Origin of the sequence: Klebsiella sp. LTGPAF-6F, assembly GCF_001753185.1 — a bacterium.
Lineage (GTDB): Bacteria > Pseudomonadota > Gammaproteobacteria > Enterobacterales > Enterobacteriaceae > Klebsiella > Klebsiella michiganensis.
In genome coordinates this window covers 4,711,664-4,767,023 of the sequence record NZ_CP017450.1, presented here as the reverse complement: position 1 = coordinate 4,767,023, position 55,360 = coordinate 4,711,664, and the positions used below count along the sequence as shown (strand labels likewise).

Here is a 55,360-nt window from a genome sequence, read left to right as displayed (position 1 = left end):
AACTGGATTTAGTCAGCAACCCTGAGTTGTTGGAGAAAGATATTAATGCGGCCCGCAGCGCAGCCTGGTTTTACACCTCAAACGGATGTTTGAAATACCACGGAGATTTAGTGCGCGTGACCCAGATTATCAACGGAGGGCAGAACGGCATTGATGACCGACGCGCCCGCTTCCTGAAAGCTAAATCTGTTCTGGTATGAGGTCCTCATGGGCATTGAAATGATTATTGGTCTGGCAACTGCGTTGCTGGCCATTGTCGCTGGCGCATTTGGGTTAGGCCATGCGCGTGGGACCAACAAGGCAGAAGCCAAAGCCGATCAGCAGCGAGCCGAAGAGAACGCCGCTGCTACCGTCGCCGCGGTAGAACGGCGGGCTGATGCAACGAAAGGGGCCAGCGATGTTGAAGAGAGCGTTAAGCGTATGCCTGATGACGATGTTGATCGCGAGCTGCGCGAAAACTTTACCCGCCCCGGTGGTGGTTGATACCGCCTGCAACTGGGTGCGGATCATCTACCTGACTGACCACGACATAGACGTGATGGATAAACAGACGAAGCGCGACATTCTGGCGCACAACAAATCCGTGCAGGCCAACTGCCCGCAATCAACAGACAGGGTTACACGATGACCAAGACAAAGAATATTGAATTTCGGCTGAGCAAACTTGAGAAAGGGCCAGACAAGAAGGTTCTGGCCATCATGGAGATAAGGTCGAGAACTATTGCAGGTAGCGTGCTGAAGCAGATTCCCTGCCAGGAGTTGAAAGATCGATAATGTCATTGAAGATAGCCTTGTAGGCTTTATTTAACTTCTCAACTGTTTTCGGGGTGATATCACTCGTAGGCGGCGCGTCGATACCATCCATTAATTCTATTTCAGCAAATTTTCTCAAAACCTGAAGGACATTTTCTTTTTGTTCTTCGGGCATCGTTTGCACGATAAAAGCAACAACGTTTCTCAGCGCCAGGATTTGAGCGTGAGTTACGTAGTAATGATCGATCATATTTTCTCCCTGTTCTGTTGAGTTAGGCGATTTAACAGTATAGAGGAGAAATGTTGTCCGCCACCCTGTAGCAGACTTTAATCGTGATGCCTCGCAATAGCGGGTAAATTTCCATATCCAACCAAAGAGAAAAACCAATGAGTGAAGCAAAACCGCAGGACGGCAGCACTGTAAAAGGCTACCGCACATTAACCGCTGGCGACATTGAGCGAATGAACCGCCTTAAAGGCGTCAGCCGCCACTTCTGTAGTTTGCTTGATACCGATCGAGGTGAATTGTTGGCTGTCCGTAATGGCCCGGCAATGTTAAGCGCTGAGCAGGCTCGGGAGATTGATGAAGCTTTGCGCTGTCTGGCAATCGCTCGCACCAAAATGCAGGAAGCCTGTATGTGGGCATGCCGCGCGGTGGCTCGCCCTGACGCTGATTGCTAACACAACTTGCGAAAAGAAATCCACCGAAAATAAGTCAGTCGATGCTTGATGATTAGCAGATAGTCTGCTAACGCTATCGTGATAGTATTTCAGCGGAGTTTATCTATTAAAAGGAATGCGCGATGTGGACGTACTGATTGACAGTGCTTTCGAGGGATATCTCTTCCTCTTACTGGATATGTGGACAGTTTTAATTGTTGCTTTCGTCGGGTTGGCTCTGTCATTTTATGGCGTGCAAATGCGTAGAACTGCCGTCACCTTCTTTCTGCTTGCTGCGATAATCGGGACTGCTGGTTCGATCTATACTTAAATGTAGGTTGCAGAGAATATGCAGAAAGTCAACCCGCAATCCAACGGTGGCTATTACTGCGGTTACTCGTGTCATATGCCCTGAAACACATAATTTGAACCCAGGTCGCCAATGGCGGCCTTTTTTATTGCCAGAAGTAGGAGAAGAAGCATGTTAACAGTAAAAGTGATGTCGCCTAGTGGCGGCGAAGAAATTCATTGTGGACTGAGCGTTGGTTTCAACCCCAACCAGCAGAGTATTGCCGTATCGGGAATGGACCAGAACGTATTCCTGAAGCAGGGAGAAGTGGCCTACGTGATGAACGCAAACGGCAAGACCATTTCACGTTACGAACACCTGGAACGACAGTAGGCATTACGGAAGCTCTTCAGCGAAGGGCTTCGATAATGCTCCCCACATCGCTTAGAGGTAAGACATGGTCGAAATCACCGACGCCCAGCAGATTCGCCTGAACCTGCTATCCACCCTGAACTATGACACTGCCGCCGCAAAAGTCGCTGTAGAGTTTGTTCAGGATAGTCCGCTTAAGTACCAGTTATTCATCCAGCAATACAGCCGCGTCACGACAGAAACCGAAGTGGTAGCAAAGACGATGAAAGCAGTACAGGAAGCAACTGAAGCGCTGCCGCTCTTCGATACGAGCGCTGAGCAGTCCAGCTAGGCATTACAGCAGGCATTCACTGAGTGCCTGTGATAATGCTCTAGGAACGAAAACATGAATAAAGAACCGCGCATATATGGCAGCAAATGGGACCGTGAGCGTCTTCTATTCCTTCGTGCGCACCCCTTATGCGTCATGTGCCACGAGCAAGGCAGGGTGACAGCGGCCACGGTGGTTGACCACATCATCCCGCACAAACTGAAAGAGGCTCTGCGTTCTGGTGACAGCCAGGCAATAGCGAAAGCGCAAAAGCTTTTCTGGAGCCGGAAGAACTGGCAAGGGCTGTGTAAGCAGCACCATGACTCAACGAAGCAGCGAATGGAGAAGCGCGGCACCGTTATCGGCTGCGATGAAAACGGTATTCCGCTTGATCCAAATTCTCACTGGTTCAGATGACGTCAATTCCATAGGGGAGGGGCGGGTCAAAAGTTCAGAAGTCTGACCCGAAATGACCGCCGCCCATCCTTTTTGTGCACAACCGCGAAATGAAAAGTTTTTTTCCGGGAGGTTCCGATGGCAGGACGACGCCCGAAACCGACCCACCTCAAAGTGGTCTCAGGCAACCCGGGCAAACGTAAACTCAACGATAAAGAACCGACTCCGGCGCGAGAAATTCCAAGCCCGCCGGCGCACCTGACCGACTGGGGAAAGGTTGCCTGGGGAAGGTTGACTGTTCTCCTTGACGGGATGGGGGTTTTAACGGTTGCCGACACCTTAGCCCTTGAACGGCTATGCGATATTTACGCTGATATTCTTCAGTTGCGCGACACCATCGCAGTAGAGGGAAGAACCTATACCGTCCAGACCGAGGGTGGTTTTCTTATCAAAGCTAACCCGGCCGTTTCGATGTTGGCCGATGCCGACCGCCGTTTTAAAAGTTACCTGGTTGAATTCGGTCTGACGCCAGCGGCAAGGACGAAGGTGAAAGTGAATGGCGAAGACCCCGAAGAGGACACGCTCGACAAGTTCTTCGGTTGATCCTGCAACCCAATATGCGATGGATGTAACCTCGGGCAAAGAACTGGCTGGTCCTGACATACGTAACTCATGCCAGCGCCACCTTAACGATCTGCAGTCATGTCATGCCCGTGGTCTGCACTGGGATGTTGAGGCGGCGCAACGCTCGATTGACTATTTTGCGAAAGTTCTGAAGCTCAATGGTGGTGATTTCGAAGGCGAGCCTTTCGTGTTGCTGCCATGGCAGTGCTTCATCGTCGGTTCGATTTTTGGCTGGAAAAACGCCAGAGGTTTTCGCCGGTTCCGAATGGTCTATGTGGAGTCCGGGAAGGGATCCGGTAAATCCCCTCTGTCTGCGGGTATAGGGCTTTACTGTCTCACTGCGGATAAAGAAGCACGCGCTGAAGTTTATGCCGCTGCCACGAAGAAAGACCAGGCAATGGTCCTTTTCCGTGATGCGGTGGCGATGGTCGATCAGTCTCCAGCTCTTTCCGCACGTATTCAGAAATCAGGTGGTGCCGGGAAGGAATGGAACCTGGCTTTTCTTCAGTCTGGTTCCTTCTTTCGTCCAATCAGTTCAGATGACGGACAGTCCGGCCCGCGACCGCATTGTGCTCTTATTGATGAAGTTCACGAGCATAAAAGCAATCAGGTTGTTGAAATGATGCGTGCCGGTACCAAAGGTCGTCGGCAGGCGCTGATTTTCATGATCACCAACAGTGGGCACGATAAAACGAGCGTCTGCTATGACTATCACGAATACGGCCGAAAGGTTTCTGCCGGTTCGATAGAAGATGACAGCTTTTTTGCCTTCATTTGTTCTCTGGATGAAGGAGACGATCCTTTCAAGGATGAGTCCTGCTGGAAAAAAGCTAACCCTTCGCTGGGTCACACCTTTGAAGAAAGCTATCTTCGTGAGCAGGTGACTCAGGCCCGCGGGATGCCTTCGAAAGAGAGCATCGTCAGACGTCTTAACTTCTGTCAGTGGGTTGACGCGGCTAATCCGTGGATGAGCAGTGATGTCTGGATGGGTTGTGAGGAGAGCTTTGATCCAGATGAACTGGAAGGTGAGGAATGCTATGGCGGTTTAGACCTGTCCGGATCGCGTGATTTGACGGCACTGGCGTTGTTTTTTCCAAAACAACGTAAGTTGCTGGTGGAGTTCTGGACCCCGAAAGATACGTTACTGGAACGGGCCAAAACGGACCGGGTACCTTATGACGCCTGGGAGCGAGATGGTCACATCCACACCACACCTGGCAAAGCAGTGAAATACGGCTTTGTTGCCCAGCGCATTGCAGATCTGACTCAGAAGTTTGATATCAAGGCCATCGCCTTCGACCAGTATCGCATTAAATATCTTGAGCCGGAGCTTGAGGAAGCATCTGTTTCTGTTCCCTTAATCCCTCATGGGCAAGGGTATTACAAAGCGAAAGATTCCGGGCTGTGGATGCCTCACTCCATCGAATTGTTTGAAGAGTTGCTTGATGACAGCGTCATTATCATCAGGACGAACCCTTGTCTTCGCTGGAATGCGGCTTCAGCAGTGACGGAGGCTGATCAGAAAGAAAACCGAATTTTTGCCAAGAAAAAAAGTACCGGGCGTATCGACGGCATTGTAGCGGGCGCTATGGCAATCGGTGCCTCCGAAGGCTATGAGGATGATTCTGGCGATATCGACGACTTTTTCAGTAATCCCATCATTGTGTGAGTCACCATGAATAAAGATAAGAAGCCAGGCCGGATAAAAAGCGCCGTTCGCCGGTGGCTCGGCGTACCCATCTCACTTACAGACGGTGAATTCTGGGCTGCTTATGCTGGTGGGCAGTCCGCAGCAGGCAAATCCGTTACGGTTGATAAAGCCCTGCAGTTATCGGCAGTGTGGTCATGCGTAAGGCTGTTATCCGAAACCATCGCGACGTTGCCTGTTGGTTTTTACGAAAAAACAGCTGATGGTCGCCAGAGTGCAAATGATCACCCGCTTTATGAGCTCCTACATAATCAGCCGAATGCTGACATGACCGCTGTGGAGTTCTGGGAAATGATCATGGCCAGCCTTCTTTTATGGGGGAATGCTTACGCGGAAATCGACCGTACCGGGAAGCGTATTACCTCGCTTGTACCGCTCAGGCCAGAAAGGATGAAGGTTGATTTAAGCAAGAGCGGAGATCCAATTTATACCTACCGTGACTGGCCTTCAGGTACATCCCGAAACATTGATGAACGGGACATCATGCACATCCGTGCGTTCAGCACCAATGGTGTCATGGGCCTGTCACCTGTCAGTTATGCCCGACAGACACTTGGTCTGGCAATGGCAACAGATGAAGCCAGCGCCAAAGTTTTTAAAAACGGTATGCGGCCCAGCGGCGTTCTCTCAATGGATCAGATCCTGAAAAAAGAGCAGCGCAATGAAGTACGTGAAAGCATGGTCGAACAATTTTCTGGATCCATGAATACCGGGAAAATGATGGTTCTTGAGGCGGGAATGAAGTTTCATCCTGTTGACCTCAACCCGGAAGACGCCCAGATGCTGCAGTCCAGAGCATTCAATATCGAAGAGATTTGTCGGTGGTTCAGAGTATGGCCGGGATTGATTGGACACAGCGCCCAGGGGCAGACGATGTGGGGAAGTGGCGTCGAACAGATGCTGATTGGCTTTTTAACGTTTTCACTTCGTCCATGGCTGACCCGTATTGAGCAGGCGATTCGTAAAAGTCTCCTGGCTCCGGGAGAAAGAAATAAGTACTTCGCGGAGTTTTCCATCGAAGGTCTCTTACGTGCCGACAGCGCCGCCCGTGCCGCTTTTTACTCAACGATGACCCAGAACGGTCTGATGACCCGCAATGAAGCACGGCAAAAAGAAAACCTTCAGCCAAAACCTGGCGCTGACCAACTAACCGTTCAATCCAACCTGCTGCCGATAGATCAGCTTGGCAAGTCCGGCGACAGTGAATCGGCCAAAAACGCATTGCGGGAATGGCTTGGCATTAAATCAGAGGAGACGCCGGAATGTACCGGAAAAACGCAGCCATGAAAGTAAAGGCATTCGACTTCGACATTAAGGCCGTCAACGATGACGGCCTTTTTTCTGGGTACGGTTCTGTCTTCGATGTGGTGGATAGCTACAACGAAGTCGTGGCGCCGGGTGCGTTCCTCGAAAGCATCGAGGAAACACGGGCGAAGGGGAGAACGTTCCCGGTTCTCTGGCAGCATCGCACCGGCGAACCCATCGGGAACTGGGACATCTCGACCCTGAAAGAAGATAAACATGGGCTTTTTGGTGAAGGGGCCCTGTGGCTTGAAGACGCGGCCTACGCGAAAACCGCCTGGCGGGGCATGAAAACCCGTGCCATTACAGGCCTTTCCATTGGCTATTACGTCCGTGAGTCAAATTACGATGAGAAAACCCGGATCCGCACCTTAACGAAGCTCGACCTGGTTGAAATCTCCATTGTTACCGTGCCGGCCAATGATGATGCGCGTATTGACGTCATTAAGTCGAAGCTGTCACACGGTGATCTTCCTTCCTTACCTGAATTTGAGAAGTTCCTGCGAGAGGCAGGTTTCTCGAAAAGTCAGTCCGCCGCGGTCGCCTCCCGCGGACTGTCCTATCTGCTTGACCGGAGTGAGTCCGGGGGCGAAGACGGCGAAACCAAAGCGGCTATTGCGGCGATGCGCCAGCAACTGAGCCAGTTTTCTCTCCCAAAAATTCTCTAAGGGATTTATATGTACCAGAAAAAATCGGCTGACGATCAGCCACAAAGTATTGGCGAAATCTCCTCCCAGCTCACCATGGTGATTGATCAGGTCAAAAACTTCGGCGAAGACGTGAAGAGAAAAATGGAGGCAGGAGAAACCGTTTCGCTGGAACTGAAACAAAGAACGGACGAAAGCATTAATCAGATGAACGAGCTGAAAGAACGTCTCACTGAGCTGGAGCAAAAAGGTGCACGCCGCCCGAACGATGCACCTGCACAGCGAAAATCGCTCGGTGAGCTGGTGGTCGAAAGTGAAGAGTTCAAAGGCATGGACAGTTCGGCCCGTAAGAGCATCCGCGTCAAGCTGGAACAGAAAGATATTATGAACGTGCCGGCGACTACGGGCACTGGCGTGAGCACAACCAACAGTCTGGTGGTCTCCGATCGTGTTCAGGGCATTATCGCCCCGCCGGAACGCACTCTGACCATCCGTAATCTGCTTATCCCCGGTAATACCGCATCTAACGGTATTGAATTCGTTCAGGAAACGGGGTTTACCAATAATGCTGCAGCTGTGGCGGAAGGTGCTCTGAAGCCAAAATCAGACATTAAGTTTGAGTTGAAAAGTGCGCCGGTTCGTACCATTGCGCATTATTTTAAAGCGTCCCGTCAGATCCTGGACGATGCGCCCGGTCTGGCCAGTTATATCGATGGCCGTGCTCAGTATGGTCTTCGCTTTAAAGAGGAGCAGCAGTTGCTGAGCGGCGATGGCACCGGCGCGAATATCCTCGGTATTCTGCCGCAGGCAACAGAATTTGCTCCAGCGCTTACCCTGTCCAACGCCACGCCGATCGACCGTCTTCGCCTGGCTGTTCTGCAGGCCGTTCTTGCAGAATATCCGGCGTCTGGTTTTGTACTGAACCCTATTGACTGGGCAGGCATCGAGTTAACCAAAGATAACGAAGGCCGCTACATCATTGCGCAGCCGGTCAATGGTGGTGTTCCACGGATCTGGGGTCTTCCTGTTGTGGAAACTCAGGCTATGGCGCAGAACAACTTCCTGACTGGAGCCTTCAACATGGCTGCGCAAATCTTCGATCGCATGGATATCGAAGTGCTGCTCTCCACTGAGAACGAAGATGACTTTATTAAAAACATGGTCACCATTCGTGCGGAAGAGCGTCTGGCGTTAGCAGTTTATCGTCCGGAAGCATTTGTCACCGGTAATGTAACCGCTTCTGGCGGCTGACAATTCAGGGCCGCTTAGCGGCCCTCTCTTTCTGAGGAGATTGTGATGGCCAGAAAAAATGTGGATGAACCGTCTGTATCCGACGGTAAAAATGCGGCGCCAGAACCCACTGATGCCGGGACTATTCAGGTTCAGCCTGTCCGGCGTTTTATGGATGGCGATATTTTCAGGACGCCCGCCGATGATCCTTTTCATGTCTCTCGCTTACGTGCTGCCGAGCTCAAAGGTAACGGGCTGGTGACGATAGTTGGTGAAGTCCCTGATAACAAAATGAACCGCGCCCCCGAAACCAAAGGGTAATGGTTATGACGGTAATCAACACTGAAACAGCCATGGAACATCTCAGGCTGGATGATGAAATCGATAAAACGATGGTGGAGGGGTATCTTGCCGCTGCGGAGGATGCTGCTATGCAGTTTCTTAACCGTCGCTTTTTGCTGACCAGGCTGCTCTGGATAGTGCTGTTGAGAATGAAAGTGCCGGCGATCGTCCGCTTATCATCACGCCCTCCATTCAGAGCGCGGTTCTTCTTATAGTGGGCTGGTTGTATGAAAACCGCGGGGATGATCTGAGTCCTGATATCCCAGGACCCGCACGCTGGTTGCTGAATCCCTGGCGAATTCAAATGGGTGTTTAGCCGGAGGGGATGATGAAAATTGGACCAATGCGGCATCGGATCACCATCCGAAATTTTATTACTACGCGAACACCGAGTGGTCAGCCAACAGAAGAGTGGTCTGACGGCGCCACTATCTGGGCAGAGGTAAAGGGAATCAGTGGACGAGAGAACCTGACAGCAGGAGCAGAAAGGGCAGATGCTACAGTTCGTGTCTGGGTTCGATATCGCAAAGATATTTCGGCATCATCGCGGCTTCTTGTCCTGAACGGCCCCTACAAAGGAGTGACATTGAATGTCACCGGGCCTCCGGTGCCAGATAGCAAAGGTACCCGGCTGGAAATTCTCTGCAAACAGGGGACCGAAAAATGATTGATGTGAATCTGGATTTTTCCGGCTTAGAGGATATCGCCCGAGACCTGCAAATCCTCAGCAAAGCCGAAAACAACAAAGTCCTCCGGGACTCTACTCGGGCCGGGGCTGAAGTCCTCCGGCAGGAAGTGATTGATCGGGCTCCTGAGCAAAGTGGAAAACTGAAGAAAAACGTTGTTGTCGTCACCCAGAAAAGCCGTCGCCGTGGGGAAATCGCGTCGGGGGTGCATATTCGTGGCGTTAATCCGCGAACGGGGAACAGCGACAACACCATGAAGGCCAGCAACAAGCGGAATGCGTTTTACTGGCGCTTTGTGGAGCTGGGAACATCTACGGCTCCAGCACATCCGTTTGTTCGCCCTGCTTTTGATACCCGCATGGAAGAGGCTGCGCAGGTGGCGATGCAGCGTATGAATCAGGCTATTGATGAGGTGCTGGCTAAATGACAGAAGATGATCTCTATGACCTGCTGTCGCCGCTGGCAGACGGGCGGGTTTATCCGTATGTAGTATCGCTGGGCAGCGACGGCCTTCCCGATGTTCCCGCGCCTTACATCATTTTCTCGATACCGACTGATGTTGCCGGGGATGTTTTCTGCGGCCAGGCAGAGTCGACACTGCGCATTCAGGTTGATGTATGGGCTGAAACGAATGACGAAGCCCGGGCGTTACGCCTGGATGCCCTGGCACGCCTGCAGGTGCTTTCACCTGTCGAGGTGACAAAAATTCCTGGCTACGACACGACAACCCATCTTCATCGGGCAACCCTCGAAATAACGGTTATTGCCTGACAAAAACCAATCCAATCCGACCGCCGCTGGCGGTTTTTTCATTTATGGAGGCTGCAATGTCAGCACTATTTGAACGTGCCCAGAAAACGAAAATTATGATTACGTCAGTGCCGGTCACTGCTGATGAAATGGCGTCGGCAACCTGGCTTGAGTTGAGTTGTACTATCAAACAGGCCAGCTTTACCGCCGGTCAGAAAAACGATATTGACGTGACGACGCTATGCTCTGATGAAACAGAAAATATCAACGGGCTTCCGGCACCGTCTGAAATGTCACTTTCCGGTAACTTCTACCGCAACACGGCACAGGATGCCCTGCGCGCGGCTTACGATAACGACGGAATCCATGGGTTTAAGGTTATTTTCCCTTCAGGAAACGGGTCCCAGTTTCGCGCGGAAGTTCGTCAGCATACCTGGGATTCTCAGACCAACGGTGTGGTAGCCGCAACGTTCTCCCTGCGCCTGAAAGGTAAGGCAACCAATATCGACGCTCCGGGCATTCTGTCTTTCGCGACAGACCTTCCTGCATCCCAAACGGTCGCGGCAGGAAGCGCCCTGACAATGGGTGTAGTCGTCCAGGGCGGCACGGCGCCTTATACCTACGTCTGGAAAAAAGGCTCTTCTACAGTCAGCGGGCAGACCAGCGCAACGTTTAATAAGTCCAGCGCAGTATCAGGTGACGCCGGGGTTTATTCCTGCGTGGTTACAGATGCCAATGGCACCGTTATCACCTCTGCTGACTGCACCGTCACCATCAGTTAATGGAGCGCCGGGAAACCGGCGATAAACTTAATGTCAAAACAGAATCTTAAAGCGCTGGCGCTGGCCCCAATGGCGGGTTTTCGTAAAAAAGAAGTCATCGTTCCGGAGTGGGAAAACGCCAAAGTTATCATTCGTGAACCATCGGCTGAAGCCTGGATTCGCTGGCAGGGTATTGCCAGCCCGGAACAACCAAAACTACCGGAAGGGCAGGAAGCGCCAGAAGTGCCAGAACTGACTCCTTCAGAACGCGCGTTCCGCACGATGCGGGCAGATGTCACACTCTTCATTGATATTCTGCTGGATACCGACCTGCAGTACGTTTTCACCGTCGATGATACCGAACAGGTTGAAGCAATTTATGGCCCTGTCCATTCCCGGTTGCTGAAACAGGCGCTTGATCTCATTCGTGATGTGGATGATGCCAAAGCAAAGTAAAAATGCCTGGCATGCAGTTCCTGATGGCGCTGGCGCTCCGGATGGGCCGCACGCTGGGCGAACTGCGACAAACCATGACGGTTGGTGAATTCAGAATGTGGGCTGAATTCGACCGTATCAGCCCGATCGGTGATATCCGTGGCGATATTCTCAATGCTCAGCTGGTTTCAGCGATGTACGGGGCGCAGGGCGGTAAAGTCACCATCGAAGATGCTCAACTCAAGTGGAGCACAGAAGAGGATGAGGTAATCGACAGTGGCGATCCATTTGCCGGATTAGAGGCCGCTTTGCTCGCAGCATCGGAATAAAATTGAATCGTCTCCAGCCTCGCTTCAACGCGGGGCTTTTTTATACCCAAATTTCACCGCGCATCTCACGCGCACGTCACACAGAACCTTTCAGGATGAGCCTTGAGGATACCGGCTGGCTGTCGGTGCCTTTCTGTGGGCCGGATTCCTGTGAGACAAGGTTCATCACTAAAAGGTAATACCGATATGTCTAACATTGTCCCCATGAATTATGATGACCATTCATTCCCTTTTGCTTCTGATTGCTGGTTTAATGCCACAGTTGCTGCAAAGCATCACGGGAAGAGAGTGAAGAACTGGACAATTCTGGAGTCAACAAGGGATTACGTTGTCGAGTTGGCGCAAGAGCTTGATATTGAACCATTCAATTCTAAAGGGCAGATTTCTACCCTTTTAATTAGGATTGAGAAAGGCCGTTATGGCGGCACATGGATGCATCCAGAGTTGGCGGTTGAGTTCGCCCGTTGGTTGTCAGTCAAATTCGCCCGCGCCTGCGACCGCCACATTAAAAATTTGCTGCTGAGTAAAAATTTTCAGCTCACTGAAGATCAGATTGTCGGCCTCATGGTCTGCCAGCAACCCAGTTCCTGGGAAAAAAGGTTTAAAGACCCGTTCTACCAGGCACTGTCGAAAATGTCCTGCATTCCTTATTTTGGTCATGTCGGCGGATGTCCGGCGTTGTTCGGTCAGATCACCGCTCGCTGGGTCTACGGTGTAGCACTTCCTGATTATGTCTATCAGGCAGCTAAACAGGCAGCCGGCAACAGCAAGGAGAAGATTCATCAGCATCTTAAGCCGGATGCGCTGGAGAAGGTCGAGCAGCAACTGATCGCCGTCACAAACATTGCCAGTTGCAGCATTGACCAGAAGGACTTTGAGGCCCGTTGCATGGCTGCCTTTCCTGTCAAAGGGCAGATGAAGCTGCTGTATGCGGCGGCATAACCATGAATAACCGAATCGTTGAGTGCGCCTCCAGAGCGGGGCGCGACTTCTCGGAGTTCATGAAAGGCGAGAAGAATATGATGGAGGCGCTGCGGTCTGCGGAGGAATTCACCGAGCAGTTACGCATTCACGGCTGCGTTAATCACCACTTCGTTAATTTCATGATGATGAATGCGATAATGAAGGTGTTCGACGATATGCAACGCGAGGAGCAGCGTGAAGAGCGCCGAAGAATACGAGCAGAAAGGAAAGGCAAATAGCCCACCCGTGTGGGCTTTCATCTGGAGATGACAATGCTCTTACATATCACCCTGAACTCAGGCAGAACAATGCGCGGTGGTCTTACGCAGTCCATTATTGAAATTTGCTCTGTTTCATTTGGAGCTAAAACGCTATATCAAGAGGGGGAGATCAAAAGCCACCGCGTGGTTTCATGGCGTCCGGTTCATAACAAAGGCACCGAAGGGATCATTTTTCTTCATGAAACAGATATTGCCGTTGTTAAACCTAATGATGGAACGGTGCTTCATGAATGGTGTGGTGCGGAAGGTCAGAAGCAAGAACACAAGGCGGTCAAGAGCGGCGATCCCTTTGCAGGCTTAGAAGCCGCTTTGCTCGCGGCTTCTCAGTGACAATACATACGCGACGGTTTAGGATCCCCTACTGTGAACCACAAAGGGGGGATTATGAAGAAAATACTAATTATGATTGTTTGCATTCCTTTAATTAATGCATGCAAGCCATCTGAAAAAGATTTTATTTCTATTGGGGAAGCCGTTGTTAGAGAATCACTGAAAGATCCTGATAGCGCTAAGTTTGAATCTTTTTATCACAAGGTTGGCGACAATGATGGATACGTATGTGGGAATGTTAATGCAAGAAATTCTTATGGTGGATATACAGGAAGAAAAGAATACTTTGTATTTATAGAAACGGAAAGCGGTAAGCTTAAAAATAACGGGCCAGTAACCATCGTAAGTGATAGCGATAGTAACGCATTAGAAAAATATAAACTTTTCTGTCAATAAGTTAAATCCTCAAAAAGACCTCGCCTTAGCGAGGTCTTTTTATTTCAGGAGAAAAATAAATGGCAACCCTGCGTGAACTTATTATTAAGGTCTCAGCAAACTCTCAGTCATTTCAGACAGAGATCGCCCGCGCTTCACGCATGGGGCAGGATTATTATAAAACCATGCAGAATGGTGGTCGTCAGGCCGCAGTCGCAGCAAAGGAAAGCCAAAAGGCTCTTTCCGAATTAACGGATGGATTTGCTTCTGCTGGTCGGGCCGCCACGGCAGCAGCAGCTGCATTTGCTACTGGTAAATTAGTTCAAATTGCTGACCAGTGGAACTCCGTGAACGCAAGGCTTAAACAGGCCTCAGTTTCCTCAAACGATTTCACTCTATCTCAGACTCGTTTAATGGCGATCAGTCAAAGTACTGGTACGGCTTTTACCGATAACGCCAATCTATTTTCGCGTGCAGCTGCATCCATGCGTGAATTTGGCTACAGCTCAGATGAAGTAATCAAAATCACCGAAGCGGTATCAACAGGACTTAAACTATCCGGTGCTAGTTCTGAAGAGGCCGGCTCTGTTATTACCCAGTTTAGCCAGGCTCTTGCTCAAGGTGTTTTGCGTGGCGAGGAGTTTAATGCAGTTAACGAATCTGGGGATCGTGTTATCCGTGCCTTGGCTGCTGGTATGGGGGTTGCCCGAAAAGACCTTAAAGCAATGGCGGATCAGGGGCAACTCACGATAGATAAAGTCGTACCAGCTTTAATCAGTCAGTTAGGTGTGTTACAGGGGGAGTTTTCCTCGCTACCGCCGACAGTTTCCGGTTCAATGCAAAAAGTCACTAACTCCTTTATGGCATGGGTTGGTGGGGTGAACCAGGCGACTGGCGCGACAGATGCACTTTCTGGTGGCCTTGATGGGTTGGCAAAGACCCTGGATTCTCTTACATCATCCGCTGTCAGCGGGGCCCTCAGTGACGTAGCAGATAATATGTCACTGGTTACCACCGCAGCAGGTGGTCTGGTTGGGATTGGATTAGCACGGTATCTTGGCGGGATTATTACCAGCGCAAGCAGTGCTACTGGCGCACTTATTTCAGCCGCAAAATCTGAGGTAGCTCTTGCAGTAGCCCAGGAAAAAGCCGCGCAATCTTCTGTTGCCGCCTCCCGCGCCGCAGTTTACCGGGCCCAGCAGGCCCTTCAAAGTGCGAAAAGTGCAGATATTCAGGTGGCTCAACAGGAGAGGGTTGCGGCCGCAGAATCAAGGGTTACCGCGGCACATGGGCGATTGACTACAGCACTTGCCACCGGGACAGCTACAGAAAAAGTACGAGCACGAACCGCTCTGGAGCGAGCTCAGGCCGGGCTTGTGGCTGCGAAAAATGCCGATGCACAGGCTGTTGCAGAAAGAAAATTGGCTGCAGCTCAGTCCGCTCTTAGTCGTAATATTGCTGGCCGGGTTTCTGCTCAAAATAACCTTAACAGCGTTACCTCTGTCGGTACCCGCTTAATGAGCGGCGCCCTTGGCCTGATCGGTGGTGTACCTGGGTTAGTTATGCTGGGTGCTGGAGCATGGTATGCAGTTTACCAAAGCCAGGAACAAGCAAGAAGATCAGCGCAGGAATACGCCAAAAACATTCAAGAGGTAAAAAATAATATCACATCAATGAGCTTGCCAGAATCATCTGATAATTTAGATAAAACACGCAAGTCACTTAATGAGCAAAATCGATTAGTATCAGAACAAATTAGTAAAATTAAATCATTAAAAGAAGAAATTTCCGGGTATCAGTATATTCTAGCAAATCCCGGCCCAACAACTAGCGGTGGTTTTATGATAAACCACTTAACTAGTATTGATGATGTAACAAAAGAATTATCTGCTTCAACTACTCAACTTTCTGTAGAGCAAGAAAGATTGAACGAGATGCAAAATCAGTCTAATTCCATACAGGATGTATTGGTTAGCCTAGAAAGGCGGCGAGCAGACCAACTTACAAGAATTTCTACTGCACAAAATCAAACCTATCAATCTCTTTTAATGATGAACGGTGAGCATAGTAGATTTAACCAATTGCTTGGATTAGGAAACCAGCTTTTAATGGAACGGCAGGGCTTAGTTAACGTTCCAATGCGGATGCCTCAGGCTGACTTAACATCACAACAAACGAATGCTCTTGAGAAAAGTCGCCGAGATTTAGCATTATCGAAACTTAAGGGCGAGGCAAAAGAGTTAGCCAGACTTGGTTTTGCCGCCGACGATTTGGGATTGACTAGTGATCCTCAACACCAGACAGGAAGGCAGGAATTAATTAATAATGGAATTGCTGAGTGGAGAAATAATGAATCCAATAAACCCGCCCGGAAAGCGCCTAAAAGCGAAGAATTAAAAGCCGCTGAGAAGACAGAAGATGTTTACAAGCGTCTTATTAAACAGCAGGAAGAACAAATTGCTTTGGGAAGCCAGAATACCGAACTGGCTAAAGTAAAATACCAGGTCACGCAGGGTGAGTTAGCCTCTCTTGAGCAAGCTAAAAAAGAAACCCTTCTGCACAATGCTGCGCTTATCGATCAGAAAAACATTGCTGAACAGCTAAAAACGTTCCGTGAGGGGCTCGCTGACAGCAACGCTGCTGCGCGTGATCGGGGGGATATTGATTTTCTTGGTGCCGGGATGGGGGATAAGGCCCGCAACCGCATGAAGGAAATGGCGGATATTCGTACTGATTTTCTCAAGCAGCAGCGGGACCTGCAGCGGGATTTCAGCAAAGGTCAGATTTCAGAAGACCTGTACAAACAGCAAACGGAAGCGCTACAGGCGGCGCTTACTGAACGGCTCCAGATTCAGGAGGACTACTACAAGAAAACCGATGAACAGCAGTCAGACTGGCGGGCTGGGATCAGCGATTCACTGATGAACTACGCCGATCAGGCTGCTGACCTTAGTTCAATGGCAGCATCAGCGACCAGCGAGATTCTCAATAACACCACGAACTCCATTTCCAACAACCTGACCAGTGTCCTGACTGGTGCGACTTCGTTCAAAGATGGGATGTCGAATATCTTCAGCTCTCTGGGTGAAACGGTGATTAAGACGCTGATCCAGATGGCAACACAGGCGTTAATTACCAAAGCGATTATGGCGTCGTTCGGCGGTGGTGCTGGTGGGATGTTCGGTAGTCTTTTTGGTGGGGAAAGTGGAGCTGCAAGTAGTGGAACTGCATTGCAAAGCTTCGGATCGTCTTTTGCCTTTAATGCCCTCGGTGGTGTCTACGATTCGCCTTCACTTTCCGCATACAGCGGCGGTGTATACAGCACGCCGCAGTATTTTGCCTTTGCGAAAGGTGCGGGCGTGTTTGGTGAAGCTGGTCCGGAAGCAATTATGCCGCTGACCCGTGGCGCTGATGGTTCGCTGGGGGTTAAAGCTGTAGGGCGGGAATCGCCGGCGGTACAGAACGCTGCGAGGCAGCAGCAGGAAAGACAACTTCTTTCAACTGGTGACATCAACGTCAATTACCACCTCACTGGTAAACCGGATGATGTAATGATGCAGACATTGGATGTCCACGGCCGCCGCCTGGCTAAACAGATAAAATCTGAACTGACGAGCGACGTAAACAATCCTCAAAATGCCTTCGGTAGAGCACTTTACTCCAACCTTCAGCCCAAAAAACCACGATAACCTGCCCGGAGGGAATATTCATGGCAGATATTTTCTACCCGGATGAATACCTGCCCATGCCGCTTATGGACGGGTACGGGTTTAAGCCCATATCACCTTTACTGCGAACGGAGATGACGTCCGGTCGCGCTCAACAACGAAGGCGATATACCTCAACACCCACCCAGGCATCGGTTAAATGGATTTTTAAAACTGATGCTCTGGCGCAGGTGTTTGAGGCGTTTTTCAGGGATGCGCTTAAAGATGGCCAGTCCTGGTTCTATCTGAAACTCCAGACTCCAATCGGGGTAAAGCCCTATAAAGCCAGGTTCGTGGATATTTACGAAGGGCCGACGCTGGTCGCGCCAAAATACTGGCAGTACAGCGCAACGCTGGAATTATGGGAGCGCCCGTTACCGCCTTCAGGCTGGGGAAATTACCCGGAATGGCTGGCGGGCCAGTCGTTACTGGATATTGCGCTAAACAGAGAGTGGCCGAAGCATGACAATTCTTGAGCGACTATATGCCAGCAGCGGATCGGAGGTTATTCACGATACGTTGCAGATATCAGCAGGCGATGATAACTACTGGCTAACCAGTGGCTGGGATGACGTCTCAGTGACGCTGGAAAATGGTCAGCCGGCGACGTTTGAAGCCAGCGCGATAGATATCGCATTACCAGCAAGGAACGCCGACGGGACACAGGATTTAAAGTTTGCTATCAGCAATATTGACGGAAGGGTTTCTGAGGCGATCGATAAAATCCTGGATGAAATGAAATCAGCCACGCTGACATTCCGGCGGTACATTTCATCCGATCTGTCTGCTCCGGCATCATCACCGTATACGCTCGATATAAAATCCGGCTCCTGGACCCCGACAGCAGTACAGGTCACGGCAGGCTATATGAATATCCTCAAAACAGCATGGCCCCGTAAACGTTACAACCTCGCCGAGCATCCGGGCTTACGCTACTAACCTGAGGCAAATATGTTTAACCCTGATAAATACCGTTCTGTTAAATGGCAGAAGGGCGGTAGAGCCTACCCGCTACTTGACTGCTTCGGCATTGTGAATGAGATACGTCGAGACCTGGGGCTACCTGATTGGCCCGATTTTGCAGGTGTGACCAAAGACGGCGGGGGCCTCGACCGGGAAGCGAGAAAACTGATGCTTTCGCTGAAGCGTTGTGACCCCTGTGAAGGTGCCGGAGTGGCTTGCTATTCGGGCTCAACAGTTTCCCATGTCGGGATCATTGTGATGCTCGATAACCAGCTGCAGGTCGCGGAATGTAATCCAGGCTCGGGGGTTACGTTTCTGCCACTGGCGCGATTCATACGAAGGTTTAACCGCGTGGAGTTCTGGCAATGACGATAAAGTTTTTTCCGTCCCGGTTGCCGGGTGAACCCCTGGAGACGCACGAACATGGCGCGATGACCCTGCATGAGTGGATGGCCAGGAATGTCCCGAGCTACTCGCAGGACAGAAAGCATCCTGTTGCGGTCGAACTGGACGGCCGGGCTGTTCCACCTGCGGAATGGCCACTATGTTTGCTGCGGCCAGACAGCGATGTGCGGATTTACCCGATCCCGTATGGAACCGGCCTGGAAATCGCCGTGTGGGTATCGGTTGCCGTATCTATTGCCTCTACGGCCTATGCGCTGTTTTTCGCCCCGAAACCAGAGCTGGGCGGGTTTTCGTCAGGCAATTCAGCATCACTGGACCTGAACCCGGCAAAAGCGAATACAGCTAAGCTTGGCGATCCTGTTCGTGAGGTATTCGGAAGAAACAGAATTTATCCGGATTACCTGGTGCAGCCGGTCACTCGCTTTGACCCCAATGATCCCACCCGGATGACGGTCGAAATGTTTGTGTGCCTCGGTTATGGACGTTTCTCTTATACCGGCGGTGATTTTCGGGTGGGTGAAACTCCTGCTCTGCCGTTAGGCGATGGCTTTTCTTATACCAGCTATGGTCCGGGCGATAACGTGGCGGGGGACCGTCGCAGCGAGGTCTGGTTCAACAGTACAGAAGTTGGCGGGACATCAAGCGGGTCAGGTCTGGATATGGCTCAGACTGCCCCTGAAGCCAGTGATATCGTTGCTGATGCCATGACCGTCAGCGGCGCCTCAGTCTCGTTTTCAGGTCTCGATGTCGACGATGACAACGATGATGATGAAGATGAGAACAAGCTGCCTCCTGGCTGGATTGAGGGTGCAATTGTCACTCTGAAAGCGCCGTTGAATTATCAGGTATCGATTGAGGGTGGTTTTAACGTTCTGACAGGTGACGCCGTGGCAGAAGTGGCGCCATATATTGGTATGCCTGTAACGCTGACATTTAGCGGTACCGATTATGATCTCCAGATTGCCACATATACCCCTCACCAGGACGCCGTTCCGGGAACGGGTGGATCGACTGCAACATTGCGCGCCAGTGCATCGCCAGCCACGTATGATTTTACGACAACCAGCCAGACGTTTGCTCTGACCTGGCAGGGTGTCACCTATACCCTGTCCCTGGTTGCTGACTACGGCACAATGTCCGGTTTGCTGGCGGCGATTAACAGCGGGCTGACCGGATCGGGGTTGATTGCTCAGGATGACGGCGGCGTGATTCGTATCGTGGAAATCTCCAGCCCGTGGCGTGGCGGTTCCATTACGTCATCATTCCTGCCCGCGTCAGTTTTTGGCGACAGCCCTGTGTTTACCGCCGGTACAGCATCCAGTGGCGGAAGCCCGGCGGTCACAGCGAGTGTCAGGCTGGCATATGATTCCGGTACCGCATTTTCTGGCCTGCCGGACGGCACGCAGCGGATTTCCCTGGCTCATCGTGGCAACGAATACCAGATAGCATCGACTGACGGAGCGTCTGCGACCGTACAGAGAGTGGTTAACGGTACCGTTGACAACACCTGGTCAGGTTTTCTGACCCGTACCGTCGTGGATTTTGCCGCGTCTGGTATTAACGATAATGAAACCTGGCTCGGCCCCTTTCTGGCCTCCCCGCAAAATGAAGTTGTGGACGCCTTCGAGGTCAACTTTGCTTTCCCAAACGGAATTTGCGGATTCCAGAACAACGGGAATAAGCGGGTTCGCCATGTTGAGTATGAAATTCAGTACCGCGTATATGGTTCCGGATCGGGGTGGACGAGCAAGCAGGGGGTGTACGCGCTTAAAAACGTTAATGGCCTCGGTTTTACAGAGCGTTTTGATCTGTCTTCTCCCGGTCTGGTGGAGGTTAGATGCCGCCGCCGCAACGAGCAGGGGAGCAACAACGCGAGAGACAGCATGTTCTGGCAGGCGCTCAGAGGTCGTTTGCTTTCCCGTCCGACCTCCTACGCAGGGATATCAACAATAGGGATCACGGTTGAAACCGGCGGCCAACTGGCGGCGCAGTCAGACAAGCGTGTGAGTGTTGTCGCCACGCGAAACTATGATGGCGGTGGTGACAGGACAATCAGTGGGGCATTCCTGCATCTGGCCCGCAGTCTGGGTTATCGCGACGACCAGATCGACATTTCCACAATTAACATGCTTGAGGCTAACTACTGGACGCCACGAGGCGAGTATTTTGACCATCAGGCAAGTAGTGATAGCACGTCCGCAAAAGATATTTTCGACAAGATTGCTGAAGCAGGCATGGGGTATTTTCTGCTGTCTGACGGCTTACTTTCCGTCGGGCGTGAAGGGGTTAAAAGCTGGACCGGAATCATCACCCCCCAGGATACTGTCGAGGAAATGCAGACATCATTCAGGGTGCCTTCGGAGGACGATTTTGATGGCGTGGATGTGAAATACATCAATCCCGTTACCTGGGCGGAGGAGACCGTACAGTGCCGGACGCCTGAAAATCCGTTCCCCCGGAAAACGGAGGCTTACACCATCGATGTCGTCATGACAGCGGATCGTGCCTGGCGTATCGGGATGCGCCGGTTAATGAAATATCTTCATCAACGCCGGACGTATACGGCTACAACTGCAATGTTGGGATGGTGCCATGATTTTGGTGACCACATCATTTTGTCAGATGATATTCGAACCGGGAAAACCCAAAGTTGCCTGATTGACGCAATGACATACGACTTTCAGGAAATAACGTTACATGTCACCGAGCCTCTGGACTGGAGCTATACAAATCCCCGGTGCTGGATACAGTTTCAGAACAGTCGTCCATCGTCACGGATGCTGACGCCGCAGCGGATAGATGATTTCACTCTTACCATACCTTACAACGACGATCTGCACCCGGAAGACTGGATTATGGACGACCCTGATATTGATCTACCGCGTTTGCTGTTCTGCGACAGTGAAAAAGGTGCCCGGCATGGGATAGTCCAGGAGGTCGCCCCCTCCGGTGACAGCAACTGTCAGATTACCGCGCCGGAATATAAAGAAATTTTCTACGCCTACGACGACGCTATCTACCCCGGCGACGTTGCGTAATACCCCATAAAAACCCCTTATTAACTCTTTTCGCTCAAACCCTCGTTTGCGCGAACGCCTTTTTGGAGCAAAAACATGGCCTTTAATCCTCCTCTGGGGAGTGCTTCTCCGGCAGTTCTGCTCGATAACGCTGAGCGCCTGGATAACCTAGTGAATTCGGACGCTTTCACCGTGCCTGATCGCGCGGGTGTTGATCTGGATACCTGGCGCGGATTCATGGCGAAAAATGACGAGATTCGTCAGAACCTTGTGCCATTGAGTAAGCAGTACATGACGATTGAAGCGGCTCAGGCTGATATTGCAAACATCCCGGATGGCTCAACAACCTATGTACGCAGCCCTGATGGCGGCACACTGGCGGATGAGTACATTAATAACGGTGGCACACTGGCAGCTACCGGCAGAGCTATGCCGTCGATGAGCGCTCTGAAAACGGGCTACATAACAGGGGATGCTAAAAGCGATGCGGAAATTGTTGCCGGACTGGTGATATATGCTGATGGCTCTACTGCATCGAGTCCTACATGGAATGCCTGGTATCTGAAAGTCAGGGCGGGCGAGAGCGTCACCTATAGCGGAACAGTGGGCTCTAACATTGCCGGCGAACAGATGGCGTATCTTATCCTGCTGGACGCCAACAAAGCATTCGTGGCATCTCTGGCTGAGTGGACATCAACCGGGAACGTAACGGATAAAGCCACGCTGTCAGCAGTTGCGACTCAGGACGGGTATATTTACGTCCGGGTGAGGGATACAGCAGAATTCACTCTGACGCAGCGCAAAAAAACGGTTCTGGTTGAATCCGATATTGACGTCAGTGGTGGTGTGGCGAGCTATGCCAGTTATCAGAACGTGCTGGCGAATAAACCGCTTGTCGATATTACTTCATCTCAAAGTACTGCATGGGTGATCGGGCGGGTGATTTATGCCGATGGTACCCGCACAGATTCCGCCGGGGAGTCATGGCGTGCTGCTTACGTTCCCGTAAAAAAGGGGGATGCTCTCGAATATCACGGTGAGATTGGTAGCGCTATTCCCGGCGAGCTGATGGCGTACATAATTCAGCTCGACGCCAGCCTTAATGTGGTGGGGAATCTGGCGACTTATTCGTCGGAAGGAGTCCAAAAGACAGGTGTTTTATCGGGCGTGGCAACCCAGGACGGTTTCGCTTACTTCCGTGTGCGGGTGACCACGCCGGAAGCGGCGATTTATCAGAGCAGAGAGCGGTTCACACCCGGCGCAGATGTATTCGGCGTCAAAACTGTAACGTCTGTGAATGCGGCCAACCGCGTGACTACGGATGTCACGAATGCTTCAACCACCACATATATTATCGGGCGTGTCATGTCAGCGGATGGCTCAGTCGTGGATAATGCAGGCACATCATGGAAAGCGGCTTATCTTCCTGTGAAGTCCGGAGAGGTTATTCAGTATCACGGCCAAATCGGCTCCGGCACTTCGGGTCAGGTACTGGCATACATCATCCAGCTCGACAGTGAGATGAAATTTGTGGCGCCACTTGCCACCTATACTTCGCCCGGCTTGTCCAGCACCGGCGTCATGACAGGTGTTGCTACACAGGACGGCTTTGTTTACGTTCGGATGCGTGTTACCACTCCGGCAGCAACCATCTCAAAAACCACGCAACTGTTTTCCCTGTCCGGCAACGTGCACGCTTTAAGGGCGCAGACCGATATTGCCGCGGCTAACAGAACGACTCTGGATGTGACCAGTGCACCGGATACATACACTATCACGGGGCGGGTTATATACTCCGGCGGACTGATTTCTGACACCGCAGGTGAGAACTGGAAAGCAGCGTATGTTCCTGTTCGCACGGGGGATATCGTGCGCTACTTCGGGCAAATCGGCTCCGGCACGGCAGGCGAAGTTATTGCTTATATCATTCAGTTGGATGCGGCAATGGCAGTGGTGGCAAATCTTGCGACCTATACGTCACCGGGTGTCACCAGCAATGGCGTAATGGCCGGCGTGGCAACCCAGGATGGTTTCGTTTACGTGCGCGTACGCGTCACCACACCCGCGGCAACCATAACACGGACGTCTCAGGATAAAGCCCTTGCATCAGACCTCAGAGGGCCGTTAAAAACTGTCGACTATACCAGCGTGGCATCAGTCATTGCTGATAACTCAGTTATGTACAGCGGTGGTAATATCGTCTCCGGCTCTGCTTACAGTGCCTGGCGGATGTATTACATCCCGGTGCGAAAAGGCGACTCTGTCGAGATGTACGGGCAGTACGGCTCCGCCACCGTCGGGGAACTTATCGCCTATATCATGCAATGTGACGCGGATAAGGGGTGGCTATCGGACCTCTTCACCTTCAAATCGGGCGGCGGATATGTGACGGCAACGTATCGCGGAGTGGCCACACAGGACGGTTACGTTGCCGTGCGCGTCAGAAAAACAACCGATCCCGTATACGCCGTCAGGAAGATTTATCCCAATCAGGTCGCCAGAGTCAATGACGTATCCGCCATGATTGAGCAGTCCACACGGAGCAGCCAGGCAAAAGCAAAAGTTTTTAACGCGCATTTCCATGTCGATTTATCCGGGCTGCCTGAAAAGACGCCTGACTTCGACAGTTTCAGCAACCCTCTGGAATACACTTTCACTAAGCAGTGGGCGCGTCGCGACTTTTACAATGCCGCAGACTCGTTCATGCTCTCTTTCATGGACCTGGAAAACAATCCCTGGAATCTGCAGAGCAATATTTACGATATCACCGCCGGGAATGTGTTTGCTTATTCCTGGTCAGCAGGAAAGGTCTCTTTCCGGAACCCGACAGCAAATGGCCGGGTGGTGATGTTCGCGGATCGCTATATGCCCTTTGCAACCAGTGAGATTGCGATCGACAGGCTGGCAGGGAATGCCACGATGGGGATTATGTTTGCGGATGTTGACCAGCAGAACAGTGTTTCGGTCCGCGTCTCGAACAGCCAGGTTATCTGTGAAATCTATGCCGCAGGGAGTCTGCTTGATACCACCACGTTCACCGGTTCGGATATGACCGGCGCAGTGCTTCAGGTGCAAAATACCGGGGTGTCACTGCTGCTGAAAAAAGTGAACGCTGACGGGACGTGGAAATGGATTGGCCGCTATGAGCACTATGCCATCTTTGATGCCCGCAGGCTGGAATACCTGGACACGTGGAAGACTTACGTGTTCGCACAAACGGATGCATTTTCAGCCAGTGATGTTGCTGTCTTTAGCGGTTTTTCAAACCGAATTGCCAGCGGGGCGAATTCCGTCTCCATTCGCTTTCTGACCTATGAAGACGGAACGTTTATTCAGCGCGGTAACTGGCTTTATTTTCTCGTTGAGGGAACAGGGACCACTATCTCCGACCTGTACACCCAGATAGTCCGTATCAACTTCAACAGCGGTGAAGTCCAGATGATTGGCGCGATTTTCCAGGTGCGGACTGACGGAACCGATGAGGATGTCGTGCTGGGTGATGACAGTATCAAGGCGGTGTATGACCGGAACAGTCAGAGCTGGAAGGGCATCTCGTGCGGTATGGACTATCAGGGGAAAGGGCTGGCCGATAACAACCGGCCAAAACTCTATTTTGAGACGAAACAGGACCTGCTGCAGGGCGGCGTGATCATCGTCAGAAACTCCGTGCAACTGAAGAACGCCAACGGCAGTTTTTTCGGGATCGGGGCAAGCTACGTAGAGGATATTGATTTCTACTATGAAGCTTCGAGCAGCCAGTGGGTGATGACGGGAAACACCATCTCCAGTGGATGCAAAACCTTCCGGAGCCCGACGCTGTACGACGGTATTGTGCAGGAATATACGACAGCTGAAGTCCCTGCTGGCGTGCGCGATACAGGAAACCAATTCGTGCATTTCGGGAGCACAACGTATCTGACTAGCGGGGGAACGGCCAACCGGATGCATCTGCGCAAGTATGAGGCAGGTCTGACGTTCCTGGGTGAGTTTGTGCAGGATGTGTATCTGGCTCCGAACACAACCGGGCCATGGTGCACGCTGGTCCCGTTTACTAATGGAGATGAAACGGAGCTTTTCATGCTTTCCTTTGACCGTTCCGATTTGTATGAAGGTCTGGGTAACGGCGCATCGACATACGATCACGGCGGTCTGTACTGCTGGAAAGCGAGTCTTTAATCACTTTGCTGCTGGCATAAATTGTATTAGCTCAGACCTGATCTGACAGTTACCGGTTATTTATACAGGTATCTGTCAGGTTACATCTGGCTTAAATTTTTCTCAGCCCAGAACACGAAGCGGCCGGGTTTAAAGAGGGCGTTAAAACGCCTCAAAAAAGGGGATACGCTGGTGGTCTGGAAACTCGACAGACTTGGCCGTCGAATGTGGGACCTGATTAAGCTGGTGGGGGAACTGCAGGAGAAGGGAATTTACTTTCGTAGTCTCACAGACAGTTTTGATACCGGAACGCCAGCTGGCCGGTTTGTCTTCCATGTTATGGGTGCATTAGCTGAAATGGAGAGAGAGCTAAACATCGAACGTACTCGCGCAGGTCTGGCCGCAGCTCGCGAACGTGGCAGGATCGGCGGTCGTCGTAAAATCATGACCCGCGCTATCGTCAACCGGGCGGAAGAATTGTTAATCGCTGGCGCGACCCGGCAGCAGGTGGCCGACGTGATAGGGGTAGGGGTGAAGACGATCTACAAATATTTACCTGCACGGTGAGGATGATCACCTGCGCGCCGTATGCAAGAGCGCGTAGGTGATCAAGGCTGCATAGGCAGTGAACAGCATTTGATATTTTACTCGCGCTTCGTTTACTGACGTAGCCCGGAAAGCTCTTAAATGTGGAAACTACTGCCAAACTTTTTCACCGATTTTCACAGCTGCCATGATGGCCTGTTCGGTCTCCTTGTAAAAATTTGGTGTGGCCAGTTCCCAGCGACCATTCTTATGCACCATCAGAATGTAGTCAGAGATAAGGCCTGGGTCCTTAACGACGGCAAAGGTCAGCATATCAGTTGAAGGCCTGGGTAAAATGTTATCCGGAGGGAGGTAGATGCGCACCCCGGAGACAATCACATTCGCAATTTCCATCACTCCTCCATCATCCACATATCCGCCTCTTCAAACATCTCCTGGACAACCCGGCTGATTTGCTCTTTTTCGTGCTTACTGGCATCGGTATTGATCGCCGGCAAAGTCATCATCGGCTTTACACGGACCTCGGCATCGGGAAAAATCCTGTGGACTCGCTTAGTTAATTCAGCCGTAATTGTCTCCCTTGCACCGGCCATCCCCTCAAAGTTTCTCTTGTCGTAAATCAGTTCCACAAACATTTCGCACTCCTATTTACTGGATATAATTACAGTATATATACTGTATGCATGAACAGTGTCAACATGAGGAAGTGCGTTATGAAGTTTTACACACCAACTGAGCTCCGAGAGGTCCTATTTATACCGCTATTCAGTGACCCGGTGCAGTGCGGATTTCCCAGCCCGGCTCAGGATTATGTTGAAAAGCGAATTGATCTCAACGAGTTGTTGATTAATCACCCCAGCGCTACATATTTCGTTAAGGCCGCCGGAGACAGCATGATCGAGGGCGGTATCAGTGAGGGCGATCTCCTGGTCGTCGATAGCTCGCGTAAGGCTGAGCATGGCGATATCGTGATTGCTTCTGTCGAGGGGGATTTCACCGTTAAAAAATTGCAGCTGCGACCGACAGTTCAGCTTAACCCTATGAACAGCGCTTATTCCCCGATCGTCGTCGGGAGTGAAGACACGCTCGATATTTTTGGCGTCGTTACCTACATAATTAAAGCGGCGGGCTGAGATGTTCGCGCTCTGTGATGTGAACTCATTTTATGCGAGCTGCGAGACCGTGTTTCGGCCCGACTTGAAAGGGCGGCCGGTGGTCGTCCTGTCGAATAACGACGGTTGTGTGATTGCGCGCTCTGCGGAAGCAAAGCCGTTCGTGAAGATGGGAGAGCCGTACTTTAAACAAAAAGATCAGTTCCGCCGGCAGGGCGTGATCTGCTTCAGCAGTAATTACGAGCTTTATGCGGACATGTCGAACCGGGTGATGACAACGTTAGAAGAGCTTTCACCGCGGTGCGAAATTTACAGTATCGATGAAGCCTTTTGTGATCTCACCGGCGTTCGTAACTGCTGGGACCTTACCGATTTTGGCCGGGAGATACGTGAGACAGTGTTACGCAGGACACACCTAACCGTAGGTGTGGGAATCGCCCAAACAAAAACACTCGCGAAGCTGGCTAATCATGCGGCAAAGAGGTGGCAGCGGCAAACCGGCGGGGTGGTTGACCTGTCAAATATCGACAAACAACGTAAGTTGATGGCCGCACTGCCAGTGAATGAGGTTTGGGGCGTCGGGCGCCGCATCAGTAAAAAGCTGGAAGCTATGGGCATCAAAACCGTGCTGCAGCTGGCTGATACTGATACCCGTTTTATCAGGAAGCATTTTAATGTGGTGCTGGAGCGAACCGTGCGGGAGCTACGCGGGGAACCTTGCCTCGGTCTGGAGGAGTTCGCGCCGGTAAAACAGGAAATTGTCTGCAGTCGGTCGTTCGGTGGGCGTATCACGGAATACCATGAGATGAGGCAGGCGATATGCAGTTACGCTTCGCGCGCAGCTGAGAAACTTCGTGGTGAGCACCAGTATTGCCGGTTTATCTCCGCATTTGTCAAACGAGCCCGTTTGCGCTGAACGAGCCGTATTACGGCAACAGCGCATCGGTCAAGCTGCTGACCCCGACCCAGGACAGCCGGGATATAATCGCCGCGGCGACCAGGTGCCTGGATGCTGTCTGGAAAGATGGGCATAGGTATCAGAAAGCCGGCGTGATGCTTGGTGACTTCTACAGCCAGGGCGTCGCCCAATTAAACCTGTTCGATGACAACGCTCCGCGGCAGAACAGCGAAAAGTTAATGGAGGTCCTGGATCATCTCAATGCCAAAAATGGGAGAGGGGCGTTGTACTTTGCAGGGCAGGGCATACAGGCCGGTTGGCAGATGAAACGAGAGATGCTTTCCCCGAGGTATACAACTCGGTTTTCAGATATTATTTCAGTACGGTAAGATGTTACATCAAGAAATTATATATTAATTTGTGAGGAATATATGCAAGAAGAAAAACTAAAAAAAGCCATTGAAGAATGGGATGCAGTAATACATGAGAATTTTCACAAAGGAATGATAAATGGAGCTAGCTTGGCCACAAGTGAGACAACCTCTATCTTAGATAAATTTAGCATGTGGTTATTAGTTGGCGTTGGTGGTACTGCTGCATTAATTATTGCGAATATTGATAAAATAACTCCATATACTGGTATTATAGGATTTAAATGTATTGTTTTGTTTTTGTGTATGTCTGCAGTATTTGGTTTTTTATCTAAATATTTTTCTATAGTAGTGCACTCGTCTGTTGCTGTTAGCATTCGAATGGCTCAGATCTCGATTGAGGAGTTAAAAAAATACGAGGAAAACTGTAAGGCCCGAGATGAGGTAGGGCAGGAAATATCATACGTTAGTAAAAAAAATGTAGATGTGAATGAGTTTATTAACGACTACATCAAATTATACCCAAGTGATTTTTTGAGGAAGAAGATAAAAAAGACATTCGACAAAATGAGTCAGGACAAACTTCATGGCAACAGAAGTGCTGTAAAATGTGTAGTTTATCAAAGTGTATGTTTAGTTTTGCAAGCTCTTTTTTACATATTCTTTCTTATATCTGTAGCCGTATTAATCGGTATCAAATAGTAATGTTTGTATTAGCTCAGACCTGATCTGACAGTTACCGGTTATTTATACAGGTATCTGTCAGATTACATCTGGCTTAAATTTTTCTCGGCCCAGATGCGCTTTCCATCAAGTAATGTTTCCATTGGCGTCCGGCCACAGCACATTTTCCCCTGATGAGTTCGCTCATTATTATAGTGAGCCAGCCATTCATCAAGATCCGATTGTAATGTATCAAGATCGCCATATAACTTTTTGCGGAACGTCACCTGATAAAACTCGTTCAGTATCGTTTTATGGAACCGCTCGCAGATGCCGTTGGTCTGTGGTGACATCGCCTTAGTTTTTGTGTGTCTGATGTCATTTATCGCCAGATAAAGCTGATAATCATGGTGGTCCACTTTGCCGCAATATTCTGTACCTCTGTCTGTCAGTATTCTCAGCATCGGCAGGCCCTGAGACTCATAAAATGGCAGTACACTATCATTCAGCAAATCAGCTGCTGTAATCGGCGCTTTGGTGACGTAAAGCTTGCAGTGAGCCACCTTCGAGTACGTATCAACGAACGTCTGTTGATAGATACGCCCGACGCCTTTCAGGTTGCCCACGTAGAACGTGTCCTGTGAACCCAGATAACCCGGATGAGCGGTTTCAATCTCACCACAGGCTTCATCATCACTGGCTTTACGTTCCAGCGCTGCGATCTGGCTGTCAGTCAGTTCAATGCCGTCACGGGCCACTTTTTCTTCCAGCGCTTTCAGGCGCTTTTTGAAGTTCTCAAGGTTATGACGTAACCAAACGGAACGGACACCGCTACCGGAGATAAAAACGCCCTGTTTGCGCAGCTCGTTACTGGTCCGGTGCTGGCCGTGAGCCGGGAACTCAACGGCATAATCAACAACAGCCCGCTCAGTGGCATCATCAATACGGTTCTTAAGGTTTGGTGCGCGACGACTCCGGTTTATCAGCGCATCCACGCCACCTTCATCGGCCAGTTCGCGGTAACGATAAAATGTATCACGTGAAACGCCCATGATTTTACAGGCTTTCGATACGTTGCTGAGTTCTTCCGCCAGATTGAGCAAACCGGCTTTGTGTTTGATAACGGGATTGGTAGTATGAAGCATGAGAGTTACCTCGTGTTTTGTATAAGGATTCGACACCCATATCAAAACCGGTAACTCTCAACCTTTCAAGGCCATATGTCAGATCAAGTCGCGACTAATACAACTCAATTGATGTGTAATGTTGCCGACTCCTTGGGATGCAGGGTACCAGATGAAATGGTTGACAGACACAGTTCCATTTGCGCCGTTCTCTTCTGCCTCTTTACCCTCGATACTCCGTTACATCCATTCATCTACGGCTAAAGGAACCAGAACGAGCGGCCGGCTGGTCGAGGATGTCGACCAGCCACTGATCCGCAGTCGCGGTCACAATCAAAGATCCCTCGGCTTCATCCCCTCGTTCGAACGGAAAGTTCTCGATCTATTTGGGAGGAAAATAGCCCCGGAAAGGTTGTCATTGACGGGAGTTTCTCCCCCATTTCTCCCCATTAACTCCCCGTACAAAAAACCGACATAAAAAACCAGCCTTAAAAGGCTGGTTTTTCAGGGATTTTTGGTCGGCACGAGAGGATTTGAACCTCCGACCCCAGACACCCCATATCTGCGATAGGTTAGGCCTTCATCAACGCTTCGGATTCTGCGAGTGAGGTCTGATAGCGCTTTACTGCCTCAGCAAAGGCTTGCGCGGCGTCTGCATTTGATACCATATATTCTTCAGTTACCCCAGTTTGAGAATGGAAAGTAATATTTCCATAAATGCAGATAGGGATTTGGTAGTTGTCTTTAAATCGACGGTCTGGTGAGCCATTTTTATTCGTTTTCGCCCATGTATGCCCATCTATGCGTGAGTCACTGGGAACACCTTCTTCCTCATGGAATCTTCGATATTCTGAACTGATTTGTAATTCGCGTAAATCAATCAGAGCGAACGCCCCATCAGCTCGTGGTATGACTGCAACTCCAGGATAAAGCAAAATATCGTCGCCATTCATATTTTCAAATCGCATCGCAAGCCCTGTAAATTGAATGAGATCCGTTGAACTGAAATCAAAGGTAACTGGGTGACGATTAACAGACCTGGTTGCTAATGTTCTTTCGGCAAACTGGTCTGTAGCTTTATCTGCAGTAATATCCCATTTTTTGACACTCGATTTTAACATATCGAATGCACGAACCATTGCTGCATATGCGCGCTGTGAAGCATCACTGCTCTCGAAGGTTATGGCTATTTTTGTGCTGTCTTCCCATGATACTAGGCGAGATATCTCAGCTTGCGTTACGGGAAGTTCTGTCTCAAGTTCTGCGATGCGTCGTCTGTAAAACCAACGGAATAGACTTGATTTGCGTCGAACCAACTCATTCTTTTGTTTTGACTCTTCAGCAAGAGCCTCTTGTAAATCAGATTTTATCTCTGCCCTTTGTTCTCGCGCTTTAGCCATCAAATCCCGTAAAGGTAAAAGGGAGGAGCTTGTCAAGACCTCTACCGAAGCGCTTGAAATTTCATTCATGCCAGCCATGGGCATATATATTTTAGCGTTCGATGGAGTGTTGCTTGGAAATGATTCCGTCGACCCAAAATGAGGTTCTGTCGAGGACGGAATTAATGGATTCGAAACTGAGTGGCAATCATCATAGGGCAGGGTAGGTGTAGTATAAGATAAACCTGTACCCGGGAGTCCCACAGTCGCCCTGAGTCCTTTTTTCCCAACATTGACAGTTGCACCAGGTACTCCGATGCTTGCGCTTATTCCACGCTTTCCAATGTTGAGTCTCACACCAGGAAATAGAGTAAAGGTTTGCCTGAAACGAAGAGACATAAAGTTATCCCTATGTAGTTTTGTGTACCAAAGTTCGAAATGTTTTTATATGAACATTGAGCTGATACAAAAAACTACCCTTAGCTCATCTTCATACCGCCATGATAAAGCGATTAACTTGCTGGTGGAGTAAAACAAAAAAGCCCGCGCAGGCGGGCTTTTTTGTCACTAGGGAGCCGCGGCTCCTTTGCGTATCCTTTTTTGTCCCCTCACCGTCTGGTCGGTGTCCTGCTGAGACTGCTAACTTCCTGTTATTGCTAGTGATGTCCTATCACTGTCCAATCATGATTGGTGGAGCTGGCGGGAGTTGAACCCGCGTCCGAAATTCCTACATCCTCGGTACTACATGCTTAGTCTGTCTTTACATTCGCCTGGCACCTGCGGACGGACACGCCACTACCAGACTAGCCTGATTAGTTTTAACGCTTCAACCCCAGGCAGGGCTTCCACGCGATCTCTTTTGGGTTTGACCTCTCTTTGATCCCCGTCTTAAGAGCGGAAGCTAGGGAGAGAGGGCTCAGAGCAGGTTATTAAGCTGCTAAAGCGTAGTTTTCGTCGTTTGCGACTATTTTTTTGCGGCTTTTTACGAGGCCAACCGCCCCTCGGCATGCACCTTGGGTTTCGCAAATCCCGTCGAATCCAGAATCAGCCCCAATGTGTACGGTGAGTATAACAGATTTATGAATGTGCTTACCAGCCCTCGTTTTGAGGATTATGGCGTCAGGTTGGGTGAAAAATCAGCATCAACAACGATATAGCATCAGGGCCAGCAAAACTGACCCTGACAGGAAGGGGAATTAACGACCGGCGTGTTTCATAATTCGGGCTTTATCTACCGCCCACTCGCGGTCTTTGATATCGGTACGCTTGTCGTGCTGTTTCTTACCTTTCGCTACGCCGATTTTGACTTTGCACCAGGCATTCTTCCAGTACAGAGAAAGAGCAACCACGGTGTAACCTTCGCGGTTGATGCGCCCGTACAGGGTATCCAGTTCGCGCTGGTTGAGCAGAAGCTTACGGGTACGCGTCGGGTCGCAAACGTAATGAGTGGAAGCAACGGCCATTGGCGTAAAGTTGGCGCCAAACAGATAGGCTTCGCCATCTTTTAAAATGACATAGCTATCGCCAATGTTGGCTTTACCTGCGCGGAGAGATTTTACTTCCCAACCCTGCAGGGCAAGACCAGCCTCGTATTCATCTTCGATAAAGTATTCATGACGAGCGCGTTTATTCAGCGCAATGGTGGCTGATCCAGGTTTGTGGGCTTTTTTCTTAGTCATAGTATCCTGAAGTCATCGTCTTAAAACAGTCGTACCTCAATCTTCCCGCGAGGCGTAATGGGCTATCTTAGCACGAGTTGCGGTACAGCGTTTTTTTTAGCAGCAGATAAATGATATTATTTACACCGTGTTTATATGTGGAACCTGCTATGCCTCAGATTAGCCGTACCGCCCTGGTGCCGTTCAGTGCGGAACAGATGTACCAACTGGTAAATGATGTGAAGTCCTACCCTGATTTTCTGCCGGGCTGCACCGGTAGCCGGGTTCTGGAGCTCGGTCCGACGCAAATGACCGCGGCGGTTGACGTCTCCAAAGCGGGTATCAGCAAGACCTTCACAACGCGAAATACGCTGACCAGTAACCAAAGTATTCTGATGAGTCTGGTCGATGGACCGTTCAAAAAGCTGATTGGCGGCTGGAAGTTTATTCCCTTAAGCCCGGAAGCGTGCAAAATTGAGTTCCATCTCGATTTTGAATTCACTAATAAGCTGATTGAAATGGCCTTTGGTCGCATTTTCAAAGAGCTGGCCATGAATATGGTGCAGGCGTTCACGACCCGCGCTAAAGAGGTCTACAGTGTCGGCTAAAATCGTGGTTGAGGTGGCCTACGCATTGCCGGAAAAGCAGTATCTGCAAAGCGTTAAGCTGGAGGAGGGCGCGACGGTCGAGCAGGCGATCGTGGCCAGCGGCCTTCTGGCGCTGCGTGATGATATCGATCTGGCGAAGAACAAAGTGGGGATTTATAGCCGCCCGGCTAAGCTTCACGATCGGGTCCACGATGGCGATCGGGTAGAAATCTATCGGCCGCTGATTGCTGACCCAAAAGAGCTGCGTCGCCAGCGGGCAGAGAAAAGCGCCGGAAAGTAACCGTTTCGCACGAAGATGCAGATATAAAAAAAGCGCTCATTGAGCGCTTTTTGCGTATTGATAGATTTACTCCACCGTCAGGGCAGGTTTGTTATCAATGTTGGTCAGCACACCGCTGCTGTTGAAGGTCAGGGTAAGCGTCTGCTGGGTAACTTTCTCATGCCCAGGCTGCTGACGGAAAACGTAGAACCAGGTATTGGTGCCAAACGGATCCGACATCATCGGGGTACCAAGAGCATAGGCAACCTGTTGTTGCGTCATGCCGACGCGGATTTTTGCTACATCGGTTGGTGCCAGATAGTTACCCTGGTTGATGTCAGGACGGTAAACCACTCGTTCCAGAGTGGAACAGCCTGCGGTCAACATAAGAAGAACCGCTGCGGCAGCAGTCAGCATTTTACAGCGCATAGTGATTTGATTCCTTTTTGGGCCCGAGCAGTACGTGGCTCATCTGTAATATGCCGATGATAATAGACCTTTGCCCGGTTGGGAACCTTCGGCTGCAGGTCTGTCGGCAATTTGCTGTTCACTATGACTCTGTGAAAATCAAAAAGTTTACGCGGCGAGCAACTCTTTCGCGTTTGCCAGGGTGTTACGAGTGACTTCACTACCGCCCAGCAGTCGGGCCAGTTCCTGCAAACGAGCGCGTTTATCAAGAGGGTGCATATGCGTCTCGGTCATTTCACCGTCGGTTTCCTTGCAGACGAAGAAATGGTGATGTCCGCAACCGGCAACCTGCGGTAAATGGGTAACGCACATCACCTGGGTTGATTCACCCAATTGACGCAGCAGCTTACCGACGACCGCCGCCGTAGGGCCGCTGATGCCGACGTCCACTTCATCGAAAATCAGCGCCGGCGTTTCCATTTTCCGCGCGGTGATCACCTGAATCGCCAGCGCAATACGAGACAGCTCGCCGCCGGAGGCAACTTTAGCAATCGGCTGCAGCGGTTGACCCGGGTTAGTGGTGACGCGGAATTCGATATGGTCTGCGCCCTCGGCCGTAAGATGGCGCTCATCAAACGCGACATCAATGGAGAACACCCCATGCGGCATCGAAAGTGAGTGCATACTCTCTGTAATGAGCTGAGTCAGCTCATCGGCGCTATTTTGGCGTAAGGCATGCAGCTGCTTCGCCGTATCCAGCGCCAGCTGATGATGCTCCACAACCCTCTGGCTGAGTGATTCCAGAGAACCCGCGCTATCATCCAGCATACGCTGTTCTTCCAGCAGTGACTGGTAAAGGTCAGGAAGCTCTTCGGGCGTAATTTGATGCTTCCGCGCGAGGGCAATTTGCCGGGAGATACGCTGTTCCAGCTCAAACAGGCGGTTCGGATCGAGATCGAGGCGGTCATGGTAATGGCGCAGTTCGTCCGTGGCTTCGCTAAGCTGAATAGACGCTTCTTCGAGCATATCGAGTACTCCGGAGAGCTTACTGTCCATACCAACCAGCTCGCTGACCAGCTGCTTCGCGGCGTAGAGTTGGCTTTGCAGGTTGGATTCTTCGCCGTCTGCCAGCACCGTCAGCGCATGCTGGCAGGTAGTCAGCAGCTGACCGCTGTTAGCAAGGCGTTTGTACTTTTCATCAATTTGCTCAAATTCGCCCGCCAGCGGGTTGAACTCATTTAGCTCTTTTAATTGATATTGCAGCAGGTCCGCACGCGCTGCGCGCTCCTGGCTTTGCTGCTGATGCTGCGCCAGATCGCGACAGCTTTTATGCCACTGACGATAGCGCTCTGCCATGAGCTGAGTAAGCGCATACTCACCGGTATAGCCATCAAGCAGCGTTTTCTGGTGTTCGGGTTTAGTCAGTAGCTGGTGGGCATGTTGGCCGTGGATCTGGATTAGCAGCTGACCGAGCTCACGAAGCTGGGATAAAGGGACTGCCGTACCGTTAATAAACCCGCGAGAACGGCCGTCTGCGCTGATGACGCGACGAAGTAAACACTCACGCCCGCTTTCAAGCTGGTTCTGTTCCAGCCAGCGCTGCGCGGCAGGCGTGTCCTTCAGGGAGAAACGGGCGCACAAATCAGCCCGGCTGGCGCCTCTGCGCACCATGTCGGCTTCCGCCCGACCACCGAGGCACAGCCCCAGCGCGTCGATAGCGATCGATTTACCGGCGCCGGTCTCGCCGGTAATGGCGGTCATCCCGCTGTGAAAATCGATTTCCAGCTCACGAACGATAGCAAAATGACTGATAGTGAGTTGTGCCAACATAGCTGCCTTCCTGTATGAAAAACCATTACTGTGTTTTCGTACAGTATAATATGGTTTTTTATCCAGTAAAGGGGCTGGCTATAAAATCAGAACAATTTTTTCGACCAGCCAAGCTTGGTGCTTAATGTATTGAAATAGCTGTAATCTTTTGGATGAATGAGATTGAGGTGATAGTCACAGCGGCGGATCAGCACATCTTCACCATCCTGAATCGGCAACGCTATCTGGCTATCGCAGCTAATCTCGAGGTCGCTACAGCGTTGAGAAAAGCGCAGGCGAATCGTGCTGTCACCGTTGATCACCAGCGGGCGTGCCGACAGCGTATGCGGGAACATGGGGACCAGGGTGATCGCATCCAGCGAAGGCGTGAGGATCGGTCCGCCGGCGGAGAGGGAATAAGCCGTGGAGCCGGTTGGCGTGGAGATAATCAGGCCATCGGAGCGCTGAGAGAAAGCAAACACCTCATCAATGTAGACTTCAAACTCGATCATATGCGCCACTTTGCCGGGGTGCAGGACGACTTCGTTAATCGCCGTGCTGATGCGCTTCTGGCAATCCTGCTGACATACCTGCGCTTCCAGCAGGAAGCGTTTTTCGGCGATATAGTGGCCTTCGAGGACATCGGCGAGCTGCTGTAGCGCGTTATCCGGGTCGAGGTCGGTCAGAAAACCGAGGTTACCGCGGTTAATCCCAATAACATTAATGTCGTAGCGGGCCAGCGTCCGCGCTGCGCCGAGCATATTGCCATCGCCGCCCACCACGACGGCCAGGTCTGCCTGCTGGCCGATTTCCGCCAGCGTCCCGGTCTTCACATTGCTGAGCTGCAGTTCATGAGCAATTTGCTGCTCAACCAGCACTTCATAACCTTTGCCAGACAGCCAGCGCCAGAGCATTTCATGTGTGGTCAGTGCGGTTGGGTGACGAGGGTGTCCCACAATGCCTATACACTTGAAGTGGTTCTTCATGATCTGGATGTCCTTGCGTTAAATGAATAGTGACAATCTGGCTGCGTTCCCTTGAAACCAGGAAACTGATCCCCATAATAAGCGAAGTTAGCGAGATGAATGCGAAAAAAAACGCGGAGAAATTCATGAGTAGTAAAGAACAGAAAACGCCTGAGGGGCAAGCCCCGGAAGAAATTATCACGGAGCAGCACGACGACGTTGAGGCGGTAGAGCCTGAGGTTTCGGCTGAGCAGGTGGATCCGCGCGATGAAAAAATTGCGAATCTGGAAGCTCAGCTTGCTGAAGCGCAGAAGCGCGAACGTGAAGTATTGCTGCGTGCGAAAGCCGATGAAGATAACCTGCGCCGCCGCACCGAGCTGGATATCGAAAAAGCGCATAAGTTTGCGCTGGAGAAGTTCGTTAACGAGCTGCTGCCGGTCATCGACAGCCTGGATCGCGCGCTGGAAGTCGCTGATAAAGCTAACCCGGATATGGCGCCGATGGTTGAAGGTATCGAACTGACGCTGAAGTCCATGCTCGACGTGGTGCGCAAGTTCGGCGTGGAAGTGATTGGCGATACTAACGTGCCGCTGGATCCGAACGTACATCAGGCCATTGCGATGGTTGAGTCTGAAGACGTTGCGGCAGGTAACGTTCTGGGCGTCATGCAAAAGGGTTATACCCTGAACGGACGTACTATTCGCGCGGCGATGGTCACCGTGGCGAAAGCGAAGTAAATAAGCGAAACGGCTACCGCGAGGTAGCCGTTTTTCTATTCCCCTCAGCCAGGTCCCAGGGTTGCTATGACTCGGCCACGCTTTCGCGAATGGGTTTTACCGGCATCACTTTCACCCGTTTAATCATATTCTCCTGAACATCAAGAATATCGATATCATACTGTTCGATGCGTACGCGGGTGCCCGGGGCGGGGATCTCTTCAAGTGCTTCCAGGATAATACCGTTAATGGTTCGCGCTTCATCTTCCGGCAGATGCCAGTTAAAAGCCTTGTTGATTTCACGTACGTTGGCGGTACCGTCGATAATCACTGAACCGTCGTTAAGCGGCGTCACCTCTTCAGCAAGCGTAGGCGACATTGAAGTCGTAAAATCGCCAACGATCTCTTCGAGGATATCCTCAACCGTGACCAGACCCTGAATATCTCCATATTCATCAACAACCAGGCCCACTTTCTTCTTATTGCGCTGGAATTTCACCAGTTGCGTACTGAGCGGCGTACCTTCCGGCACGAAGTAAATTTCATCGGCGGCGCGCAGCATGACTTCTTTCGTGAACTCTTTTTTCTCCGTCATCAGGCGATAAGCTTCGCGAACCCGCAGCATGCTGATGGCATCGTCCAGCGTGTCGCGGTACAGCACAATGCGTCCGTGCGGAGAGTGGGTCAGCTGGCGGACAATGGATTTCCAGTCATCGTTAATATTGATACCGACAATATCGTTGCGCGGGACCATGATGTCGTCAACGCTGACTTTCTCGAGGTCCAGAACGGAGAGCAGCATGTCCTGATTGCGGCGGGAGATTTGCGAGCGTGATTCATTAACGATAGTACGCAGTTCATCTTTGCTTAAGGCCCCGCTCACGACGATATCGGTTTTTATACCCATCATGCGCATCAGAATGCGGGTAATGGTGTTGAGCAACCACACCAGCGGCATCATCAGAATTTGCAGCGGCGCGAGCAGGAGGCTGCTGGGATAGGCGACCTTTTCCGGATAGAGCGCGGCAATGGTTTTTGGCAGCACTTCGGCAAACACCAGCACCACAAACGTCAGGACGCCGGTGGCAATGGCGACGCCGGCATCCCCGTACAGGCGCATACCGACAATGGTGCCCAGCGCCGAGGCAAGAATGTTGACGAGGTTATTGCCAATGAGGACCAGACTAATGAGACGGTCAGGTTTGCGCAGCAGCTTTTCGACACGTTTTGCCTGACGATTGCCCTGCTTGGCCATATGACGCAGGCGATAGCGGTTCAGCGTCATCATGCCGGTTTCAGAACCGGAGAAATAGGCGGAGATGACCACCATGACGATCAGCGTCACGATCAGCGTGGTGGTGGAGATATGTTCCACTTGGGATTCCTTAAAGACTTAGCTCATGAACTGTTGCAATACGCGGCTACCAAAGTAGGCCAGCGTCAGCAGCCCCGCGCCAGTCACGTTAAACCAGACGACCCGGCGTCCGCGCCACCCTTCATGATAGTGGCCCCAAAGCAGGACGATATATACGAACCACGCAACGATAGACAGCACTGCTTTATCAATGTTTTCCGCACTAAACAGGTTGTGCATGTAAAACAGCCCGGTACACAGCGTCAGGGTTAACAGAACCACGCCTATCTGTGTGATATGAAACATTTTACGTTCAATGCTCATCAGCGGCGGCATTTCGCTACTGAAGGTCAACTTTTTATTCTTCAGCTGATAGTCAATCCACGCCAGCTGCAGCGCGTAAAGCGCAGCGATAATCAGCGTAGCATAAGAGAAGAGCGACAGGCCGATATGGACCAGCATCCCCGGCGTGGTTTCCAGATGCGTGATGTATTCGTTCGGCATAAAGGTAGCGAACGCGAGGTTGATTAAGGCGAAGGTGTAGACAATGGGTAGCAATAGCCAGCCGCGATTACGCGAGGCGACGATGGTCATCACCGTACAGATCATCAGGCTGACCAGCGATCCCACGTTTAATAGACTGAGATTTTGCCCGCTTTCGCCGCCGGGAAAAATGCGTGACTCCAGCGCGAAGGCGTGACAAATCAACGCAATAGTTGCGGAAAGAATCGCCATCCGCCGCCAGCTGCTGTTTTTTTGCAGCAGGCCAGGGACGATCAGCGCGAGGCTGATGGAGTAGGCGACAAGGGCGAGTAGAGCAAAAACAGGCATAGGGGTGTCGACTGTTGACTAAATAGTAAAGAGAAGCAGTATAGCGTCACGCGACTCTGGCTCCAACCGTTGCAGCACATTCGCGTTTATGTCGTGTTATACTGCGCCCATTCCGTTTTTGTGTCGCTGCGGCGACCGACCGTTTCCACCTCAGGCGAGAGACAATGTTTGATAATTTAACCGATCGTTTGTCGCGTACGCTGCGCAACATTAGCGGCCGCGGACGCCTTACTGAAGACAATATTAAAGATACCCTGCGCGAAGTGCGTATGGCGCTGCTGGAGGCGGACGTTGCTCTGCCTGTGGTACGTGATTTCATCAACCGCGTAAAAGAAAGCGCGGTAGGTCATGAAGTCAACAAAAGCCTGACCCCGGGCCAGGAGTTCGTCAAAATCGTGCGCAACGAACTGGTTGCCGCGATGGGCGAAGAGAACCAGGCGCTGGATTTAGCCGCGCAGCCGCCAGCCGTGGTGCTGATGGCCGGTTTGCAAGGGGCGGGTAAAACCACCAGCGTCGCGAAGCTGGGTAAATTCCTGCGTGAAAAGCACAAGAAGAAAGTCCTTGTCGTTTCCGCTGACGTCTATCGCCCTGCGGCGATCAAACAGCTGGAAACGCTGGCCGAGCAGGTTAGCGTTGATTTCTTCCCGTCTGACGTGGGTCAGAAGCCGGTTGATATCGTTAATGCCGCGCTGAAAGAAGCGAAGCTCAAATTCTACGACGTGCTGCTGGTGGATACCGCCGGTCGTCTGCACGTTGATGAAGCGATGATGGATGAGATTAAGCAGGTCCATGCGTCTCTCAATCCAGTAGAAACCCTGTTTGTTGTCGATGCGATGACCGGCCAGGATGCGGCGAACACGGCGAAAGCCTTTAACGAAGCCCTGCCGCTGACCGGGGTCGTGCTGACCAAAGTGGACGGCGACGCCCGCGGCGGTGCGGCGCTGTCGATTCGTCATATCACCGGCAAGCCGATTAAGTTCCTCGGCGTTGGCGAGAAAACCGAAGCGCTGGAGCCGTTCCATCCGGATCGTATCGCTTCCCGTATTCTCGGCATGGGCGACGTCCTGTCGTTGATCGAAGATATCGAAAGTAAGGTCGACCGCGCGCAGGCTGAAAAGCTGGCCTCTAAGCTGAAAAAAGGCGACGGTTTTGACCTGACCGATTTCCTTGAACAGCTGCGGCAGATGAAAAACATGGGCGGTATGGCCAGCCTGATGGGCAAGCTGCCGGGCATGGGGCAGATACCGGACAACGTTAAATCGCAGATGGATGATAAAGTTCTGGTGCGTATGGAAGCCATCATCAACTCGATGACGCTGAAAGAGCGCGCTAAACCGGAAATTATTAAAGGTTCGCGTAAGCGCCGCATCGCCGCAGGCTGCGGAATGCAGGTGCAGGATGTGAACCGTCTGCTCAAGCAGTTTGACGATATGCAGCGCATGATGAAGAAGATGAAGTCGAAAGGCGGCATGATGAAGATGATGCGCGGAATGAAAGGAATGATGCCGCCAGGGTTCCCCGGAGGCCGATAGGCTGGTCGCCATTTCTGCCGGGGCGCGCTTCTTTTCTGACACATGGTTGGCGCATTCTGGCTATGACTTATACTCCGGTACCCAATTTAAGGGTACCGGAGTCGCCCTTCCACAGCAGAGTTTATAACTGCTGATTGCAATTTCCCCAGAAATCAGTAAAATTTTCGGGCTTTTAATATGACACCGGGCTCCGTTCCTCGATGGGGCCCGGTGTTTTATTCACACAAGAGGATGTTATGGTTACTATTCGTTTAGCACGTCACGGCGCGAAAAAGCGTCCGTTCTACCAGGTTGTTGTTACCGACAGCCGTAATGCACGCAACGGTCGCTTCATCGAGCGCGTTGGTTTCTTCAACCCGATCGCTTCTGCGACCGAAGAAGGAACTCGTCTGGATCTGGATCGTATCGCTCACTGGGTTGGCCTGGGCGCTACTGTTTCCGATCGCGTAGCTGCGCTGATCAAAGCCGCTAACAAAGCAGCTTAATCTGTCACGGTGGTCATGATGAGCAAGCAACACACCGCACAAGCACCTGTTGAACCGATTGTATTGGGCAAGATGGGTTCTTCCTACGGTATCCGTGGTTGGCTCAGAGTGTTTTCCTCCACCGAAGACGCCGAAAGCATTTTTGACTATCAGCCCTGGTTTATCCAGAAGGCGGGTCAGTGGCAGGTTGTTGAGCTGGAAAGCTGGCGCCACCACAATCAGGATATCGTCATTAAGCTGAAAGGCATTGACGATCGCGATGCAGCGAATCTGTTGACTAATTGCGAAATTGTCGTGGATTCATCGCAGCTGCCTGCGCTTGAAGAGGGTGACTACTACTGGAAAGACCTGATGGGCTGCCAGGTAGTGACTACGGAAGGCTATAGCCTCGGCAAAGTCATCGACATGATGGAAACCGGGTCTAATGACGTTCTCGTCATCAAGGCAAACCTGAAAGATGCATTTGGTATCAAGGAGCGGCTGGTTCCGTTCCTCGATGGGCAGGTTATCAAGAAAGTCGATCTCGCTACTCGTACCATCGAAGTAGACTGGGATCCTGGTTTTTAAATTCTCCGAATAAACGGTAAAAAACGGCACTATGGGGATTGGCTTGTGTTTATAGGTATCGTTAGCCTGTTTCCTGAAATGTTCCGCGCAATTACCGATTACGGGGTAACTGGCCGGGCAGTAAAAAATGGCCTGCTGAGCATCCAGAGCTGGAGTCCTCGCGATTTCGCTCATGACCGGCACCGTACCGTGGACGATCGTCCTTACGGCGGCGGACCGGGGATGTTAATGATGGTGCAACCTTTACGGGATGCCATTCATGCAGCAAAAGCCGCGGCAGGTGAAGGCGCAAAGGTGATTTATCTTTCACCTCAGGGACGCAAGCTTGATCAAGCGGGCGTCAGCGAACTGGCAACAAATCAGAAGCTGATTTTGGTGTGCGGTCGCTATGAAGGCGTAGATGAGCGCGTAATTCAGACCGAGATTGATGAAGAATGGTCAATTGGCGATTACGTTCTCAGCGGTGGTGAGCTACCGGCAATGACGCTGATTGACTCCGTTTCCCGGTTTATTCCGGGGGTGCTGGGTCATGAAGCTTCAGCAATCGAAGATTCGTTTGCTGAAGGATTGCTGGATTGCCCGCACTATACGCGTCCTGAAGTGTTAGAAGGTATGGAAGTACCGCCGGTATTGCTGTCGGGAAACCATGCTGAGATACGTCGCTGGCGTCTGAAGCAGTCGCTGGGCCGTACCTGGCTTAGAAGACCTGAACTTTTGGAAAACCTGGCTCTGACTGAAGAGCAAGCAAGGTTGCTGGCAGAGTTCAAAAAGGAACTCGCGCAACAGCAACATAAACATGATGGGATGGCGTAAGCCCCCAATATCAGTTTACCCAGGATAAGAGATTAAATTATGAGCAACATTATTAAGCAACTTGAACAAGAACAGATGAAGCAGGACGTACCTTCCTTCCGTCCGGGTGATACCGTGGAAGTGAAAGTATGGGTTGTTGAAGGTTCCAAAAAACGTCTGCAGGCATTCGAGGGCGTGGTTATCGCTATTCGTAACCGCGGTCTGCACTCTGCATTCACTGTTCGCAAAATTTCCAACGGCGAAGGCGTTGAGCGTGTCTTCCAGACTCACTCTCCGGTAGTTGACAGCATTTCTGTCAAACGTCGTGGTGCTGTGCGTAAAGCTAAACTGTACTACCTGCGTGAGCGTACCGGTAAGTCTGCTCGTATCAAAGAGCGTCTTAACTAAGATTCGCTTTCGCGACATCCTGAATGAGAGGGCTGGCCTGATGGGCCGGCCCTTTTTTTATCTTTATTTTAACCATTCCATTGAGAATCATTTACAATACGCCCCTCATGGGGAGGGACGGTGGTCAGCAATATTTTTCATCATTCAGCATTACAACGGCGGGCCGTATGGCTGGCGCTGTTTGCGATCCTGCTGATCGTGGTGGCGCCGTTGATCTCCATCGCCCTGCAAAAAGATCCGATGAATGGCATGCACCACGCAATGATGGGGATGCCGGAAGGTATGCCATCACATCAGATGTCCGTGACGCATACCGATGCCTCGATGCCGGAACACGCGCACAGCGTGCCGCTCGATCATGCTGAAGCCTGTGGCTACTGCGTACTGTTAGCTCATGTTCCGGGCCTGATTTTCGCGCTGGTGCTGCTGCTCAGCCTGATGCTTCGACGCCAGCGAGCCCCGGTTTCCCGCCCGGAGAGGAAACGCTGGCATGACTTTACCTGGCTTTATCCCCACACCCGCGCGCCACCGCGTCCGTCTGCTTTCTCCCTTACATAAAAAATAATGTGCGCACTGCGCAACGTTCTCTTTTGCTTTAAAAAAGGAAAAGTATGACTACCTGCACCTCGCGCGCGGCATGGCTGAACCTACTGCGTCGTCTTCATTTCTATATCGGATTGTTTATCGGGCCGTTTATTTTTGTGGCGGCCCTGACCGGTACGCTATATGTCGCCACCCCTCAGCTGGAAAACTGGCTCTATCGTGATGCTCTGTACGGTACGTTGACTGGGGAAAAACAGCCGCTAAGCGCGCAAATTACCGTAGCGACGGAGGCCATTCAGGGAAACCTCCGCCTGCATGCGGTTCGGCCGGGGATAATGGCTGGCGATACGACCCGAGTGATGTTTATTGACCCGAACCTTGGCGAATCGGAAACGCGGGCAATTTTTGTCGATCCGGTGACGCTACGGGTGACAGGCGATATGCCGGTTTACGGCACCAGCGGTATTTTGCCGCTGCGTCAGTGGATTGATTATGCCCATCGCTCTTTGCTGCTGGGTAACTTCGGCCGACTGTACAGCGAGCTGGCAGCCTCCTGGATGTGGGTTGCCGCTCTGGGTGGGATTGCGCTGTGGTCGATGACCCGGCCGCGTCGTCGCATAAATAACAGCGTGCAGAATAACCGCCGCCTGCACGTTTCTCTCGGCTGGGTGCTGCTGGTCGGTATGTTGTTATTCTCGGCGACCGGTTTAACCTGGTCGCAATGGGCCGGTAGTCACGTCGATAGGATGCGTGCCGCCTTTGGCTGGCTGACGCCGCAGGTGAATACCCAGCTGGAAAGCGCCGCTCCGGCCGCTCACGATCCGCATGCCGAACATCATGTGGGACATGGAGCAATGGGGGAGATAACGGCGCAGTTGCGCGTAGAGGATTTTGACCCGGTTCTGCTGGCTGCCCGCGCGGCGGGGCTGGATGCCGGCAAGCTGGAGATTCGACCGCCGTCGGGTGCCGGGCGCGCGTGGACGGTAAATGAAATCGACAGAAGCTGGCCAACCCGGGTTGATGCTGTCGCGATAGATGGTGCAACGATGCAAATCGTGGACCGCACTCATTTTTCCGACTTTCCGCTCATGGCTAAGCTGACCCGCTGGGGCGTTGATTTCCATATGGGAATTTTGTTCGGTCTTGCTAACCAGCTACTGCTTATCGCGTTCGGAACCGCACTCTGCGTGATGATAGCGGTGGGGTACCGGCTGTGGTGGATCCGTCGCCCGGCGCGCGCGGCGTTTAACCCGGCCAATACGTTGATACAGGCGTGGTTTGGCTTAGCGTGGCCCGCTCGTTTGCTGACTACCGTTATTGCGGTGTTGTTGGGCCTGGCGCTGCCGCTCATGGGGAGCAGTCTCGCGCTATGTCTCGCCGTTGATTATCTGCGCTGGCGCTCAGCAACGGCGGTGATAGCGGCTAAATCAGTCGAATAGGTGTTTAAGGCGTGCTGATAACCACCGTGACGCGGCGGTTTTCAGCGCGCCCTTTCGCGGTATCGTTGCTGGCTATAGGATACTTTTTCCCGAGTCCGCGAGTGGTCAAGTTTGCGCGCGGAATATTCGCCCCTTCGGCCCAGGCATCTGCCACGCTGTTAGCTCGCTTAAGCGATAGCATTTCGTTGTAGCTGTCTTCGCCGTAATTATCAGTATGACCTTCAAGGCGACTATGGGTAATTCCGGTGCTCGCCAGACGTGAAGCCATTGTGCGAATTTGCTGTTTGCTTTCGGCACGCAGATGATAGTCGTTTTTATCAAACAGGATGGTATCAGATATTCCTAATAACCAGTCGCCGTTGGTTTCAGTAAAGCCATATGACTTCATTGCTGCAATTTGTTCTGCCGAGAATTTTCCTTGCGGAGTCTGGCAACCGCTAAGAAAAAGTGCGGCCAGTAAAGCAGGAGCAAAATATTTTCCGATCATGGTGATTCCTTTTATTTTTGCGTTTGCTGTAAGCGCTGGTGTTTCATCCGATACATATTTTGATCGGCAAGCTCTTGCAGATTTTCCGCTGAGGTATGTTCCCAGGTTAAAGCGTAACCAATGCTCAGTGACAGGCTGGCGGTGTGGCCATTGTGTAGATTAAACGGCGGGATAAACTGTTCGGACAACGCGCTGCACAGTGCCCGAACTTCGGTTTCTGAATGAACATCCCGTAACAGAACGGCAAATTCATCGCCGCCGAGACGCCATGCCTGATGCTGTTTACCGACAAAGGCCATCAGGCGGCTCGCGACCTCAATTAACACTTTATCGCCGGCTGCGTGGCCCCAGTTGTCGTTAATAAGCTTGAAGTTATCGCCATCAAGAAATAACAGCGCAGAATGACTTTGGGCGGTTTCATCCTTCATCAGATCATTAATGACATTCCGGAAAGCCGCTCTGTTAGCCAGCCCGGTTAGCGGGTCGTGTAATGAACTGCGCAGGAGCTGGGCGTTTTTAGCCTGAAGCTGCCGCTGCCAGTCCTCCATTTCACCCAGCAGGCTATTGAAGTCCTGGGCGAACAGGTGGAATTCTTCAATGCGCTCTTCGGGCACCCGGCGGGAGAAATGGCGATTTTCGCGGATGTCATGTACCACCTCGGTAATGCTCTGTAACGCAGCCACAATGCCGCGATGCAGCGAGTGGGTAAGGAGCAAGGCGATGCAGGAAGCCAGAAAAATGCTGCCGGTGAGCACAATAATAGAGATACCAAGAAAATAGCTTATCAATCTGTCCAGCGCGGTCAGACGGAGTTCACCGATAATTTTTCCCTGGTGCAGGATAGTTTGCACCGTGGGTTTCGGGAAGAGCCATTTGCTGATGACGTCGCTGATTTTATCCTGACTGACCAGACCATCGTTATGCCATGAGGCAAAGGGTCTTTGCCGGCCATCGACCAGAATTGCTTGAGAAAATTGCCCCTGTCTGCCCAGCGTGGCCAGCGTGTCTTCAGCCGCTGCGCTATCGCCAAAAACGAGCGCTGCTTCCAGGCTACGGCCCATGGTGGCGGCGGTAAGTTCCAGGTTTTTTTGGGCGTATTGCTTGAGTGTAAATATGGAAGCGGTGCAGAGTAACAGCCAGACCAGTGTCATAGAGATCACCACGCTTATCATGCTGATACGGCGCAGCGCTCTTTTAAATGTGGGGCGCGGGGCCTGAGAAAAATCCTTATTCATGTGATGTTTTCCGGGCAAGCATCAGCACCTCGGGATTAACCCGAACGCCGCTGTGCGTCAGTACATCCAGATTTACGGAAAATCTGACTCTCTCATTGTTGATGAGCAGGCAAAAAGCGCTGCCAATAGAGCAATCGGTGTTTTGTTCCGCAATAAGTAATAGGGGCCGGTTTCCATATTTGGCCGTAAATTCAGACTGTTGGGTCGGCGATTCACTGCCAAAATAAAAACCATCGCAGGTCGTCTGTAAGGCTTCTTGTGTATTACGAACGATCACGGGTTTATAAGGCAATATTTCCGGAGCGTCTTCGGCCAGGCTATGGATATATCGTGATGTTGAAAAAATACAGAGCCTTGGAGGACCGGATAATTGCGGCCAGCGAGTATAAGTCACGATCCCCGAAACGATTGTCCGAACATTTTCAGACGGTCCGGAAGCAACAGCAGAGATACCCACGAGTGATAGTACTAAAGTCAAAAAGAGACGGTGAAGAACAGTCATTACGGTTCCGTCAGATTGTCATAGCGTGGGGGATGCAGATTGCTGAAACCCGGGCGAAGAATAGCATTGTTGAGGAAAATCGTCATTAGCCAGCCTCGCTGCTTTGAGATAATTCTTACCAGGATTTTTCGTAAAAGAAATTCGAGGAAGCAGGGAAAAACTGGCGTTTAATGATGGGATGTAAATAATTTTATACACATTGAATGAAATACAGCGCGATTTAATTTCTATGTGTAAATTAAAATTTACGGAATATGGATTGAAATCTTTACTTTGTGTGGTATCGTTACGTCATCCTCGCTGAGGCAATAACTATCGCAAACGAGCTATACAGGATCGCAATCATGCAAAAAGACGCGCTGAACAACGTACACATTACCGACGAACAGGTTTTGATCACTCCGGATCAGTTGAAGGCTGAATTCCCTCTGAGCGTTGAGCAGGAGGCGCAGATCGCGCAGTCTCGCCAGACTATCTCCAACATCATCGCTGGCCGCGATCCGCGTCTGCTGGTGGTATGTGGCCCTTGTTCGATCCACGATCCTGAAACCGCCATTGAGTACGCTCGTCGTTTTAAAGCACTTGCCGAAGAGGTCAGCGATAGCCTCTATCTGGTCATGCGCGTCTATTTTGAAAAACCCCGCACCACCGTTGGCTGGAAAGGGCTGATTAACGATCCGCATATGGATGGTTCGTTTGATGTGGAAGGCGGCCTGAAGATTGCGCGCCGTCTGCTGGTTGAACTGGTAAATATGGGGCTACCGTTGGCGACGGAAGCGTTGGATCCAAACAGTCCTCAGTATCTCGGCGATCTGTTTAGCTGGTCTGCTATCGGCGCGCGTACGACCGAATCCCAGACTCACCGTGAGATGGCTTCTGGCCTGTCGATGCCGGTAGGGTTTAAAAACGGCACCGATGGCAGCCTTGCCACGGCAATTAACGCAATGCGCGCTGCCGCGATGCCGCACCGTTTCGTCGGCATCAACCAGGCCGGACAGGTGTGCCTGCTGCAAACGCAGGGCAACCCGAACGGTCACGTCATTCTGCGCGGCGGGAAAGCGCCAAACTACGGCCCGGAAGATGTTGCGAAGTGTGAAAAAGAGATGACTCAGGCGGGACTGAAGCCCTCTCTGATGGTAGATTGCAGCCATGGGAATTCTAATAAAGATTACCGCCGTCAGCCTGCGGTTGCGGAATCCGTGGTCGCGCAGATTAAAGATGGTAACCGTTCCATTATTGGTCTGATGATTGAGAGCAATATCCACGAAGGTAACCAGTCCTCTGAGCAGCCGCGTTGCGATATGAAATACGGCGTCTCAGTGACCGATGCCTGCATTAGTTGGGAAACCACCGATGCGCTGCTCCGCGAACTTGATAAGGATCTGCGAGGCCATCTGGCGGCTCGTCTGGCGTAAGAGGATGATATGGTTGCTGAACTGACCGCATTGCGCGATCAAATTGATGAAGTCGATAAGGCGCTGCTGGAACTGCTGGCTAAGCGCCTGGAGCTGGTAGCGGAAGTCGGAGAGGTTAAAAGCCAATACGGCCTGCCCATTTACGTTCCTGAACGTGAATCGGCGATGCTGGCGTCCCGGCGCGAGGAGGCTGCTGCGCTTGGGGTCCCGCCGGATCTTATCGAAGATGTTTTGCGTCGCGTCATGCGGGAGTCTTATTCCAGCGAAAACGATAAAGGTTTTAAAACGCTTTATCCGAACCTGCGTCCGGTGGTGATTGTTGGCGGCGGCGGGCAAATGGGGCGTCTGTTTGAGAAAATGCTGACGCTTTCCGGATATCAGGTTCGTATCCTTGAAAAAGACGACTGGTCGCGGGCGGAAGAGATTGTCGCCGATGCCGGTATGGTTATCGTCAGCGTGCCGATTCATATCACGGCGGCAACGATTGCTCAGCTGCCACCGCTGCCGGCAGACTGCATCCTGGTCGATTTGGCCTCGGTGAAAGCGGAACCGCTGCAGGCGATGCTGGCCGCGCATAAAGGTCCGGTATTGGGGTTACACCCCATGTTTGGGCCGGACAGCGGCAGCCTGGCGAAGCAGGTGGTGGTGTACTGCGATGGCCGTCAGCCCGAAGCGTATCAGTGGTTCCTGGAGCAAATTCAGGTCTGGGGCGCGCGGCTCCATCGTATCAGCGCCGTCGAGCACGATCAGAATATGGCCTTTATTCAGGCGTTGCGCCACTTTGCGACCTTCGCTTACGGCCTGCACCTGGCCGAAGAGAATGTGCGTCTTGAGCAACTTCTGGCGCTGTCGTCGCCTATTTATCGTCTGGAACTGGCGATGGTTGGCCGGCTGTTTGCCCAGGATCCGCAGCTCTATGCTGACATTATTATGTCCTCGGAAAATAATCTGGCGCTGATTAAGCGATACTACCAGCGCTTCGGTGAAGCTATCGGCCTGCTGGAGCAGGGGGATAAACAGGCGTTCATCGATAGCTTCCGTAAGGTTGAGCACTGGTTTGGTGACTATGCCCAGCGCTTCCAGAGCGAAAGCCGGACGTTGCTGCGCCAGGCAAATGATAATCGGCAGTAAGTCGTCAAACACGTATACAATAAAGCCAGAGGGGTGACCCGCTGGCTTTTTTTATAGGGATGAAAACGATGGCTGAACCACAACCGCTGTTTGATTACACCGGGCATTTACCGGAATGTCCGACCTGGAGCGAAGCCGAACAGGCATTGTACTGGGCCGATATTATGGAATGCGAGATTCATCGCTACGACGTGCAGACGGGTGAACATCAGGTTCTGCAATTTCCCGAGGAGCCCGGCTGTTTTGCCCTGCGCGAGAAGGGCGGTTTTATCGTCGCTTTACGCAGCGGTATCTGGCTCACTGATGCGCATGGTCTTCTACAGCGCAAAGTCTGCGATAACCCCAGCAACCCGCAATTAGCGCGCTTTAATGATGGTGGAACCGATCGCGATGGCCGCTTTTATGCCGGGACTTTTTGGGGGCCGGGAGATTTCAACGGCGCGCTCTTAGTGCGCATCAATAACGATCTCTCCCCGCAGGTTATCCAGTGTGATATTCACGGCGCTAACGGTCTGGCGTTTAGCGAAGACAAACGTTGGATGTATACCTCGGATACGCCAAATGCCGTTATCTATCGAACACCTCTCGATGAGCGGGGCGAGGCGGGTAAACGTGAGGTCTTCCTGCGCTTTCAGCCGGGAGAGGGGATTCCAGACGGCGCGGCCATTGATGCTGAAGGTTGCTACTGGAGCGCGATGTTTGACGGCTGGCGTATTGCGCGTTTCTCGCCGACGGGCGAGCAGCTGGAGGAGCATCGTCTACCGGTGCGTTGCCCGACGATGGTCTGTTTTGGCGGAGCGGATATGAAGACGCTCTACATTACCACCACGCGGGAGAATATGGATGCCAACGAAGTGGCGAAATATCCGCTTTCCGGCGCGATCTTCACCCTGCCAGTCGCCGTGGCAGGGATGAAGAAATTGCCGTTTATCGAACGTTAAACCGGGTCGACCGGTACCACGTTTTCGCTGGCATAGCAGCCCAGCACTTTCATTGAACGCGTTATCTCGGCCAGCTCTTTTAATGCCTTGCGCATTGGCAGTGATTCCAGGTTGGCCTGGATATCCAGATAAAACATCTCTTCCCACGGATTACCGTGAATGGGGCGTGATTCCAGCTTGGTCATGATCAGATTATGGTTTCGCAGCACCAGCAGCGCTTCAACCAGGGCCCCGGCTTGCTGGCCGGTGGCCATCAACAGCGTGGTTTTCGCGGGGACCTGATCGGAGACTTCCACCGCTTTACGCGCCAGAACCAGGAAGCGGGTGATGTTTTGTGTCTGGTTCGCCTGACAATGTTCCAGGACCTGTAAACCATGCAGCGCTCCGCCTGCTTCACTGCCCAGGGCGGCAACGGTCGGCGATTTAGCCTGAGCGACTTTTTCCATCGCTGAGGAGGTGCTGTCGGTATATTCAATGTTCCAGTGCGGATAGCGGCTCAGATACTGGCTGCACTGCTGAAACGGCTGCGGATGGCTGTAGACCGTCGTAATCTGTTGCGCATCGGTGGACGTTGAGACCAGCACGCAGTGATCGATAGGCAACGTCAGCTCGCCCACGATGGATAAGCTGGTGTGCTGCAGAAGATCGTAAACATCATTGATGCCGCCGGAACTGGTATTTTCAATAGGAACGACGGCATAGTCAGCCTGGCCGGTCTCCACTTGCTCAAAGATATCGGCGAACTTCGCGCAGCCGCTTTCGATAAACTGTTCAAAGTGGCGGGCGGCGTACTGACGAGCCGCAAGGTGCGAATATGAACCTTTAGGTCCGAGGAATGCCACCCGCGCGGAGTGCGGATTAATTTTATTCAGGTGCTGTTGCAGCAGCGTTTGTTGGGTAAGGACCGAGTCTTCAATGATCAGCTGGAACAGGCGCGTGATGTAATGGGCATCAAGATGGTGTTTTTTCCCCAGCGTCATCAGGCGTTCCAGCAGGTCCCGCTCGCGGTCGATATCCCGCACCGGCCGGTGCGATGCCAGCTTGGCTTTGCCGACCTCGACGGCCAGGCCGCGGCGCTCAGCCAGCAGCGCAAGCAGTTTCTCATCCAGAGCGCTGATCTTATCGCGTAGGGCCAGTAATGGGTTTTCCTCGGTCATATGTGTTGCCTTTCTTGTTATTGATTATCAATAAAAAAGGCCTCCCGTTTGGGAGGCCTTGTTGTTCGTCTTCGCATTCTTTATCACACGACGAATTGCCTCCCATTCAGGGGAAGGTAAAAAAGAATGCGAAGAAAAACGGGATCAGTTTCACGATGAATTCCTTGAGTTAGTGGGGATTACAGTACCTGTACTGTTTTCACTCTGTCAATAAAAAACGCGCCCGAAGGCGCGTGGCATGACACAAGCTTAAGTTAAGGATTACTCTTCTTCTTCCACAAAGCCAGCCTCTTTCACCGACGTTGCGGCGCGGCGGGCTTCCCCTTTGTGTTGCACTTTATTGAGCTGCCGTTCCAGCTTGTTGATCAATTCGTTAATTGCGGCATACATGTCTTCGTGCCGTGCGCTGGCGACCAGGTGCCCGTTTGGCGTATTGATGGTTGCGTCAGCGACAAAACCCTGCGGCTCCTTAGAGAGGATGATGTGCGGGTTAATTAAGTGGGTTTGCCATTTATCCAGTTTGGCGAGACGGTCTGCGACGTGCTGGCGGATTGCCGGAGTAATTTCCATTTGTTTACTGGTAATGTTCATTGTCATAAATTTTACCTCTTGTCTTTCCCGTCTTGGTAAACTCAGCATACCTCGCCTAATGTCAAAATGCGTGATTTAAATCACATTTTATTGTCACTTTTTGTCAACAAATCTGTTTTGTGAGACAGGACAGGAACAGGTGAGATTTTACTTGTGGAATGGAAGAAAGAGAGCCATATTTGATGAGTTAACTCGGCGCTAAACCGCTTCAGCTTAACAATTTAACGAATAAAAAAACGGCAGCCACTCGGCTGCCGTTTTGCTTATCTAAGGGCTATCAGGTGTTCTTGCTGTTAGCCGCGATGATTTTCGCAACCTTGTCAGCCTGCGCGTTCATCTGCATCTGACGGTAGGCGTTTTCCATTTTCGGAAGCGCGTCGCGGGTGGCCTGCGTATCCGGATAGTTACGCAGCATGCCGTCTACGCGGTTAACGACCGCAACCCATGCGCCACGATCGGTATAGTAATCCACGACCGACAGTTCGTACTTCGCCAGACGATCTTTCAGGAACACCATACGCTTGTAGGCGTCAGTAGCGTACTGGCTGTTAGGATAGCCACGAACCAGTTTGGAGAAGTCGTTAAAGGCATCGCGCGCGTGTTGTGGATCGCGGTCAGAACGATCGACACCGAAGAAGCCCTGCAGCGCACTGTCATCCAACGCCATATTTGTCAGACCACGCATATAAATGACGTAATCAATGTTAGGATGGGTAGGGTTCAGGCGCACAAAGCGATCGATAGCTGCCTGAGCCAACGGCAGATCGGCGTTTTTGTAGTACGCATAAATCAGATCCAACTGTACCTGTTGGGAATAAGGTCCAAAGGGATAACGGTTATCCAACGCTTCCAGTTGCGTTATTGCCTGTTTCCAGTTACCGTCCTGCAGCTTTTGCTGAGCGGTCGCGTAGATCTCATTCGGCGGATTATCGGGCACCTCCTCCTTTGAGCCAGAGCAACCCACCAAAGCCAGGCTCAGTGTGGCTGCTGCCACCAGGTATTTCATGCGCGTCATGACGTTTTGACTTCCTCAAAATGTTTATGCGGGAGAATCTCTGTTCCTGCTCCCGATTAAGACCAGCTACAATAGCACACTATATTAAACGGCAAAGCCGTAAAACCCAACGTTAAAACGAAGAAGCTGTATATGGCACAACGAGTACAACTCAACGCAACGGTGTCCGAAAATCAACTCGGACAACGCTTAGATCAGGCTTTGGCCGAATTGTTCCCGGATTATTCGCGTTCGCGCATAAAAGAATGGATCCTTGACCAGAGAGTGCTGGTAAACGGCAGCGTCAGCGACAAGCCGAAAGAGAAAGTGCTGGGGGGAGAAACGATTGCTATCGATGTTGAAATCGAAGAAGAAGTCCGTTTCCAACCACAGGATATTCCGCTCAATATCGTTTATGAAGATGATGACATCCTCGTAATTAATAAACCGCGCGATTTAGTTGTGCACCCTGGCGCGGGCAACCCTGACGGTACTGTGCTGAATGCGCTGTTGCACTACTATCCGGCCATTGCTGACGTGCCGCGTGCGGGGATCGTGCACCGTCTTGATAAAGACACCACCGGCTTGATGGTGGTCGCGAAGACCATTCCGGCGCAAACCCGCCTGGTGGAATCCCTGCAGCTGCGCGA

Annotated in this window: 64 protein-coding genes, 1 other RNA gene, 4 pseudogenes and 1 other annotated feature (2 of these 70 cut by a window edge); of the genes and pseudogenes, 49 read left to right on the top strand and 20 right to left on the bottom strand. The window is 51.6% G+C overall.

Annotated elements, in window-relative coordinates:
* The 3 genes in view from BJF97_RS22165 to BJF97_RS35165 are tightly spaced (at most 7 nt apart) and all read left to right on the top strand, a layout consistent with a single transcriptional unit that may run on beyond the window.
* Positions 1-200, top strand: partial view of a glycoside hydrolase family 19 protein gene (locus BJF97_RS22165; RefSeq protein ID WP_025108061.1) — the 3' portion only. The gene continues 427 nt to the left of window position 1, outside the view; the window shows 200 of its 627 coding nt (coding positions 428-627); the start codon falls outside the window, past its left edge; its stop codon occupies positions 198-200.
* Positions 201-207: 7 nt separating this feature from the next.
* Positions 208-483 (top strand): hypothetical protein, encoded by a 276-nt coding sequence (locus BJF97_RS22160; protein ID WP_064404667.1) that lies wholly within the window; start codon positions 208-210, stop codon positions 481-483.
* Entirely contained in the window at positions 434-628 is a 195-nt protein-coding gene (locus BJF97_RS35165) for a hypothetical protein (RefSeq protein WP_031591487.1), read from the top strand. The genes BJF97_RS22160 and BJF97_RS35165 overlap by 50 nt, the downstream gene beginning before the upstream one ends.
* Before the next feature lie 90 nt (positions 629-718).
* Here BJF97_RS35165 and BJF97_RS22155 read toward each other — a convergent pair whose 3' ends face one another.
* A complete protein-coding gene (locus tag BJF97_RS22155; RefSeq protein WP_014837907.1) occupies positions 719-1,003 on the bottom strand; it encodes a hypothetical protein in 285 nt (94 codons plus the stop codon).
* A gap of 137 nt (positions 1,004-1,140) precedes the next feature.
* On the opposite strand from BJF97_RS22155, the gene BJF97_RS22150 reads away from it, so the two are divergent.
* From BJF97_RS22150 to BJF97_RS22010, 29 genes and pseudogenes are all read left to right on the top strand, one after another.
* Complete coding sequence (locus BJF97_RS22150) at positions 1,141-1,434, top strand: Acb2/Tad1 domain-containing protein (RefSeq protein ID WP_025108059.1); 294 nt, start codon at positions 1,141-1,143, stop codon at positions 1,432-1,434.
* 124 nt (positions 1,435-1,558) lie between these two features.
* Positions 1,559-1,744 carry a hypothetical protein gene (locus tag BJF97_RS22145; protein ID WP_014228564.1) on the top strand — a complete coding sequence of 62 codons (186 nt, stop codon included), beginning with the start codon at positions 1,559-1,561 and terminating at the stop codon, positions 1,742-1,744.
* Positions 1,745-1,894: 150 nt separating this feature from the next.
* The gene (locus BJF97_RS22140) at positions 1,895-2,095 is read left to right on the top strand and encodes a hypothetical protein (protein WP_064392801.1); all 201 of its coding nucleotides are present in this window, start codon (positions 1,895-1,897) and stop codon (positions 2,093-2,095) included.
* Between the two features lie 64 nt (positions 2,096-2,159).
* A complete protein-coding gene (locus tag BJF97_RS22135) occupies positions 2,160-2,405 on the top strand; it encodes a DUF2560 family protein (RefSeq protein WP_049106544.1) in 246 nt (81 codons plus the stop codon).
* 54 nt (positions 2,406-2,459) lie between these two features.
* Positions 2,460-2,801, top strand: a complete 342-nt coding sequence (locus BJF97_RS22130) for an HNH endonuclease (protein ID WP_032734579.1) — start codon at positions 2,460-2,462, stop codon at positions 2,799-2,801.
* Positions 2,802-2,918: 117 nt separating this feature from the next.
* Positions 2,919-3,383, top strand: a complete 465-nt coding sequence (locus tag BJF97_RS22125; RefSeq protein ID WP_014838137.1) for a phage terminase small subunit P27 family — start codon at positions 2,919-2,921, stop codon at positions 3,381-3,383.
* A 19-nt stretch (positions 3,384-3,402) separates the two neighbouring features.
* Positions 3,403-5,073, top strand: coding sequence for a terminase large subunit (locus BJF97_RS22120; RefSeq protein ID WP_014838138.1), 1,671 nt, complete (start codon positions 3,403-3,405; stop codon positions 5,071-5,073).
* Between the two features lie 6 nt (positions 5,074-5,079).
* Entirely contained in the window at positions 5,080-6,399 is a 1,320-nt protein-coding gene (locus BJF97_RS22115; RefSeq protein WP_064411112.1) for a phage portal protein, read from the top strand.
* Complete coding sequence (locus BJF97_RS22110; RefSeq protein ID WP_014838140.1) at positions 6,375-7,082, top strand: HK97 family phage prohead protease; 708 nt, start codon at positions 6,375-6,377, stop codon at positions 7,080-7,082. Before BJF97_RS22115 ends, BJF97_RS22110 begins: the two co-directional genes overlap by 25 nt.
* Positions 7,083-7,091: 9 nt before the next feature.
* Complete coding sequence (locus BJF97_RS22105; RefSeq protein WP_047934992.1) at positions 7,092-8,312, top strand: phage major capsid protein; 1,221 nt, start codon at positions 7,092-7,094, stop codon at positions 8,310-8,312.
* 45 nt (positions 8,313-8,357) lie between these two features.
* Positions 8,358-8,612, top strand: a complete 255-nt coding sequence (locus BJF97_RS22100) for a hypothetical protein (protein ID WP_064411111.1) — start codon at positions 8,358-8,360, stop codon at positions 8,610-8,612.
* A gap of 5 nt (positions 8,613-8,617) precedes the next feature.
* Positions 8,618-8,848 (top strand): head-tail connector protein, encoded by a 231-nt coding sequence (locus BJF97_RS22095; protein WP_228706691.1) that lies wholly within the window; start codon positions 8,618-8,620, stop codon positions 8,846-8,848.
* A 113-nt stretch (positions 8,849-8,961) separates the two neighbouring features.
* The gene (locus BJF97_RS22090) at positions 8,962-9,300 is read left to right on the top strand and encodes a phage head closure protein (RefSeq protein ID WP_048258044.1); all 339 of its coding nucleotides are present in this window, start codon (positions 8,962-8,964) and stop codon (positions 9,298-9,300) included.
* Positions 9,297-9,746, top strand: a complete 450-nt coding sequence (locus tag BJF97_RS22085) for an HK97-gp10 family putative phage morphogenesis protein (RefSeq protein WP_070082992.1) — start codon at positions 9,297-9,299, stop codon at positions 9,744-9,746. Before BJF97_RS22090 ends, BJF97_RS22085 begins: the two co-directional genes overlap by 4 nt.
* Entirely contained in the window at positions 9,743-10,090 is a 348-nt protein-coding gene (locus BJF97_RS22080) for a DUF3168 domain-containing protein (protein ID WP_042947699.1), read from the top strand. Before BJF97_RS22085 ends, BJF97_RS22080 begins: the two co-directional genes overlap by 4 nt.
* A 56-nt stretch (positions 10,091-10,146) precedes the next feature.
* A complete protein-coding gene (locus tag BJF97_RS22075) occupies positions 10,147-10,851 on the top strand; it encodes an immunoglobulin domain-containing protein (protein WP_049083363.1) in 705 nt (234 codons plus the stop codon).
* A 30-nt stretch (positions 10,852-10,881) separates the two neighbouring features.
* The gene (locus BJF97_RS22070) at positions 10,882-11,286 is read left to right on the top strand and encodes a phage tail assembly chaperone (RefSeq protein ID WP_070082991.1); all 405 of its coding nucleotides are present in this window, start codon (positions 10,882-10,884) and stop codon (positions 11,284-11,286) included.
* Between the two features lie 2 nt (positions 11,287-11,288).
* Positions 11,289-11,594, top strand: coding sequence for a phage tail assembly protein T (locus BJF97_RS22065; RefSeq protein WP_016809743.1), 306 nt, complete (start codon positions 11,289-11,291; stop codon positions 11,592-11,594).
* Between the two features lie 186 nt (positions 11,595-11,780).
* Complete coding sequence (locus BJF97_RS22060; protein ID WP_049083362.1) at positions 11,781-12,536, top strand: KilA-N domain-containing protein; 756 nt, start codon at positions 11,781-11,783, stop codon at positions 12,534-12,536.
* A 2-nt stretch (positions 12,537-12,538) separates the two neighbouring features.
* Positions 12,539-12,796, top strand: coding sequence for a hypothetical protein (locus BJF97_RS22055; protein WP_070082990.1), 258 nt, complete (start codon positions 12,539-12,541; stop codon positions 12,794-12,796).
* A 33-nt stretch (positions 12,797-12,829) separates the two neighbouring features.
* Positions 12,830-13,168 (top strand): hypothetical protein, encoded by a 339-nt coding sequence (locus BJF97_RS22050; RefSeq protein ID WP_070082989.1) that lies wholly within the window; start codon positions 12,830-12,832, stop codon positions 13,166-13,168.
* A gap of 54 nt (positions 13,169-13,222) precedes the next feature.
* Positions 13,223-13,564: a hypothetical protein gene (locus BJF97_RS22045; RefSeq protein ID WP_049100202.1), complete on the top strand. Its 342-nt coding sequence runs from the start codon at positions 13,223-13,225 to the stop codon at positions 13,562-13,564.
* Between the two features lie 59 nt (positions 13,565-13,623).
* Positions 13,624-17,232, top strand: coding sequence for a phage tail tape measure protein (locus BJF97_RS22040; protein WP_070082988.1), 3,609 nt, complete (start codon positions 13,624-13,626; stop codon positions 17,230-17,232).
* Positions 17,233-17,252: 20 nt separating this feature from the next.
* Positions 17,253-17,726, top strand: a complete 474-nt coding sequence (locus tag BJF97_RS22035) for a hypothetical protein (protein ID WP_004177132.1) — start codon at positions 17,253-17,255, stop codon at positions 17,724-17,726.
* Positions 17,713-18,189, top strand: coding sequence for a DUF1833 family protein (locus tag BJF97_RS22030; RefSeq protein ID WP_049100206.1), 477 nt, complete (start codon positions 17,713-17,715; stop codon positions 18,187-18,189). The genes BJF97_RS22035 and BJF97_RS22030 overlap by 14 nt, the downstream gene beginning before the upstream one ends.
* A 12-nt stretch (positions 18,190-18,201) precedes the next feature.
* Complete coding sequence (locus tag BJF97_RS22025) at positions 18,202-18,582, top strand: hypothetical protein (protein WP_049100207.1); 381 nt, start codon at positions 18,202-18,204, stop codon at positions 18,580-18,582.
* Positions 18,579-21,656 carry a host specificity factor TipJ family phage tail protein gene (locus tag BJF97_RS22020; protein WP_070082987.1) on the top strand — a complete coding sequence of 1,026 codons (3,078 nt, stop codon included), beginning with the start codon at positions 18,579-18,581 and terminating at the stop codon, positions 21,654-21,656. The genes BJF97_RS22025 and BJF97_RS22020 overlap by 4 nt, the downstream gene beginning before the upstream one ends.
* A 75-nt stretch (positions 21,657-21,731) precedes the next feature.
* Positions 21,732-22,077: pseudogene (locus tag BJF97_RS35705) on the top strand (hypothetical protein); the annotation flags it as partial.
* A 3,836-nt stretch (positions 22,078-25,913) separates the two neighbouring features.
* Positions 25,914-26,357, top strand: a pseudogene (locus tag BJF97_RS22010) (recombinase family protein); the annotation flags it as partial.
* Between the two features lie 129 nt (positions 26,358-26,486).
* Here BJF97_RS22010 and BJF97_RS22005 read toward each other — a convergent pair.
* The gene (locus BJF97_RS22005; RefSeq protein ID WP_064411099.1) at positions 26,487-26,729 is read right to left on the bottom strand and encodes a hypothetical protein; all 243 of its coding nucleotides are present in this window, start codon (positions 26,727-26,729) and stop codon (positions 26,487-26,489) included.
* Positions 26,729-26,971, bottom strand: a complete 243-nt coding sequence (locus tag BJF97_RS22000) for a DinI family protein (RefSeq protein WP_064411098.1) — start codon at positions 26,969-26,971, stop codon at positions 26,729-26,731. Before BJF97_RS22000 ends, BJF97_RS22005 begins: the two co-directional genes overlap by 1 nt.
* A 78-nt stretch (positions 26,972-27,049) precedes the next feature.
* On the opposite strand from BJF97_RS22000, the gene BJF97_RS21995 reads away from it, so the two are divergent.
* The 3 genes and pseudogenes from BJF97_RS21995 to BJF97_RS21985 all read left to right on the top strand — a co-directional run bounded on the left by BJF97_RS21995 (position 27,050) and on the right by BJF97_RS21985 (position 29,419).
* On the top strand, positions 27,050-27,469 hold the full coding sequence (locus BJF97_RS21995; protein ID WP_070082985.1) for a translesion error-prone DNA polymerase V autoproteolytic subunit: 420 nt from the start codon (positions 27,050-27,052) through the stop codon (positions 27,467-27,469).
* A 1-nt stretch (position 27,470) separates the two neighbouring features.
* Positions 27,471-28,735 (top strand): annotated as a pseudogene (locus BJF97_RS21990) (Y-family DNA polymerase).
* Between the two features lie 42 nt (positions 28,736-28,777).
* Positions 28,778-29,419: a hypothetical protein gene (locus BJF97_RS21985; protein WP_070082984.1), complete on the top strand. Its 642-nt coding sequence runs from the start codon at positions 28,778-28,780 to the stop codon at positions 29,417-29,419.
* A 65-nt stretch (positions 29,420-29,484) separates the two neighbouring features.
* Here the strand turns inward: BJF97_RS21985 and BJF97_RS21980 are convergent, their stop codons facing one another.
* The 5 genes and pseudogenes from BJF97_RS21980 to smpB form a co-directional block, all read right to left on the bottom strand.
* Positions 29,485-30,525 carry an IS481 family transposase gene (locus BJF97_RS21980; RefSeq protein WP_070082983.1) on the bottom strand — a complete coding sequence of 347 codons (1,041 nt, stop codon included), beginning with the start codon at positions 30,523-30,525 and terminating at the stop codon, positions 29,485-29,487.
* Positions 30,526-30,603: 78 nt separating this feature from the next.
* Positions 30,604-30,886 (bottom strand): annotated as a pseudogene (locus BJF97_RS35155) (SOS response-associated peptidase); the annotation flags it as partial.
* Positions 30,887-31,076: 190 nt separating this feature from the next.
* On the bottom strand, positions 31,077-32,282 hold the full coding sequence (locus BJF97_RS21975; protein ID WP_070082982.1) for a DUF4236 domain-containing protein: 1,206 nt from the start codon (positions 32,280-32,282) through the stop codon (positions 31,077-31,079).
* A 289-nt stretch (positions 32,283-32,571) separates the two neighbouring features.
* Positions 32,572-32,935, bottom strand: a transfer-messenger RNA (tmRNA) gene (gene ssrA, locus BJF97_RS21970).
* Between the two features lie 144 nt (positions 32,936-33,079).
* Positions 33,080-33,562, bottom strand: a complete 483-nt coding sequence (gene smpB / locus BJF97_RS21965; protein ID WP_004104655.1) for an SsrA-binding protein SmpB — start codon at positions 33,560-33,562, stop codon at positions 33,080-33,082.
* Positions 33,563-33,711: 149 nt separating this feature from the next.
* Between smpB and BJF97_RS21960 the strand changes: the two genes are divergently transcribed.
* Positions 33,712-34,149 (top strand): type II toxin-antitoxin system RatA family toxin, encoded by a 438-nt coding sequence (locus tag BJF97_RS21960; protein WP_004123817.1) that lies wholly within the window; start codon positions 33,712-33,714, stop codon positions 34,147-34,149.
* Entirely contained in the window at positions 34,139-34,429 is a 291-nt protein-coding gene (locus BJF97_RS21955) for an RnfH family protein (RefSeq protein ID WP_014226445.1), read from the top strand. The genes BJF97_RS21960 and BJF97_RS21955 overlap by 11 nt, the downstream gene beginning before the upstream one ends.
* 66 nt (positions 34,430-34,495) lie before the next feature.
* Here the strand turns inward: BJF97_RS21955 and bamE are convergent, their stop codons facing one another.
* From bamE to nadK, 3 genes are all read right to left on the bottom strand, one after another.
* Positions 34,496-34,837, bottom strand: a complete 342-nt coding sequence (bamE, locus tag BJF97_RS21950) for an outer membrane protein assembly factor BamE (RefSeq protein WP_032694809.1) — start codon at positions 34,835-34,837, stop codon at positions 34,496-34,498.
* Positions 34,838-34,984: 147 nt separating this feature from the next.
* The gene (gene recN, locus BJF97_RS21945) at positions 34,985-36,646 is read right to left on the bottom strand and encodes a DNA repair protein RecN (protein WP_032694810.1); all 1,662 of its coding nucleotides are present in this window, start codon (positions 36,644-36,646) and stop codon (positions 34,985-34,987) included.
* 86 nt (positions 36,647-36,732) lie between these two features.
* Positions 36,733-37,611 (bottom strand): NAD(+) kinase, encoded by an 879-nt coding sequence (gene nadK / locus BJF97_RS21940; RefSeq protein WP_004123797.1) that lies wholly within the window; start codon positions 37,609-37,611, stop codon positions 36,733-36,735.
* Positions 37,612-37,736: 125 nt separating this feature from the next.
* Between nadK and grpE the strand changes: the two genes are divergently transcribed.
* A complete protein-coding gene (grpE, locus tag BJF97_RS21935; RefSeq protein WP_004853330.1) occupies positions 37,737-38,327 on the top strand; it encodes a nucleotide exchange factor GrpE in 591 nt (196 codons plus the stop codon).
* 64 nt (positions 38,328-38,391) lie between these two features.
* On the opposite strand, the gene BJF97_RS21930 is transcribed toward grpE, so the two are convergent.
* Together BJF97_RS21930 and BJF97_RS21925 are read right to left on the bottom strand one after the other, a co-directional pair.
* Positions 38,392-39,681 carry an HlyC/CorC family transporter gene (locus BJF97_RS21930; RefSeq protein ID WP_014839241.1) on the bottom strand — a complete coding sequence of 430 codons (1,290 nt, stop codon included), beginning with the start codon at positions 39,679-39,681 and terminating at the stop codon, positions 38,392-38,394.
* Positions 39,682-39,699: 18 nt separating this feature from the next.
* Positions 39,700-40,491, bottom strand: a complete 792-nt coding sequence (locus tag BJF97_RS21925) for a cytochrome C assembly family protein (RefSeq protein ID WP_004853326.1) — start codon at positions 40,489-40,491, stop codon at positions 39,700-39,702.
* Between the two features lie 164 nt (positions 40,492-40,655).
* On the opposite strand from BJF97_RS21925, the gene ffh reads away from it, so the two are divergent.
* The 7 genes from ffh (at position 40,656) to BJF97_RS21890 (ending at position 46,257) form a co-directional block, all read left to right on the top strand.
* A complete protein-coding gene (gene ffh / locus BJF97_RS21920; protein ID WP_004123779.1) occupies positions 40,656-42,023 on the top strand; it encodes a signal recognition particle protein in 1,368 nt (455 codons plus the stop codon).
* 236 nt (positions 42,024-42,259) lie between these two features.
* The gene (gene rpsP / locus BJF97_RS21915; RefSeq protein ID WP_004123777.1) at positions 42,260-42,508 is read left to right on the top strand and encodes a 30S ribosomal protein S16; all 249 of its coding nucleotides are present in this window, start codon (positions 42,260-42,262) and stop codon (positions 42,506-42,508) included.
* 18 nt (positions 42,509-42,526) lie between these two features.
* Positions 42,527-43,075, top strand: coding sequence for a ribosome maturation factor RimM (gene rimM, locus BJF97_RS21910; protein WP_014226441.1), 549 nt, complete (start codon positions 42,527-42,529; stop codon positions 43,073-43,075).
* Positions 43,076-43,120: 45 nt separating this feature from the next.
* The gene (gene trmD / locus BJF97_RS21905; protein ID WP_004104636.1) at positions 43,121-43,888 is read left to right on the top strand and encodes a tRNA (guanosine(37)-N1)-methyltransferase TrmD; all 768 of its coding nucleotides are present in this window, start codon (positions 43,121-43,123) and stop codon (positions 43,886-43,888) included.
* 39 nt (positions 43,889-43,927) lie between these two features.
* Positions 43,928-44,275 (top strand): 50S ribosomal protein L19, encoded by a 348-nt coding sequence (gene rplS, locus BJF97_RS21900; RefSeq protein ID WP_004104634.1) that lies wholly within the window; start codon positions 43,928-43,930, stop codon positions 44,273-44,275.
* Between the two features lie 120 nt (positions 44,276-44,395).
* The gene (locus tag BJF97_RS21895) at positions 44,396-44,833 is read left to right on the top strand and encodes a DUF2946 domain-containing protein (RefSeq protein ID WP_014839240.1); all 438 of its coding nucleotides are present in this window, start codon (positions 44,396-44,398) and stop codon (positions 44,831-44,833) included.
* Between the two features lie 53 nt (positions 44,834-44,886).
* On the top strand, positions 44,887-46,257 hold the full coding sequence (locus BJF97_RS21890) for a PepSY-associated TM helix domain-containing protein (protein ID WP_032694811.1): 1,371 nt from the start codon (positions 44,887-44,889) through the stop codon (positions 46,255-46,257).
* Between the two features lie 4 nt (positions 46,258-46,261).
* Here the strand turns inward: BJF97_RS21890 and BJF97_RS21885 are convergent, their stop codons facing one another.
* Genes BJF97_RS21885 through BJF97_RS32925 form a run of 3 tightly spaced genes read right to left on the bottom strand, consistent with a single transcriptional unit; the run spans position 46,262 to position 48,481 of the window.
* Positions 46,262-46,744: an OmpA family protein gene (locus BJF97_RS21885; RefSeq protein ID WP_032694812.1), complete on the bottom strand. Its 483-nt coding sequence runs from the start codon at positions 46,742-46,744 to the stop codon at positions 46,262-46,264.
* Positions 46,745-46,755: 11 nt separating this feature from the next.
* Complete coding sequence (dgcN, locus tag BJF97_RS21880; RefSeq protein WP_014839238.1) at positions 46,756-47,979, bottom strand: diguanylate cyclase DgcN; 1,224 nt, start codon at positions 47,977-47,979, stop codon at positions 46,756-46,758.
* On the bottom strand, positions 47,972-48,481 hold the full coding sequence (locus BJF97_RS32925) for a YfiR family protein (RefSeq protein ID WP_004853313.1): 510 nt from the start codon (positions 48,479-48,481) through the stop codon (positions 47,972-47,974). The genes dgcN and BJF97_RS32925 overlap by 8 nt, the downstream gene beginning before the upstream one ends.
* Before the next feature lie 344 nt (positions 48,482-48,825).
* Here BJF97_RS32925 and aroF point away from each other — a divergent pair, with 344 nt between their 5' ends.
* The 3 genes from aroF to BJF97_RS21860 all read left to right on the top strand — a co-directional run bounded on the left by aroF (position 48,826) and on the right by BJF97_RS21860 (position 51,968).
* Entirely contained in the window at positions 48,826-49,896 is a 1,071-nt protein-coding gene (gene aroF, locus BJF97_RS21870; RefSeq protein WP_014226435.1) for a 3-deoxy-7-phosphoheptulonate synthase AroF, read from the top strand.
* 9 nt (positions 49,897-49,905) lie between these two features.
* Positions 49,906-51,027, top strand: coding sequence for a bifunctional chorismate mutase/prephenate dehydrogenase (gene tyrA / locus BJF97_RS21865; RefSeq protein ID WP_014226434.1), 1,122 nt, complete (start codon positions 49,906-49,908; stop codon positions 51,025-51,027).
* A 68-nt stretch (positions 51,028-51,095) separates the two neighbouring features.
* Positions 51,096-51,968: an SMP-30/gluconolactonase/LRE family protein gene (locus BJF97_RS21860; RefSeq protein ID WP_014839236.1), complete on the top strand. Its 873-nt coding sequence runs from the start codon at positions 51,096-51,098 to the stop codon at positions 51,966-51,968.
* Here BJF97_RS21860 and pheA read toward each other — a convergent pair.
* The 4 genes from pheA to bamD all read right to left on the bottom strand — a co-directional run bounded on the left by pheA (position 51,965) and on the right by bamD (position 54,731).
* Positions 51,965-53,125: a bifunctional chorismate mutase/prephenate dehydratase gene (gene pheA / locus BJF97_RS21855; protein WP_004853306.1), complete on the bottom strand. Its 1,161-nt coding sequence runs from the start codon at positions 53,123-53,125 to the stop codon at positions 51,965-51,967. The two genes, BJF97_RS21860 and pheA, sit on opposite strands and share 4 nt — an antisense overlap.
* Positions 53,126-53,155: 30 nt before the next feature.
* Positions 53,156-53,280 (bottom strand) — a sequence feature (Phe leader region).
* Positions 53,232-53,279 carry a pheA operon leader peptide PheL gene (pheL, locus tag BJF97_RS34355; protein WP_101706155.1) on the bottom strand — a complete coding sequence of 16 codons (48 nt, stop codon included), beginning with the start codon at positions 53,277-53,279 and terminating at the stop codon, positions 53,232-53,234. Its footprint overlaps the feature before it by 48 nt.
* 106 nt (positions 53,281-53,386) lie before the next feature.
* Positions 53,387-53,722 carry a ribosome-associated translation inhibitor RaiA gene (gene raiA, locus BJF97_RS21850; protein WP_004104616.1) on the bottom strand — a complete coding sequence of 112 codons (336 nt, stop codon included), beginning with the start codon at positions 53,720-53,722 and terminating at the stop codon, positions 53,387-53,389.
* Positions 53,723-53,993: 271 nt separating this feature from the next.
* The gene (bamD, locus tag BJF97_RS21845; protein WP_004853303.1) at positions 53,994-54,731 is read right to left on the bottom strand and encodes an outer membrane protein assembly factor BamD; all 738 of its coding nucleotides are present in this window, start codon (positions 54,729-54,731) and stop codon (positions 53,994-53,996) included.
* Positions 54,732-54,863: 132 nt separating this feature from the next.
* On the opposite strand from bamD, the gene rluD reads away from it, so the two are divergent.
* A protein-coding gene (gene rluD, locus BJF97_RS21840; protein WP_032694814.1) for a 23S rRNA pseudouridine(1911/1915/1917) synthase RluD crosses the window boundary here: on the top strand, positions 54,864-55,360 show its 5' portion. It continues 484 nt past the right edge of the window; only the first 497 of its 981 coding nucleotides appear in the window; the start codon lies at positions 54,864-54,866; the stop codon falls past the right edge of the window.

Coding starts and splice junctions, on each gene's coding strand:
- raiA (WP_004104616.1), bottom strand. CDS start 53,722: ATGACAATGAACATTACCAGTAAACAAATGGAAATTACTCCGGCAATC.
- BJF97_RS22155 (WP_014837907.1), bottom strand. CDS start 1,003: ATGATCGATCATTACTACGTAACTCACGCTCAAATCCTGGCGCTGAGA.
- BJF97_RS21980 (WP_070082983.1), bottom strand. CDS start 30,525: ATGCTTCATACTACCAATCCCGTTATCAAACACAAAGCCGGTTTGCTC.
- BJF97_RS22065 (WP_016809743.1), top strand. CDS start 11,289: ATGCCTGGCATGCAGTTCCTGATGGCGCTGGCGCTCCGGATGGGCCGC.
- BJF97_RS22130 (WP_032734579.1), top strand. CDS start 2,460: ATGAATAAAGAACCGCGCATATATGGCAGCAAATGGGACCGTGAGCGT.
- BJF97_RS21925 (WP_004853326.1), bottom strand. CDS start 40,491: ATGCCTGTTTTTGCTCTACTCGCCCTTGTCGCCTACTCCATCAGCCTC.
- ffh (WP_004123779.1), top strand. CDS start 40,656: ATGTTTGATAATTTAACCGATCGTTTGTCGCGTACGCTGCGCAACATT.
- BJF97_RS22100 (WP_064411111.1), top strand. CDS start 8,358: ATGGCCAGAAAAAATGTGGATGAACCGTCTGTATCCGACGGTAAAAAT.
- BJF97_RS21890 (WP_032694811.1), top strand. CDS start 44,887: ATGACTACCTGCACCTCGCGCGCGGCATGGCTGAACCTACTGCGTCGT.
- BJF97_RS22035 (WP_004177132.1), top strand. CDS start 17,253: ATGGCAGATATTTTCTACCCGGATGAATACCTGCCCATGCCGCTTATG.
- BJF97_RS22030 (WP_049100206.1), top strand. CDS start 17,713: ATGACAATTCTTGAGCGACTATATGCCAGCAGCGGATCGGAGGTTATT.
- BJF97_RS22115 (WP_064411112.1), top strand. CDS start 5,080: ATGAATAAAGATAAGAAGCCAGGCCGGATAAAAAGCGCCGTTCGCCGG.
- BJF97_RS21995 (WP_070082985.1), top strand. CDS start 27,050: ATGAAGTTTTACACACCAACTGAGCTCCGAGAGGTCCTATTTATACCG.
- BJF97_RS22040 (WP_070082988.1), top strand. CDS start 13,624: ATGGCAACCCTGCGTGAACTTATTATTAAGGTCTCAGCAAACTCTCAG.
- BJF97_RS22120 (WP_014838138.1), top strand. CDS start 3,403: ATGGATGTAACCTCGGGCAAAGAACTGGCTGGTCCTGACATACGTAAC.
- BJF97_RS21885 (WP_032694812.1), bottom strand. CDS start 46,744: ATGATCGGAAAATATTTTGCTCCTGCTTTACTGGCCGCACTTTTTCTT.
- BJF97_RS35165 (WP_031591487.1), top strand. CDS start 434: ATGTTGATCGCGAGCTGCGCGAAAACTTTACCCGCCCCGGTGGTGGTT.
- dgcN (WP_014839238.1), bottom strand. CDS start 47,979: ATGAATAAGGATTTTTCTCAGGCCCCGCGCCCCACATTTAAAAGAGCG.
- rimM (WP_014226441.1), top strand. CDS start 42,527: ATGAGCAAGCAACACACCGCACAAGCACCTGTTGAACCGATTGTATTG.
- BJF97_RS21985 (WP_070082984.1), top strand. CDS start 28,778: ATGCAAGAAGAAAAACTAAAAAAAGCCATTGAAGAATGGGATGCAGTA.
- BJF97_RS21860 (WP_014839236.1), top strand. CDS start 51,096: ATGGCTGAACCACAACCGCTGTTTGATTACACCGGGCATTTACCGGAA.
- BJF97_RS32925 (WP_004853313.1), bottom strand. CDS start 48,481: ATGACTGTTCTTCACCGTCTCTTTTTGACTTTAGTACTATCACTCGTG.
- BJF97_RS22025 (WP_049100207.1), top strand. CDS start 18,202: ATGTTTAACCCTGATAAATACCGTTCTGTTAAATGGCAGAAGGGCGGT.
- bamE (WP_032694809.1), bottom strand. CDS start 34,837: ATGCGCTGTAAAATGCTGACTGCTGCCGCAGCGGTTCTTCTTATGTTG.
- tyrA (WP_014226434.1), top strand. CDS start 49,906: ATGGTTGCTGAACTGACCGCATTGCGCGATCAAATTGATGAAGTCGAT.
- BJF97_RS22050 (WP_070082989.1), top strand. CDS start 12,830: ATGCTCTTACATATCACCCTGAACTCAGGCAGAACAATGCGCGGTGGT.
- BJF97_RS22080 (WP_042947699.1), top strand. CDS start 9,743: ATGACAGAAGATGATCTCTATGACCTGCTGTCGCCGCTGGCAGACGGG.
- BJF97_RS22110 (WP_014838140.1), top strand. CDS start 6,375: ATGTACCGGAAAAACGCAGCCATGAAAGTAAAGGCATTCGACTTCGAC.
- grpE (WP_004853330.1), top strand. CDS start 37,737: ATGAGTAGTAAAGAACAGAAAACGCCTGAGGGGCAAGCCCCGGAAGAA.
- BJF97_RS22140 (WP_064392801.1), top strand. CDS start 1,895: ATGTTAACAGTAAAAGTGATGTCGCCTAGTGGCGGCGAAGAAATTCAT.
- BJF97_RS22070 (WP_070082991.1), top strand. CDS start 10,882: ATGTCAAAACAGAATCTTAAAGCGCTGGCGCTGGCCCCAATGGCGGGT.
- BJF97_RS22095 (WP_228706691.1), top strand. CDS start 8,618: ATGACGGTAATCAACACTGAAACAGCCATGGAACATCTCAGGCTGGAT.
- smpB (WP_004104655.1), bottom strand. CDS start 33,562: ATGACTAAGAAAAAAGCCCACAAACCTGGATCAGCCACCATTGCGCTG.
- aroF (WP_014226435.1), top strand. CDS start 48,826: ATGCAAAAAGACGCGCTGAACAACGTACACATTACCGACGAACAGGTT.
- BJF97_RS22105 (WP_047934992.1), top strand. CDS start 7,092: ATGTACCAGAAAAAATCGGCTGACGATCAGCCACAAAGTATTGGCGAA.
- BJF97_RS22005 (WP_064411099.1), bottom strand. CDS start 26,729: ATGGAAATTGCGAATGTGATTGTCTCCGGGGTGCGCATCTACCTCCCT.
- BJF97_RS21975 (WP_070082982.1), bottom strand. CDS start 32,282: ATGTCTCTTCGTTTCAGGCAAACCTTTACTCTATTTCCTGGTGTGAGA.
- BJF97_RS22085 (WP_070082992.1), top strand. CDS start 9,297: ATGATTGATGTGAATCTGGATTTTTCCGGCTTAGAGGATATCGCCCGA.
- bamD (WP_004853303.1), bottom strand. CDS start 54,731: ATGACGCGCATGAAATACCTGGTGGCAGCAGCCACACTGAGCCTGGCT.
- BJF97_RS22090 (WP_048258044.1), top strand. CDS start 8,962: ATGAAAATTGGACCAATGCGGCATCGGATCACCATCCGAAATTTTATT.
- BJF97_RS22125 (WP_014838137.1), top strand. CDS start 2,919: ATGGCAGGACGACGCCCGAAACCGACCCACCTCAAAGTGGTCTCAGGC.
- BJF97_RS22160 (WP_064404667.1), top strand. CDS start 208: ATGGGCATTGAAATGATTATTGGTCTGGCAACTGCGTTGCTGGCCATT.
- BJF97_RS22150 (WP_025108059.1), top strand. CDS start 1,141: ATGAGTGAAGCAAAACCGCAGGACGGCAGCACTGTAAAAGGCTACCGC.
- BJF97_RS22075 (WP_049083363.1), top strand. CDS start 10,147: ATGTCAGCACTATTTGAACGTGCCCAGAAAACGAAAATTATGATTACG.
- BJF97_RS22060 (WP_049083362.1), top strand. CDS start 11,781: ATGTCTAACATTGTCCCCATGAATTATGATGACCATTCATTCCCTTTT.
- BJF97_RS22020 (WP_070082987.1), top strand. CDS start 18,579: ATGACGATAAAGTTTTTTCCGTCCCGGTTGCCGGGTGAACCCCTGGAG.
- nadK (WP_004123797.1), bottom strand. CDS start 37,611: ATGAAGAACCACTTCAAGTGTATAGGCATTGTGGGACACCCTCGTCAC.
- BJF97_RS21960 (WP_004123817.1), top strand. CDS start 33,712: ATGCCTCAGATTAGCCGTACCGCCCTGGTGCCGTTCAGTGCGGAACAG.
- BJF97_RS22000 (WP_064411098.1), bottom strand. CDS start 26,971: ATGTTTGTGGAACTGATTTACGACAAGAGAAACTTTGAGGGGATGGCC.
- recN (WP_032694810.1), bottom strand. CDS start 36,646: ATGTTGGCACAACTCACTATCAGTCATTTTGCTATCGTTCGTGAGCTG.
- rplS (WP_004104634.1), top strand. CDS start 43,928: ATGAGCAACATTATTAAGCAACTTGAACAAGAACAGATGAAGCAGGAC.
- BJF97_RS22045 (WP_049100202.1), top strand. CDS start 13,223: ATGAAGAAAATACTAATTATGATTGTTTGCATTCCTTTAATTAATGCA.
- pheA (WP_004853306.1), bottom strand. CDS start 53,125: ATGACCGAGGAAAACCCATTACTGGCCCTACGCGATAAGATCAGCGCT.
- BJF97_RS22135 (WP_049106544.1), top strand. CDS start 2,160: ATGGTCGAAATCACCGACGCCCAGCAGATTCGCCTGAACCTGCTATCC.
- BJF97_RS22055 (WP_070082990.1), top strand. CDS start 12,539: ATGAATAACCGAATCGTTGAGTGCGCCTCCAGAGCGGGGCGCGACTTC.
- rpsP (WP_004123777.1), top strand. CDS start 42,260: ATGGTTACTATTCGTTTAGCACGTCACGGCGCGAAAAAGCGTCCGTTC.